The 57,671-nt window shown below is 37.7% G+C and carries 52 protein-coding genes (1 of these 52 running past the window's edge); 23 read left to right on the top strand and 29 right to left on the bottom strand.

Annotated elements, in window-relative coordinates; translation table 11 throughout:
- The 7 genes from HQN86_RS03600 to HQN86_RS03570 all read right to left on the bottom strand — a co-directional run.
- On the bottom strand, window positions 1-1,836 hold the 5' portion of the coding sequence (locus HQN86_RS03600; RefSeq protein ID WP_172659662.1) for a SusC/RagA family TonB-linked outer membrane protein. 1,410 nt of this gene lie to the left of the window's left edge; the window shows 1,836 of its 3,246 coding nt (coding positions 1-1,836); it begins with the start codon at window positions 1,834-1,836; the stop codon falls past the left edge of the window.
- A gap of 334 nt (window positions 1,837-2,170) precedes the next feature.
- Window positions 2,171-3,301, bottom strand: a complete 1,131-nt coding sequence (locus tag HQN86_RS03595) for a FecR family protein (protein WP_172659661.1) — start codon at window positions 3,299-3,301, stop codon at window positions 2,171-2,173.
- Between the two features lie 92 nt (window positions 3,302-3,393).
- Entirely contained in the window at window positions 3,394-3,969 is a 576-nt protein-coding gene (locus HQN86_RS03590; protein WP_172659660.1) for an RNA polymerase sigma-70 factor, read from the bottom strand.
- A 146-nt stretch (window positions 3,970-4,115) separates the two neighbouring features.
- Window positions 4,116-5,312 (bottom strand): serine hydrolase domain-containing protein, encoded by a 1,197-nt coding sequence (locus tag HQN86_RS03585; protein ID WP_172659659.1) that lies wholly within the window; start codon window positions 5,310-5,312, stop codon window positions 4,116-4,118.
- Window positions 5,313-5,391: 79 nt separating this feature from the next.
- Window positions 5,392-6,030 carry a hypothetical protein gene (locus HQN86_RS03580; protein WP_172659658.1) on the bottom strand — a complete coding sequence of 213 codons (639 nt, stop codon included), beginning with the start codon at window positions 6,028-6,030 and terminating at the stop codon, window positions 5,392-5,394.
- A 40-nt stretch (window positions 6,031-6,070) separates the two neighbouring features.
- On the bottom strand, window positions 6,071-8,173 hold the full coding sequence (locus HQN86_RS03575; protein ID WP_172659657.1) for a TonB-dependent receptor: 2,103 nt from the start codon (window positions 8,171-8,173) through the stop codon (window positions 6,071-6,073).
- 12 nt (window positions 8,174-8,185) lie between these two features.
- Window positions 8,186-9,388 carry a GTP-binding protein gene (locus tag HQN86_RS03570; protein ID WP_172659656.1) on the bottom strand — a complete coding sequence of 401 codons (1,203 nt, stop codon included), beginning with the start codon at window positions 9,386-9,388 and terminating at the stop codon, window positions 8,186-8,188.
- A 121-nt stretch (window positions 9,389-9,509) separates the two neighbouring features.
- Between HQN86_RS03570 and HQN86_RS03565 the strand changes: the two genes are divergently transcribed.
- From HQN86_RS03565 to HQN86_RS03545, 5 genes are all read left to right on the top strand, one after another.
- Window positions 9,510-9,890, top strand: a complete 381-nt coding sequence (locus HQN86_RS03565) for a MerC domain-containing protein (RefSeq protein WP_172659655.1) — start codon at window positions 9,510-9,512, stop codon at window positions 9,888-9,890.
- Window positions 9,891-10,062: 172 nt separating this feature from the next.
- Window positions 10,063-10,692 carry an ABC transporter ATP-binding protein gene (locus HQN86_RS03560; RefSeq protein WP_172659654.1) on the top strand — a complete coding sequence of 210 codons (630 nt, stop codon included), beginning with the start codon at window positions 10,063-10,065 and terminating at the stop codon, window positions 10,690-10,692.
- Entirely contained in the window at window positions 10,689-11,909 is a 1,221-nt protein-coding gene (locus tag HQN86_RS03555; RefSeq protein WP_172659653.1) for an ABC transporter permease, read from the top strand. The genes HQN86_RS03560 and HQN86_RS03555 overlap by 4 nt, the downstream gene beginning before the upstream one ends.
- A 10-nt stretch (window positions 11,910-11,919) precedes the next feature.
- Entirely contained in the window at window positions 11,920-12,360 is a 441-nt protein-coding gene (locus tag HQN86_RS03550) for a hypothetical protein (protein ID WP_172659652.1), read from the top strand.
- Between the two features lie 10 nt (window positions 12,361-12,370).
- On the top strand, window positions 12,371-12,796 hold the full coding sequence (locus HQN86_RS03545) for a Fur family transcriptional regulator (protein ID WP_172659651.1): 426 nt from the start codon (window positions 12,371-12,373) through the stop codon (window positions 12,794-12,796).
- A gap of 54 nt (window positions 12,797-12,850) precedes the next feature.
- On the opposite strand, the gene HQN86_RS03540 is transcribed toward HQN86_RS03545, so the two are convergent.
- Window positions 12,851-13,351, bottom strand: a complete 501-nt coding sequence (locus HQN86_RS03540) for an FKBP-type peptidyl-prolyl cis-trans isomerase (RefSeq protein ID WP_172659650.1) — start codon at window positions 13,349-13,351, stop codon at window positions 12,851-12,853.
- Window positions 13,352-13,358: 7 nt separating this feature from the next.
- Window positions 13,359-15,374, bottom strand: a complete 2,016-nt coding sequence (locus tag HQN86_RS03535; protein ID WP_172659649.1) for a thioredoxin domain-containing protein — start codon at window positions 15,372-15,374, stop codon at window positions 13,359-13,361.
- Window positions 15,375-15,425: 51 nt separating this feature from the next.
- Here HQN86_RS03535 and HQN86_RS03530 point away from each other — a divergent pair, with 51 nt between their 5' ends.
- Entirely contained in the window at window positions 15,426-16,523 is a 1,098-nt protein-coding gene (locus HQN86_RS03530; protein ID WP_172659648.1) for a mandelate racemase/muconate lactonizing enzyme family protein, read from the top strand.
- A 67-nt stretch (window positions 16,524-16,590) separates the two neighbouring features.
- Here the strand turns inward: HQN86_RS03530 and HQN86_RS03525 are convergent, their stop codons facing one another.
- Window positions 16,591-19,176 (bottom strand): AsmA-like C-terminal region-containing protein, encoded by a 2,586-nt coding sequence (locus HQN86_RS03525; protein ID WP_172659647.1) that lies wholly within the window; start codon window positions 19,174-19,176, stop codon window positions 16,591-16,593.
- Window positions 19,177-19,297: 121 nt separating this feature from the next.
- On the opposite strand from HQN86_RS03525, the gene HQN86_RS03520 reads away from it, so the two are divergent.
- Window positions 19,298-19,681: a hypothetical protein gene (locus tag HQN86_RS03520; RefSeq protein ID WP_172659646.1), complete on the top strand. Its 384-nt coding sequence runs from the start codon at window positions 19,298-19,300 to the stop codon at window positions 19,679-19,681.
- 114 nt (window positions 19,682-19,795) lie between these two features.
- Window positions 19,796-20,458: an HAD family hydrolase gene (locus HQN86_RS03515; protein WP_172659645.1), complete on the top strand. Its 663-nt coding sequence runs from the start codon at window positions 19,796-19,798 to the stop codon at window positions 20,456-20,458.
- A 3-nt stretch (window positions 20,459-20,461) separates the two neighbouring features.
- Here the strand turns inward: HQN86_RS03515 and HQN86_RS03510 are convergent, their stop codons facing one another.
- Entirely contained in the window at window positions 20,462-20,644 is a 183-nt protein-coding gene (locus HQN86_RS03510; protein WP_172659644.1) for a hypothetical protein, read from the bottom strand.
- A gap of 193 nt (window positions 20,645-20,837) precedes the next feature.
- Between HQN86_RS03510 and HQN86_RS03505 the strand changes: the two genes are divergently transcribed.
- Window positions 20,838-21,257, top strand: coding sequence for a VOC family protein (locus tag HQN86_RS03505; RefSeq protein WP_317171642.1), 420 nt, complete (start codon window positions 20,838-20,840; stop codon window positions 21,255-21,257).
- A gap of 59 nt (window positions 21,258-21,316) precedes the next feature.
- Here HQN86_RS03505 and HQN86_RS03500 read toward each other — a convergent pair whose 3' ends face one another.
- The 14 genes from HQN86_RS03500 to HQN86_RS03435 form a co-directional block, all read right to left on the bottom strand.
- A complete protein-coding gene (locus tag HQN86_RS03500; protein ID WP_172659642.1) occupies window positions 21,317-22,279 on the bottom strand; it encodes a 2-dehydro-3-deoxygalactonokinase in 963 nt (320 codons plus the stop codon).
- The gene (locus tag HQN86_RS03495; RefSeq protein ID WP_172659641.1) at window positions 22,279-23,562 is read right to left on the bottom strand and encodes an MFS transporter; all 1,284 of its coding nucleotides are present in this window, start codon (window positions 23,560-23,562) and stop codon (window positions 22,279-22,281) included. The genes HQN86_RS03500 and HQN86_RS03495 overlap by 1 nt, the downstream gene beginning before the upstream one ends.
- A gap of 10 nt (window positions 23,563-23,572) precedes the next feature.
- Window positions 23,573-24,721, bottom strand: a complete 1,149-nt coding sequence (gene dgoD, locus HQN86_RS03490) for a galactonate dehydratase (protein ID WP_172659640.1) — start codon at window positions 24,719-24,721, stop codon at window positions 23,573-23,575.
- A 12-nt stretch (window positions 24,722-24,733) separates the two neighbouring features.
- Entirely contained in the window at window positions 24,734-25,357 is a 624-nt protein-coding gene (locus HQN86_RS03485) for a bifunctional 4-hydroxy-2-oxoglutarate aldolase/2-dehydro-3-deoxy-phosphogluconate aldolase (protein ID WP_172659639.1), read from the bottom strand.
- A gap of 10 nt (window positions 25,358-25,367) precedes the next feature.
- Window positions 25,368-26,327 (bottom strand): SMP-30/gluconolactonase/LRE family protein, encoded by a 960-nt coding sequence (locus HQN86_RS03480; RefSeq protein WP_216854313.1) that lies wholly within the window; start codon window positions 26,325-26,327, stop codon window positions 25,368-25,370.
- 174 nt (window positions 26,328-26,501) lie between these two features.
- Window positions 26,502-27,377 carry an OmpA family protein gene (locus tag HQN86_RS03475; protein WP_048906887.1) on the bottom strand — a complete coding sequence of 292 codons (876 nt, stop codon included), beginning with the start codon at window positions 27,375-27,377 and terminating at the stop codon, window positions 26,502-26,504.
- A gap of 105 nt (window positions 27,378-27,482) precedes the next feature.
- Complete coding sequence (locus HQN86_RS03470) at window positions 27,483-27,905, bottom strand: GNAT family N-acetyltransferase (RefSeq protein ID WP_172659637.1); 423 nt, start codon at window positions 27,903-27,905, stop codon at window positions 27,483-27,485.
- Between the two features lie 46 nt (window positions 27,906-27,951).
- Window positions 27,952-29,070 (bottom strand): acyltransferase family protein, encoded by a 1,119-nt coding sequence (locus HQN86_RS03465; RefSeq protein WP_172659636.1) that lies wholly within the window; start codon window positions 29,068-29,070, stop codon window positions 27,952-27,954.
- An 8-nt stretch (window positions 29,071-29,078) separates the two neighbouring features.
- Window positions 29,079-30,560, bottom strand: a complete 1,482-nt coding sequence (locus HQN86_RS03460; protein WP_172659635.1) for a RagB/SusD family nutrient uptake outer membrane protein — start codon at window positions 30,558-30,560, stop codon at window positions 29,079-29,081.
- A 5-nt stretch (window positions 30,561-30,565) separates the two neighbouring features.
- Window positions 30,566-33,928 (bottom strand): SusC/RagA family TonB-linked outer membrane protein, encoded by a 3,363-nt coding sequence (locus HQN86_RS03455; RefSeq protein ID WP_172659634.1) that lies wholly within the window; start codon window positions 33,926-33,928, stop codon window positions 30,566-30,568.
- A 193-nt stretch (window positions 33,929-34,121) separates the two neighbouring features.
- Window positions 34,122-35,195, bottom strand: a complete 1,074-nt coding sequence (locus tag HQN86_RS03450; RefSeq protein WP_172659633.1) for a FecR family protein — start codon at window positions 35,193-35,195, stop codon at window positions 34,122-34,124.
- A 159-nt stretch (window positions 35,196-35,354) separates the two neighbouring features.
- The gene (locus HQN86_RS03445; RefSeq protein ID WP_172659632.1) at window positions 35,355-35,888 is read right to left on the bottom strand and encodes an RNA polymerase sigma-70 factor; all 534 of its coding nucleotides are present in this window, start codon (window positions 35,886-35,888) and stop codon (window positions 35,355-35,357) included.
- A gap of 117 nt (window positions 35,889-36,005) precedes the next feature.
- Window positions 36,006-36,908 carry a glycoside hydrolase family 25 protein gene (locus HQN86_RS03440; protein WP_172659631.1) on the bottom strand — a complete coding sequence of 301 codons (903 nt, stop codon included), beginning with the start codon at window positions 36,906-36,908 and terminating at the stop codon, window positions 36,006-36,008.
- A 195-nt stretch (window positions 36,909-37,103) separates the two neighbouring features.
- Window positions 37,104-38,477, bottom strand: coding sequence for a dipeptidase (locus tag HQN86_RS03435; protein ID WP_172659630.1), 1,374 nt, complete (start codon window positions 38,475-38,477; stop codon window positions 37,104-37,106).
- A gap of 385 nt (window positions 38,478-38,862) precedes the next feature.
- Between HQN86_RS03435 and HQN86_RS03430 the strand changes: the two genes are divergently transcribed.
- The 8 genes from HQN86_RS03430 (at window position 38,863) to murA (ending at window position 47,455) form a co-directional block, all read left to right on the top strand.
- Entirely contained in the window at window positions 38,863-39,378 is a 516-nt protein-coding gene (locus HQN86_RS03430) for a PH domain-containing protein (RefSeq protein WP_172659629.1), read from the top strand.
- 2 nt (window positions 39,379-39,380) lie between these two features.
- On the top strand, window positions 39,381-40,913 hold the full coding sequence (locus HQN86_RS03425) for a PH domain-containing protein (protein ID WP_172659628.1): 1,533 nt from the start codon (window positions 39,381-39,383) through the stop codon (window positions 40,911-40,913).
- Window positions 40,914-41,290: 377 nt separating this feature from the next.
- The gene (locus HQN86_RS03420) at window positions 41,291-41,923 is read left to right on the top strand and encodes a DUF6266 family protein (protein WP_172659627.1); all 633 of its coding nucleotides are present in this window, start codon (window positions 41,291-41,293) and stop codon (window positions 41,921-41,923) included.
- 170 nt (window positions 41,924-42,093) lie between these two features.
- Complete coding sequence (locus HQN86_RS03415; RefSeq protein WP_172659626.1) at window positions 42,094-42,672, top strand: zeta toxin family protein; 579 nt, start codon at window positions 42,094-42,096, stop codon at window positions 42,670-42,672.
- Window positions 42,659-42,847 carry a hypothetical protein gene (locus HQN86_RS03410; RefSeq protein ID WP_099437195.1) on the top strand — a complete coding sequence of 63 codons (189 nt, stop codon included), beginning with the start codon at window positions 42,659-42,661 and terminating at the stop codon, window positions 42,845-42,847. Before HQN86_RS03415 ends, HQN86_RS03410 begins: the two co-directional genes overlap by 14 nt.
- A 120-nt stretch (window positions 42,848-42,967) precedes the next feature.
- A complete protein-coding gene (locus HQN86_RS03405) occupies window positions 42,968-45,292 on the top strand; it encodes an ATP-dependent helicase (protein WP_172659625.1) in 2,325 nt (774 codons plus the stop codon).
- 133 nt (window positions 45,293-45,425) lie between these two features.
- Entirely contained in the window at window positions 45,426-46,091 is a 666-nt protein-coding gene (locus HQN86_RS03400; RefSeq protein WP_172659624.1) for a DUF4290 domain-containing protein, read from the top strand.
- Window positions 46,092-46,129: 38 nt separating this feature from the next.
- Window positions 46,130-47,455 (top strand): UDP-N-acetylglucosamine 1-carboxyvinyltransferase, encoded by a 1,326-nt coding sequence (gene murA / locus HQN86_RS03395; RefSeq protein ID WP_172659623.1) that lies wholly within the window; start codon window positions 46,130-46,132, stop codon window positions 47,453-47,455.
- Between the two features lie 77 nt (window positions 47,456-47,532).
- Here the strand turns inward: murA and HQN86_RS03390 are convergent, their stop codons facing one another.
- Window positions 47,533-48,894 (bottom strand): pyridoxal-phosphate dependent enzyme, encoded by a 1,362-nt coding sequence (locus HQN86_RS03390; RefSeq protein WP_172659622.1) that lies wholly within the window; start codon window positions 48,892-48,894, stop codon window positions 47,533-47,535.
- A gap of 171 nt (window positions 48,895-49,065) precedes the next feature.
- The gene (dprA, locus tag HQN86_RS03385; protein ID WP_172659621.1) at window positions 49,066-50,157 is read right to left on the bottom strand and encodes a DNA-processing protein DprA; all 1,092 of its coding nucleotides are present in this window, start codon (window positions 50,155-50,157) and stop codon (window positions 49,066-49,068) included.
- A gap of 142 nt (window positions 50,158-50,299) precedes the next feature.
- On the opposite strand from dprA, the gene HQN86_RS03380 reads away from it, so the two are divergent.
- The 3 genes from HQN86_RS03380 to HQN86_RS03370 are packed head-to-tail and all read left to right on the top strand — an operon-like array spanning window position 50,300 to window position 52,391.
- Window positions 50,300-50,671 (top strand): BlaI/MecI/CopY family transcriptional regulator, encoded by a 372-nt coding sequence (locus HQN86_RS03380; RefSeq protein ID WP_172659620.1) that lies wholly within the window; start codon window positions 50,300-50,302, stop codon window positions 50,669-50,671.
- Complete coding sequence (locus tag HQN86_RS03375) at window positions 50,668-52,125, top strand: M56 family metallopeptidase (RefSeq protein WP_216854312.1); 1,458 nt, start codon at window positions 50,668-50,670, stop codon at window positions 52,123-52,125. The genes HQN86_RS03380 and HQN86_RS03375 overlap by 4 nt, the downstream gene beginning before the upstream one ends.
- A gap of 29 nt (window positions 52,126-52,154) precedes the next feature.
- A complete protein-coding gene (locus HQN86_RS03370; protein WP_172659618.1) occupies window positions 52,155-52,391 on the top strand; it encodes a hypothetical protein in 237 nt (78 codons plus the stop codon).
- Window positions 52,392-52,471: 80 nt separating this feature from the next.
- Here the strand turns inward: HQN86_RS03370 and rsmG are convergent, their stop codons facing one another.
- Both rsmG and HQN86_RS03360 read right to left on the bottom strand, forming a co-directional pair.
- Window positions 52,472-53,104, bottom strand: coding sequence for a 16S rRNA (guanine(527)-N(7))-methyltransferase RsmG (gene rsmG / locus HQN86_RS03365; protein ID WP_172659617.1), 633 nt, complete (start codon window positions 53,102-53,104; stop codon window positions 52,472-52,474).
- Window positions 53,095-54,216: a glycosyltransferase gene (locus HQN86_RS03360; RefSeq protein WP_172659616.1), complete on the bottom strand. Its 1,122-nt coding sequence runs from the start codon at window positions 54,214-54,216 to the stop codon at window positions 53,095-53,097. Before HQN86_RS03360 ends, rsmG begins: the two co-directional genes overlap by 10 nt.
- Window positions 54,217-54,387: 171 nt before the next feature.
- Between HQN86_RS03360 and tgt the strand changes: the two genes are divergently transcribed.
- Genes tgt through HQN86_RS03345 form a run of 3 tightly spaced genes read left to right on the top strand, consistent with a single transcriptional unit; the run spans window position 54,388 to window position 57,518 of the window.
- A complete protein-coding gene (gene tgt, locus HQN86_RS03355; RefSeq protein ID WP_172659615.1) occupies window positions 54,388-55,518 on the top strand; it encodes a tRNA guanosine(34) transglycosylase Tgt in 1,131 nt (376 codons plus the stop codon).
- The gene (locus HQN86_RS03350; protein ID WP_172659614.1) at window positions 55,519-56,622 is read left to right on the top strand and encodes an LptF/LptG family permease; all 1,104 of its coding nucleotides are present in this window, start codon (window positions 55,519-55,521) and stop codon (window positions 56,620-56,622) included.
- Window positions 56,622-57,518 carry a DMT family transporter gene (locus HQN86_RS03345; RefSeq protein WP_172659613.1) on the top strand — a complete coding sequence of 299 codons (897 nt, stop codon included), beginning with the start codon at window positions 56,622-56,624 and terminating at the stop codon, window positions 57,516-57,518. The genes HQN86_RS03350 and HQN86_RS03345 overlap by 1 nt, the downstream gene beginning before the upstream one ends.
- The last annotated feature ends 153 nt before the right edge of the window (window positions 57,519-57,671 follow it).

The raw sequence follows: 57,671 nt of genomic DNA, 5'->3' as shown, positions 1-57,671 counted from the left end.
ACCTTTACCCGAAGCTCCAGAGTATTCTGTTTGTCCAGCTTCCAGGGCTATCCCCGCCAATCCTGTAATAGAGTGATCACCAAATTGAAAATTAAACTTAAATAGGTTATTGGAGATAACACCATAATTCAGCGTATTCAACTCATCAATAAAACCAGTACCATGATAAGTGCCTGCTACAATTGGAGAGAAATAATTTTTCCCTTTATTAAAACCCGCAGAGCCTCTGTTTGTACTAGAGAAAGTTAACCACCTGTTAATGTTATAGTTTAATCCAAAGTCATAATTTACATCAAACCCTTTGTAAGGATGTTCAGAATTCTTCACCGTATGGATTGGATTGATTTTATCTCGCGACCACCATTTAAAGGCCGAATTCCCATCTACATATATAGGCGTGCCATTTTCATCATATGGATTGTCCCAAGGCAGATTTAAAAAGGAATAATACACATCGTTGTAATCATAACTTTTACCCATTGATGCACTCAGGTTGATGTTATTGGTAATACTTAATTTCTTAGAGAATGTGTATGTTGAATTAGCGCGGAGGTTAATGCGCTGAAAACCTGTGTTCAAAAATGTTCCCTTTTCATTATAGTAAGATGCACCTACATAATAATTATTCTTTTCTGTACTTCCACTGGCCGACAGGTAAAATGCATTAACGGGAGCAGGTTTAAAGGATTCTTTTGACCAGTCATAATCCTGATTCAAGAGTGATAACGGGCGTTCACTATAAAATTTAATCAGATCTATCTTGTATGAATTATCTGTTGCACCAACAATATAATCCCGGTAAAATTCTTTTTGGGAGTCATACAGTTCAGCACTGTTCATCACATCCAGTTTACCAAAATCAGCTGTCCTAAATCCTGATGTAGCTTTAAACTCAAAGTTGGTTTCTCCGGATGTAGCTCGTTTTGTATTTATAATAATAACGCCTGCATTTGCCTGAGAGCCATACAAAGCCGTAGCTCCGGCATCTTTAAGCACCGTAATTGATGCAACATCATTAGGATCATAATTCCCTCCAATAATCCCATCTACAACTGTAAGCGGACTTTGGTTGGCATTCACGGAAGATACCCCTCTTAATCTTATTTCAGGAACAGCACCCGGTGCACCGGAACTGTTTACTACTTGCAAACCTGCCACTTTACCCTGGAGCATCGTGCCTATATTATTAGCCGTTACATCTTTTAATTTCACTGATGAGACAACAGCAACAGCACTTGTCAGTTCATTCTGCTTCTTACTATCGTAACCAACAACGATGACATTGTTTAGCTGACCAACATCCTCCATTAGTGTTATAACTAATTGTTGGTTTTTAACAACCTCTACTTCTTTGCGGATGTAACCTATAAATGAAACAATCAATGTTGCAGGCTCCTGTACATCTTTTAAAAGGAAAATCCCTTCATCGTTTGTACTTACAACCTTACCCTCTCCTTTTACACTTACTGATGCTCCTGGAAGAGGCTTTCCTTTATTATCTACCACTTTTCCCGTGATATCAGCTCTAACTGGCAAAGCTGTTATTTGTTGAAACGTAGGCCTTGCCAACGATTTGATAAGAATTACTTTCTGATCTATCTTATATGTCAATTGCAAATCCTTCAACAAAGATTGCAATACAGTTTCTAACTCTACATTATTAAATTCGGCATTAATTAAAAGATTTCCATTGACGTTCTGATCTGAATACAGCACTTTATATCCGGTCTGTTTTTTGATTTCTTGAAAAACCTGACGTAGTGCAACCTGTCGTTTATTATAACTAAATCGCTGCGCAAAACTGGTTGCACTTACTTGCAGTAAACAGCTGGTCATTATAATTATGATCAAGTTAATTCTCATTAGTAATTTTCTTTTATCGGCTGTAGCAAATTGCCGGACAACCGAATTCATAACTGATAAAAATTCTGGAGGTAGCCATTGGCATGGCGCACCTAGGTTAAAAGTATATAATTTCATACCTTTGAAGCTTGGGTTAATACGTTAAACTGATCTGGAATTTGTTTTTTATGGTTAACTCAGATATTGCTATGGAAGTGCTGAAACACTTTCATAGCTTTTTTCTTAAAAACCTGCGCGGAAATATCAGCTTGCTTTGCCTTTGATTCTTTTCATTTTGGTTTTGTTTAGTTGTTGATTGTTGGTTAGGTTATTTTACTTTTATTGTCTTGCCTTCTATGGCAAAGCGCACATTACTGGTTTCTTCAAGCATCCTCAATATGACGGATACATTTTCAAATCGGGAGACGGAGCCACTAAAAGTAGGGACATCCAGTGGCGAACCGAGATTGCGTACATAGACAATATCTACATTATACCATCTCGATACCTTCCTTAAAATATCGGTTAGCGGGTCTTTATTAAAAACGAACTCCCCATTTTTCCAATCTACCGCATCACTGGCATTTACAGCTTTTACATTAAGCTTACCTCCTATAAATACTGATTGCTCTCCTGGAACCAGAACAACATTATTATTCACCTTTACAGATCCTTCTAACAATGTAGTTTTAACTCCATTCTCGTCGTCATATGCATTTACATTAAAATGAGTACCAAGAACTTTAACTTCCTGACCTGCACTACGTACCAGGAATGGATGGTTTTTATCCTTTGCTACTTCAAAATAAGCTTCCCCGGTTAATTCAACAATTCGCTCTTCTTTTGAAGAGAAATTAACAAGGTATTTTAAAGAGGAGGCTGAGTTGAGCCAGACCTTAGTTCCATCAGGAAGGTTTAACTGATATTGTCCACCTTTGGGTGTTTCAATACGATTATAATAATCGTTTTTTCCTATTGCTTTTTGATTAGCAATCGTATAAACAAGTTGTCCACTCGATGTTTTGGTAATTTGTATACCGGCCTGTGTAGCTATTGTACCGCTAGATGCATCGGTTAAACTAATCTTTTTGCCATTTGCCAAAGTTAAATAAGCCTTATTTCCTCCAGCAGAAATATCCTGAAATAATACTTGTGCAATTTTATTACCATCTGATGTACCATCGTGATAAAAATACAGTACAGTACAGAAAGCTAAAATCAAACAGGCAGCCGCAGCAACTGCTGGCCATAAAAAGCGTCTTCCTGGGCTTTCTGCTTTTCTTTTCTTCTGAATTTCGTGCCACATTTCAGAGCTAAGCGCATCCAGGTCCGTTTCAGAAAACTCGGAATCATCATCCTGGTGAAGTTGGTGCAACCAGTATTTGGCAATCTGCTGTTCTTCAGCCGTTCCATTTCCTGAACTCACTTTATCTAATATGGCTTGTATGTCTTTTTGCATGGTCTTTTATTCCCGGTTTAACCCTTATTAAAGACTAAGACGATTCAAAAGAAGCCATTAGGTACAACGACAAAAAAAAGATTTAAAATAAATCAAAAACCGACAGTTACGAATAAAACTATAATACCAAGTTTAACTTTAAGGTGTTTTAGTGCGCGCTTCATTTGGGTTGAAACGGTATGTTCTGAAAGGCTGAGTTCCGTAGCAATCTCTTTAGTACTTAGAAAGTATTTCTTCTTCAAGGTATAGATCTCACGCATTTTGGGAGGCATCGTTAATATTTCCTTTTCTATTAGCAGTGCAATATCTTTTTCACGGATTAAATAATCTGTGTCCTCATTACTTATCTCAACATAATGTTTTCCGCTATCCACATATTTTCTAATGATACCCTTATGCTTAACCACATCAAAAATTCGATTAAGTACCGATTTATAAAGGTAACCAGACAAGGTTGTGTTTAAAGAGAAATCTTTGCGGCTATTCCACAACCAAGTAAATACATCCTGAACAAGGTCTTTTGCTTCTTCCCTATTCCGTAATTTCTTATAAGCATAGATCAAAAGAAGTTTATCATAACGCAGATAGATCTCCTTAAAAGCAGCATCATCGTCATCTTTTAATAAGAGGACAAGCTCCTGGTCAAAGCATGTGCTGTAATTGATCATAAATCCTTATCCCCTTTTCGAATCCGAGTTCGTTTTAAACTCAATATTAATAAATTAATTTGAAAAGAATTGATAAGCGACGAAAAATCGTGCTTACCAATTCTGTGGACGCTAAGGGAAGCGAAATTTAATTTGGTGTTTCCGCTTTATTCTTGAAGAGAATTATAGTTATAAGGAATATAATTTTGCCATTTCCAAGGGGTATATTTATCGGCAATGGCTATTTCAAGTATATCCTTAAAAATACTTTCTCCATTATCACTATTGCTCATTATAACTATGCCGGTGCCGGTTTCAGGAAAAACAATACAATAATGCTGAAATCCGTCACCGTGGCCTTCCTTAAAGGCACCCCAGCCATAAGGCGATTTAAGTAAACCCCAACCTAGTCCATAACTTAAGGATATCCCGTCGTTAGCACTGGTGTCTTTTTGAGACAATGGCCCAAATTGGGTAACAGACCGCAAACGGAACTGTGGGCGGAACATCTCTTGTTGTGATTGCTTCTTAAGTGCATGGCCTTGCAGTAATGTTTCTACAAATTTAGAATAGTCATCAAGTGTTGTTTCAAGAGTACTTGGAGAACGTGCCTCATTATCTTTGTCTTTCTCATATGCTTTGCCCTCCTGGTTATATCCAAGTGCATAATCGGCTTCAAATCGCGGTAACCAGGTATAAGCAGAGTTCTTCATATTAAAAGGGACAAATATTTTTTCCGTCATAAGTTGCGCTAAAGACTTTTGAGTAATTTTCTCAATTATTGTTTGCAAATAAACCATTCCTTCGCCCGAATAACTATATCTGCTGCCAGGCATAAACGCAACCCGTAACTTTTGGTCGGAATTATCCCATCGCCAATTTGGAAATCCAGTAGTATGATCCAGACACATTCTAGCAGTGATACGCTTATAAAGCGTATCTGTTTTAAGATCGTTATAATTATCCTGCCATTTGGTTTTTTGAGGATATTCGTAGATGGGTTTTGGTAAATAATCCTGTAGTGGCTTGTCCAGATCGATTACTCCTTCTTCTACCAGTTTTAACACCAATACTGTAAATACGGTTTTACTTAAAGATGCACCGTAAATGCTCATAGAAGGGTGTAACTTCACCGCGGCATCATTGCCAATACCAAACCCCTCCTTATAGACTACTTTATTTTTATTGAAAATTGCCAGCTCAAGTCCTTTAACTTTGGCCTTGTCCATTAAGAATAAAATTTTGTTTCGAAGTGAATCAACACTAATCGAGGTTCCATCAATCTTTTTAATCTGCTGAGCCTTTAAAACTGGACTGCTAATAAAAAGCAGAAAGGCTATCATTGCCGGATATGACTTATTCATAAGCTATTATTTATTCAAAAGTATATGTTCTATGCTTCCTTTTGTCTCCTAACAATGACATTTGTTACAAGTTTATTTTTTAATGTTCATGTTCCCCTTCATGCACTGGGTGCAATTCGAATTTTAAATCCAAATCGTTAGCCCCTGCAAACTTTGAGGCAAAATTGATATCATTCCAGTTCGCTGCCGTGATGCTGGCCTTTACTCCCGGATTAAGGTGGCGAAGTACATAACGGAAGGTAAAGCCTGTTTCTGTATGCTCATCAACCGTTAAATATCCCATTACTCCAACATTTATTTTCTTATTCTCCTTATCCCTATCGGCATAAACATAAGTTAAAATGCCATCGGGTGCACCTAATATAAATGCCTGATGGATGTTGTGTTTTTCTAGAAATTCCTGCTGCATTTCACGATTCGCAAAATCAAATGATTTAAGTGTTAGTTTGTAGGTTTTACCTTCTGTAAGATGGAGGTGTGTACCTATAGGAGGCAAGCCTTTACTATCAAAAGTTATAATGGTTGGCTTTGCTTCGGCAATAGGGTTATAATGATAATGATCCCCATGTTCCTCGCGTTCAACTTCAAGAAAAGTAAGTTCTGCTTTGCCAATCTCTTCTTCCGGCACTTCTGGCTTGGGATCCTTCTTACAGGCATTAAATGTGAGTGCGATAAGCGCTACTAAAATTGCTAATGAGTAATTGCGTAATTTGTTCATAATTGTAAATTATTATATGTAATTGATAAGATTTATTCGGTTAAAAGTTATAGGCAAGTCGTATGGTGATATTCCTTCCCATATCATGAGTATAGTATCTGTATCGATTCATATACTCCTTATAAAGGGTGTTAAATAAATTGTCTACACTAAGATTTAAGCCCAGCTCTTGCTCCCCAACCTTAATCGTTGTTCCGCCTGAAAGCTGAAAAAGATGATAAGCTCCTGGGGGAGTGGCATAGTCGCTTTCGGGCTCATAACGGGTTTGCCGACGAACGAAGCTGTGTCCTGCCTGTATCCAGGCACTATTTAAGTTCTTAAATTGAAAATCGAGATGAATATACTGATCTACCCTGTCCGACGGGATGTAAGGCAGATATTTACGATTACCAAGATCTCGCGCCCTGATTAGTGCAGCATTGAATTTATAGGACAGCACCTCAGAAAAGCGATAAGTCCCTGAAAGGCTTGTACCAAAAAATGATGCATTGGTTTGTTTATATCTGAATATTGGATAGGTACCACTTACAGTTTGTCTGAAAGTTTTATCAGGTTCAGAATAGATGTAATTATTGATATACTGAGCATAGGCATCAAGGGTAAAATTTAGTTTTTCTCTGTAATATTTTAAAGCGTTTATCCATTTGTACCCCTGCTCTGTTTTAATGTTGGGGTCGCCTATTTCATATAATCCGGCACCATGATGCAGTCCGTTACTAAACAATTCATTGGCAGTAGGTGCTCTCCAGGCTAAACCTAAGTTACTGCCTAGTTGCCAGTAAAGGTTAATTTTCCAAAGAGTCCCAAACGATCCGGTAATATTATGAAACCTGCTCTGCCCACCGTAGTATTGCTCTGTAATCTCTGAACTTTCATCACCATTGTTAGCGTACCTATATCCCGCAGCGTCAAATAGCTTAAAGTCGTATCGTAGTCCACCTTCAAACTCAAAGTTATTTTTTAACCAACGCTGAATCAGAAAAATACCGCCGGTAAAACTATCATAGTTTGGGATAAATGTATTTGCCAATGTTCCGGGAATGTTATTGTTCACCTGAAAAATCCCATTGAAGCCATGTAAGCGTTTTGTTCCGTTCAGGTTTTGCTTTTCAAAAACCATGTCCAACGTATGGGTATTCAAAATCAGATCTGTAATAGGCAATGCTTCCCTATCACCCCTCCTGAAATCATACTCTTTACGCTGATTCTTTTGAAAACCATACGTTATATCTAAAGACTGTCGATCAATAAAGTCATAGTGAGCTTTAGCTTTGAATAAATCATGTACAACTTTTTGGCGTGGAGCAGAAATGTTATACGTAAATCCATAGTTCTCCAGTGGCCTGCCTATTGCTATTCTGGCATCAATATCTTCCCTTGTGCCTACATGCGCGCTATATAAAATACCTAACTCAGTACCAAAGCGACTATAATAAACTTCATATAAAGCCTTGCCTGTATGATACCCTGCTGCTGCTGAATAATTTAACTCCTGAACTCCGGTATTACCAAGGTAATACTCGGCTGAGCGTACATTACCCGATTTTTTAAGTGTTCCCTGTAATCGCCAGCCAAAGCCTGGTAATGATTTTAATCCACCATTAAGCATTCCTGATGTGGTACCCAATCTGCCATTTGATGCGCCTATAAGGTTAAGCCCTCCTGATATACCAGCTGAACTGGGTAAAGAAGGAGGTTCTACTATAATTACTCCTCCAATTGCTTCAGCTCCATACCTTACTGACTCTGCTCCTTTTATCACATGAATTCTGCTGGCAAGAAAGGGGTCTATTTCGGGAGCATGTTCCAGACCCCATTGTTGAGCTTCGAGCCTGATTCCATTATTTAGGATCAGTATTCTGTTGCCGTGCATTCCTTCTATTACAGGCTTGGAAATGGTTGAGCCTGTTTTTAATATACTTACCCCCGGAACCTCTTTAATGGTTTCAGCCAGTCCAGAGCCTTTGGTTTGCTGAAGTTGTTTTTCTGAGAGCGTTACAGAAATACTGGTTCTGCTAATGGGCCTCACCTTATCCACAATACTCACTTCTTTCAGTTTAATCGAGTCAATTAGAACTTGAGCTTGTGCATATCCGGAAAGCAAAGCGATAAAAGCAGGAATTAAGAGTAATCTTCTCAGCATAAAAAAAAGATTTTAAAGGACCCTTTCAAAGGGATTTTCAAATTTCTCTCCCTGCCAAAAGCAAATCAGCTCTTTATGGTTCAATAAACACGAGGTTAGTTCATCATTCAATTGGTCTTTATCCATATCTTGTCCAATAAGAACAAGCTCGTTTAAACGATCTCCAAAACCCATATCCCATCTGCTTTCTATGTCTTGCCGGTTTTCCAGGTAATCTGTATAGCCGAGTCTTTCCTGCAAAGGCATACTTGCCCACCAGTTTCCTGCATTTTCGATTTTAAGGGAGCCTCCTGCCTGGGAGAAGTTGAGTGCATAATCTGGCAGAGCCGCAATCCAAAACAGACCTTTGGTTCTTAGAATGTTATTTGGAAAATCTACATTTAGATAGTTCCATAGACGCTGTGGATGAAACGGTCTTGATGAGCGAAACACGGTGCTACTAATACCATATTCTTCTGTTTCAGGCTCATGAATTGTATCTAATTCCTTAATCCAACCCGCGCCTTGCGATGAAGTTTCGAAATCAAACAATCCTGTATTGAGGATTTCTTTAAGATCAATTTTACTATATACACTCTCTATTTGTTTTGCAGAGGGATTAAGTTTTCTGATCACGGCCCTTATCAGCTTCAGATCTTCTTCACTAACCAGATCGGTTTTATTAAGGATAATCACATTTGCAAACTCAATCTGATCGATCAGCAAGTTTACAATAGTTCTGCGGTCTACCTGGTCATCAACCCAGTCTCTATCCAGCAAAAGTTCATCAGTCCCAAAATCCTTTTTAAAATTATAGCAGTCTACCACCGTTACCATTGTATCTAGTCTGCTAAACTTATTGAGGTCTATGCCCAGGTTTTCATCTACATAATTAAAGGTCTGGGCAACCGGAATTGGTTCAGAAATGCCTGTGCTTTCAATAATCAGGTAATCAAAGCGATCCTCTTTAGCCAGTTTTTCAACTTCGGTAATCAGGTCTTCTCTTAACGTGCAGCAGATACATCCATTACTCATTTCCACAAGCCGCTCTTCTGTTCTTAATAGTTTATGTTCGTTCTGAACAGTTCTTGCATCAATGTTGATCTCGCTCATGTCATTCACTATCAGCGCAACTTTTAAATCCTGTTTATTATTAAGGATATGATTTAATAAAGTGGTTTTACCGCTACCAAGAAATCCACTAAGTACGGTTACGGGTAATTTTCTCTGTTCCATAAATGCAATTGTGTTGCAAATATATTTTATTTATTATTACAAATGCAACAAAATTGCGTTTATATTTGTAATCACAATTCAAAACCAGTTGAAACGCGTACAAAAAATATATTTAAACAATATGAAGCACTTTATTAAATCCGAAAAATTAGACCAGTTGGGGATGACCGCCTCCTTAGCCTGTGCAATTCATTGTGCAGTGTTGCCCTTCGTGCTTACTACATTACCATTGTTTGGCCTTAGTTTTTTAGCCCATAGCTGGGTAGAGATGACCATGATAGGCTTATCACTCTTTATTGGCGTGTATTCACTAAGTACCTCCTATCCTAAACATAAAAGACTATTGCCTATTATAATTCTGGTAATGGGTTTTGCAATGATAGCAACAGGGCATTACCTAATAGAAAACATGGAGGCTGTATTAATCCCGACGGGAGGTTTTACCATTGCCTTTGCACATTATATAAACTGGAAATACAGCCGCAGTTGCTCACATAAATAAAATTGCATTTGCTAACTTTACAAACCACAGAAGTGATGAACAGAAAAATAATATTTGGTGCGTTTTTGCTTTTTATAAGCATGATAAATCCAGGTTGCAAACATGATAAAGTAAATGGCAGGCAGCTTTACATGAACTATTTAAAAAGCCACATTAAAAATTAAGATTAAGTATGATTGCATTAAATGCGGTAGCTCATAACTATGAGAATGGCCATAAAATAGGCTTTAAAGACTGGCAGGTAGATGATGGATCTCAATGGTTACTGCTTGGTGCGTCGGGAAGTGGTAAAACTACATTGCTTCATATCTTAACAGGAATTTTAAAGCCCCGGCAAGGTAGTGTTGTTATTAATGGCACTTCTATTTATGATTTGTCTTCAAAACACCTGGATCAGTTTAGGGGCAGAAACATTGGGATCATTTTCCAGCGTCCACACCTTATAAAAAGTCTTACGATAAAGGAAAATCTTGTTATGGCGCAAAGTTTTGCAAATCTTCCAACCAACTTAAATAGGGTACAGGAAGTTTTAGCTTCTTTAGGCATAGCGGATAAAAAGGATGCCTATCCAAGTGAGCTGAGTCAGGGACAGTTGCAGCGTGTGTCTATTGCAAGGGCGGTAATTAACAGACCAACATTACTGATCGCAGATGAACCAACGTCAAGTTTGGATGACAAAAATGCCGCAGCAGTGCTGGAGCTTTTAATAGACCAATCGGGCATTAACCAGGCTACACTTATTGTGGCTACACACGACAAAAGAGTTAAAGACGCGTTTACAAACACCTACGAATTATCATGAGCCCTTTAAAGATAAGCTGGAAAAGCATCTGGTCTAAACCATTATCATCAGTATTGAACATTATCTTGATTGCTTTTGGAACTGGTATATTAACCATACTGCTACTTGCTTCAAAGCAAATTAGTGATAAGCTGGAAAACAACTCTAAGGATATCGACCTGGTAGTAGGCGCCAAAGGGAGCCCCTTGCAGCTTATATTGAGCAGTATTTATTACATCGATTTCCCTACAGGCAATATCCCTCTAAAAGAGGCTCAGGAACTGGCTAGAAGTCCTTTTGTTAAAAAAGCAGTGCCATTAGCCCTTGGAGATAATTATAATGGCGTCCGTATTGTGGGCACCGACAGTAATTTTGTTGGTATTTATAAACTTAAGGTTAAAGAAGGTAAATTCTGGCAAAGCGATTTTGAAACCACTATTGGAAGCTCCATAGCTAAAAATCAAAAGCTTAAAATAGGTGATACTTTTTATGGCGCACATGGTCTTACAGGAAGTACGGATATCCATAAAACCCATGCCTATAAAGTTGCGGGCATTTTAACACCACAAGGAAATGTAACAGACAATCTGATATTAACGAACATTTCGAGCGTCTGGAAGATGCACGATCACGAGGAAAAGGAAGAACATGATCATGATTCAAAACACAAAGAAAAGGAAGCACCTGAAATTCAGAATAAAGAAATTACTTCCTTACTGATCCAGTACCGTTCACCAATGTCGGTAGTTATGTTTCCTCGCATGGTAAATGAATCTACAAATATGCAGGCTGCCTCTCCCGCTCAGGAAAGCACCAGATTGTTTTCTTTAATAGGCATTGGTGTGGATACCTTGCAATGGTTTGCCTTACTTATTATGTTCATTGCAGCAATAAGTGTATTTGTAAATCTGTACAACTCGTTAAAAGAAAGAAGTTATGATTTGGCCATTATGCGTACACTGGGAGCATCCAGAGCTAAGCTGTTTCTGATTGTAATTACAGAAGGGATTATGCTTACTTTAGCAGGTACAATTATTGGAATAGCATTAGGGCATTTGGCATTAGAATTTATTGGAAGCAATCAGGAAAGCAGTCAGGCACGATTAACCGGATTGATTTTACTCGGTGATGAGGCATATTTATTTGCAGCCGGACTTGCTATTGGTATATTTGCATCTATAATACCTGCTGTCCAGGCCTATAGATCAAACATCTCTAAAATATTATCAAAGAATTAAACACACATTTATGATAAAAAATATTATTCTCTTCTTATTACTTTTTACTGGTCTCGCTGTTAAGGCACAGCACAATCCTGATGATCAGATAATGTCTGACAACTGGGATGTTATTGGCAGTGTAGATTTCAAAATCGTTAAGGATACAGAGATGTTTGCAGTTTATAACAACAACATAAAGAAATTTGCCAATAAGCCCTTTGAGCTTGAGGGTTATATTGTTCCTATTAAAGACGGGATGAAACAGACTAAGTTCATGCTCTCAACCTTACCCATTAATCAATGTTATTTCTGCGGTAAAAATGGGGTACCAATTATGGTGTTGGTAGAGCTAACCGAACCGATAAAATTCACTTATCAAACCATAACTGTAAAGGGAACTTTAAAGTTAAATACTGGCAATGCAATGGATAACCCTCCAATTGTACTAACTGCAGCCAAACCTATATAAATTAACCAAGATGATAGATCCAGCCAACATATTAAGAACGCACGATTTAAAACATACCAAACAAAGGGTTCGCGTACTCGAAGAAATTGCTTTGGATAAAGCTGCTGTTTCGCAACCAGAGCTGGAGAAAAAGCTCGGTAAAGAAATAGATAGGGTTACGCTATACAGGATATTGAATACTTATGAAGATAAGGGTATACTTCATAGGATTATGGATATGAATGGAACTGCCAATTATGCAATCTGCTCGGCCTCCTGTACAGAACACCATCATCATGATGAGCATGTACACTTTAATTGTACAAACTGCCTTAAGATTTATTGTTTGGAGGTTAATGTCCCAAGAATTAAAATGCCCGAAGGTTTTACAGCTACAACCGTAACCTCAACGGCCTATGGGGTTTGTGAAAAGTGCAACAGCAGCGCGGTTCACTGATAAAAACCCCTGATCTTCTTTTCGAAAATCAGGGGTTTTTAAGCAAATTAGCTATTAATGACCTGAATGACCATCAGCACCATGCGCATGACCATGGCTCAATTCATCTTGAGTAGCCTCACGTACAGTTAAAATTTTACCAGCAAATATTAAATTTTTACCAGCCATCGGGTGGTTCAAATCTACTGAAATAACATCCTCATGAACAGCTGTAACGCCAGCTCTGAAGTGGTTACCTTGATTATCTTGTAAAGGGATAACATCACCTACTGAAGGCAATTCAACATCTTTAAACATGTCTTTAGGCAAGTCTGCAAAAGCTCCCGGATCTAATTCACCGTAACCATCAGCTGCGCTAAGTTCAAAGCTATATTCATCTCCAACATTCAGACCATCTAAATGTTCTTCAAATTTTGGCAACATCATTCCTGTACCATAAAGAAATACTAATGCGTTTTGCTCATCTGCTTTCTCTACAAAAACTTGTTGTCCTTCTTCATTAGTCGTATGCAATTCGTACGTTAATGATACTACTGTATTGGGTTTAATACTCATTATGATGTTATTTAGTTATCAATTGTAATGCTTCATCAACGGTCACTACCGGCAACTGGCACGCTTTATTTCGGCAAATATAGATTTTTGTTTCAATGCTTTGCTTATCTTTTAACAAAGGTAAGCTCGAATTTGTTCCGGCCAATGTAATTTTATTAGGGATGTAATGCATATTCAGTTCCCTTTTTATCTCTGATACCTTATCACCGGTTATAGCAATCTCATTAATTCCGAATACTTCATTAAGCAATTGAATAGCCCAGTTAGAATATGCTGAACCGTATGTTTTTATTTGAGGATGAACGGATGTAAGCATCGCAGCGGCTTTGTTTATATATTGTTCATTATCAAATAACAATCCCAAAACGTGTAAATTCTGTGCCATTGTTGAATTTGAAGATGGAATAACATTGTCCATTATTTCATGCTTACGGGCAATCAGAGTTTCACCACTGGCAGAGGTATAAAACAACATCGGACTATCCGGATCCTCAAAGTTTGCCAGCACATAATCGGTTAACTGCTTTGCTTCAGTGAGCCAGCGGTCAGCAGAATCTGATTGATAAAGCGCAATTAAAGCTTCAACAAAAAAAGCATAGTCATCTAAAAACCCCGGAATGGTTACCTTTCCGCTTTTAAAGTTGCGATACAAGCCACCGTCAGGCATACGCAAATTTGCCAGTATAAAATCGGCAGCTCTTTTTGCCAATTCATAATAATGTGGAATACTAAATATACCAGCACTTTCAGCTAACCCTTTAATAGCCATCGCATTCCATGCAGTAAGACATTTGTCGTCCAATCCCGGACGCACTCTTTTGCTACGTGCCTGTAACAGTTTAACCTTCGCTTCTCTTATCTTTTCCTGAAGCTCCATTACCGTTATTCCTTTTACATCTGCATATTCCTCTTCTTCAAACTTCCTTAAAAGTATATTGGTTTCTTCTTCTTCCCAATTCCCATCATCTGTAACGTTATAATAATTTGCCAGCAGTTGAGCATCCTCTTCTAATACGGCATCAAATTCTTCCTTGTTCCAAACATAAAACTTACCTTCCACACCTTCGCTATCGGCATCCAGAGCAGAGTAAAATAAGCCCTCGGGCGAAGTCATTTCTCTTTCAAGCCAATCAATAGTTTCCACTACTACGTCTCTAAACAGGAGAGATTTAGAATATTGGTAAGCTTCAGCATAAAGGCTTATCAGCTGTCCGTTATCATAAAGCATTTTTTCGAAATGAGGAACATGCCAATTACCATCTACAGAATATCTGGCAAATCCTCCTCCAACATGATCATAAATACCGCCGAGCGCCATTTTTTCCAAAGTAAGTAAAGCCGATACGTGAGTAGCGTCATCTTCCATCAGGTGACTATATCTTAGCATAAACTGCCAATTATTTGGCAATGGAAATTTTGGGGCACGGTTGTAGCCACCCTCAGCCATATCAAAGTATCTTTTCCAGGGCTCTATAATTTCTGTTAGATGCGCCCTGGTATATTCATCAACCTTAACATTAGGGATTACCTTTTCAGAGTTACGAATTCCATCGGTAAGCCTGTCGGCATACTGCTTAGCCTTATCAGGCTCATTGGCCCATAAGTTAGCAACGCTCAATAAAACACTGATCCAATCGTCTTTTTTAAAATAAGTACCACCATAAATTGGTCTTTGATCTGGCAGGCAAATACAATTTAAAGGCCAGCCCCCACTACCAGTCATTAACTGTATGGCCATCATGTAAATCTGATCAATATCAGGCCGCTCTTCTCTATCCACTTTAATACATACAAAGTGCTCATTCATTACTTCGGCAACTTCATGTTTTTCAAAACTCTCGCGCTCCATAACATGGCACCAATGGCATGCCGAATAACCTATACTAACCAATATTAACTTATTTTCCGCTTCCGCCTTTTGCAACGCTTCTTCTCCCCATTCATACCAGTTTACGGGGTTATAGGCATGTTGCAACAAGTAAGGTGATGAGGCTTTAATTAAATTATTGGGTTCTAAATTCATGCTATAAAGGTAAAAAGATAAGTTGTACTTTTACAGTATAGCTCTGATAACATGAAGATTACATATATCGAAATTTATCGTTTCAGCATACCAACAGAACCATTTGCAATTGCTACTGGCACTATGTATTTCGCTCAGAATGTACTCATTAAGATTTACACCAACAATAATATTTATGGGATTGGGGAATGCTCAGCGTTTCCCATTATTGTTGGAGAAAGTCAGGAAACCTGTCTTGCAATGGCAAAAGAGTTTGCCAGTATTCTTATTGGAAAAGACCCTCTTGACATACCTGAAAGAATGAGCGAGCTTCTGGGTTACGCTGCACACAACAGCACCATCAAAAGCGCATTTGACATGGCCTTGTTTGACATTGCTGCTAAAGAAGCCAGGCAACCCCTCTATAAATATTTAGGTGGTGAAAAACGCGTTGTAGAAACCGACATGACCATAGGTATCGATACCCCCGAAAACATGGCTACTACTGCAATAGGATTTAAAGCTAAAGGCTGCCGTATCATCAAAATAAAGCTTGGTAAAGATGTACACAGCGATATCGAACGGGTAAGCTTAATCAGGCAGGCAGTTGGCAGTGAAATGATTCTGAGACTCGATGCAAATCAAGGCTGGAGTTTTGATGATGCACTATATGCATTGGGAGCGTTGGAGAATTTTGATATTCAATTTTGCGAACAGCCTATGCGTACCTGGTTTGATGATAAGCTACCCGAACTAAGAGCCAACTCTCCTATTAAAATTATGGCAGATGAAAGTTGCTACAACCATCACGACGCGCGAAAGCTGATAAACAGCGGCTCGGTTGATTACCTTAATATTAAGTTTTCAAAATCAGGAGGAATACTTGAGGCACAAAAGATTCATGAAATTGCTCTACAAACCGGCACAAAATGCATGATAGGTGGAATGCTTGAAAGTAGAATAGCAATCAGTGCAAATATGCATTTTGCTTTGGCAAGCCCGAATGTGATTTTTTTCGATTTGGATTCCTGCTTACTTGGGCATCTCATTGACCCCGTAACTGGTGGTATTACCTACAATGGATATATTGTTGATATCCCCGATACTCCTGGAATTGGAGCTGATATAGATCCTAAATTCCTGAAAACATGTGAAAAATGGATAGTGTAAAAACAGTTAATTGGATTAAAATCGTCATTCTGAAATAAATTCAGAATGACGACGAGCATACAATACCTTATTGACTTTTCTTCTTAAAAAGACCATTAATTTTATCGGCAATCGCATTTTTAGCTTTTTCTGTTGCTTGTGATTTGATGGTATCAAGTTTAGCCTGAGCAACGGCTTTAATCTCCTCTTTTTTCTCGGCAACTACCTGGTTAACGGCTTCCTTAGCTCCCGCTTTTGCATCCCCTGCACCGTATTTTAGGTTAATAGTAGGTTTTAAAATTGTACCACCTAATACCGCATTTACTTTTATAGTTTCACTCATAGCAACATTAGTACCAGCCTTGCTATTCAGCTTAGCAATAAAGGCGTTTGCCGTTTCATTTGCTTTTGCTCCAAGCATAGCTCTCGGTACATTTAACCCAAGCTGATAATCCATGCTCTGGTCTAAACCATTTGAACCCTGAATATTCATCAAAATACCTTCTTTTTTAATGTCAAAAGGCGCAACATTTAAACGACCGTCTTTAATCTTGAACTTAGTAAGTACATTATTTAATTCCAACTTTTTAAATTTATCGGAACTTAACGCTGAAGCCAGTTTATTTAATGGCTCAAATCCATCAAGTACTGCCTGAATAATGTTAGTTAAACCCTCTGCATTTATAGAAGAGTAAACAGGCATCATATTTTGATCCAGATCTGAATTAAACTTTAAATTAGTAGAGAATACTCCTTTTGCGAATTTGGCAACCGGGGCCAATAACTTTACAGTATTAAAAGCAGTAAATGCTTTTTGGATATCCATTTTTTCTATGCCGAAATCAACATCAACCTTTGGTTTTTTAGGATCTATTGTGGCGTATGACCCGTTCATCTTCACCGTACCATCAAGCATGTTCATACCCATATCCTTAAAGTATATGGTCTTGTTTTTAACTTCTAAAACTCCCTTTGCATTAGTGATATCATAATTATCATATAGCACCCGTCCCGCTTTTGCGGTCATATCAAAATCAATATTTCCGGGCACTTCAAATACAGTTAATTTCGAATCGCTCTTTTTTTCTGTTTCCACTGTACTTTTTGGTCCCATCAGCTCATTAACATCAATTAAGTTCGAAGCCACGTTGAATGTTCCTTGTAAAGCCTGGTTCTTTTTAAAGAAGTAGCTCAGGTAGTTATTTACCGTACCATTTGCGGCGAAATCACTTTTACCAACCTTAGCTGTAAGGTTACTTAACGTGATATTTTTAGGGCTAAAAGACATTTTTGCCGAGGGCACACTGACTGGCATCGGCACATTTTTACCTGAATAATTGAAATTGCTTGCCAGCATTTGTCCTGATGCTTTGAATGCTTCATACTGTCCTTTATCAATAGATGATTTACGTCCTGCCGCCTGCACATCTGCATCCAGAATACCACTTAAGGTCATGTCCTTCATCGGGAAAATTGTTGTCAGCTGTTTTAAATCCAGCTTTCCTTTAAGTGCCATATCCAAAAATGGATCGGTTGTCGGATTTTTCAATAACAATCTTCCATCAATTGGTGCATTCCCAAACTCCATATGAAATGCAGGTACATTTACAACGGTATGATCCATTACACCATCGGGATTGCTGATTTGCGATTTCACTTGTATGTTATTAATTGCAGAAGGTAAAGAAGGATATTTTATCTTACCATTTTCTATAGAAAGGTTAACATTAAAAGCAGGCAATGATTTCTCATTATAGGTCCCTTTCGCACTTCCGTCCATTGCAAATTTACCTGTAGCATCCATGTCCTTAAAATTACTGGCATAAATTGCGGGTATTAAAGAAAGGAAATTTTTAAGTTCAGATTGCTTTGCATCAAACTTAAAATCCATAACTATGTCCTTATCATTTGGCATGGCAAGGTATCCCACCGCCGACAACAACAATTCATTAAGTTTAATCTTATTCTCGGCAAAAGTGAACTTCATATTCTTCATATCGATATCAATAGGAAGATCAGCATCAAGCTTTACCTTGTTCAAATAAGGAATACCACCATACTTAACTGTTAGTTTTTCTATATCAGACTGGGTTTTAAGGGTAAATAAATCTTGAGTAAAATCACCAGTACCTGTATGGTTCAAATTATCCATCTCCATGAAAAAACCTAAAGAGGCATCATCATAAACAACTTTACCTTTTTCAATTGCATACTTTTGCAAGGCTACTTTGAAAGCAGTTTTAGCAGTATCTGCTCCATCAGTGCCGGTACTATCTTTCTTTGCAATATCCCAGTTGGCCTGACCACTTTTCAATACTTTAGCCAGAATCTTTGGTTCTTCAAGATTAATTGATTTTATCTCATACTTTTCACCCTTAATCACACTCATTAAGTTCACATTCAATTGAAGTTGCTTAATGTTCGCTAAAGTGTCTTTAGCAAAGCTATCGATACCCAAAACCGTTAAGTTGTTGATCTTTATCCCCAGGTTAGGGAACGAACGGATTAAAGTTAAATCCAGATCTTTAAAATCTACTTTAGCATTTACACTCTCATTTATAGACGATTTAATCTTTGCATCAATCTCCTTTTTAAAGAACAAAGGAATTGCAGCCGCAGCGGCGAATAAAACAACAAATAAACCGATTACAACAATTGATATCTTTTTAAGCATGTATTTAATATATAAAATCTTTTAAAACTCCTTCATAGCAATAAACACACCAAATTACTTTTATTGATTAAACCATTCCTATCTTTATCCCTCTATAACTCTAGAATAACAAAAATTGTATATGAAAAGATTAATCTTCACAGCGATATTATTCATTAGTATGGGTACTATGGCATTTGCACAAAGTGATAAAAAGGTAAAAAAAACTCCTGAACAAAAGGCTCAGCATGCAACGGAGGAGTTGACTAAAAAGCTATCACTAACAGCCGATCAAAAGTCGAAAATTGAGGCAATAAACCTTGAAAGCTTTAAAAAAGTAAAGGATAGCAATCCTAAAGGCGAAAAGAAAGACAAAGCTGCTATTAAAGCCGCTAAAGATGAAAGAGATAACAAAATAAACGCAGTCTTGAACGACACTCAGCGCAAAGCTTACAAAGAGTTTAAAGCAGAAAAGAAAAGCGAGAAGAAAGCAAACAAAAAAGATGCTCCAAAAAAAGCTGAATAATAACTACACCACTTGCTGACTTCATGTTATAATACCCGCCGTCATCTCTCCTGTCGTTGAGATGACGGTAGCTTTAAGAACGGTATGCTCTTTTAAAATTCTTAACTTTGTTTCATGAATAAAGAAATTGCTGTCATTTTTGACATGGACGGTGTGATCTGCCATACCAATCCTTACCATTCCCTCGCCTTCCGTGAGTTTTTTTCGACAAGAAACTTAGCTCCTACAGATGAAGAGTTCGCGCAACACATGTTTGGCAAATCGAATAGCTATATCCTCAGCCACTTCTTAAAAAGAAAAATTGAAGGCGAAGAACTTCTGCAATTAGAACAGGAAAAAGAAGGTCTTTTCAGAAAAATATATGAACCCAATGTAGAACCAATTTCAGGTTTAGTTGAGTTTATAAATAACCTAAAAAACAATGGTGCAAAATTAGGTGTAGCTACTTCGGCTCCATATGCCAATTTGGAACTGATACTCAACAAAGTGCCCATTAGAGAAATATTAGGGTCTGTAATGGCCAGCGAAGATGTGAAAAAACATAAACCTGATCCTGAGGTTTACCTTACTTCGGCCAAAAATCTTGGCGTGTCACCTGATCAATGTATCGTGTTTGAGGATTCTTTTTCTGGTGTCTCGGCCGGATTAAATGCAGGCATGAAAGTAGTTGGTGTACTTACCTCTCATACCAAAGAAGAACTTCCTCCTTGCAACTTATATATCGACGACTATAAGAACCTGTCTTATGATACCATAAGTCGGCTAATTGACAAATAGAATTTACTTCTTTACGGTAATGCTTCTTCCTGTTACAAGAATAAACTTGTAAATCCGGTATAGGCCATCATCAGTAATTTCTATTTTCTCAACCAAGCCGGTTTTACTAAATGTATCGGTAACCAGATTACCAATTTTTACATCTTGTAATACACTCGATGGTGTTTCGTTATTTAATCTAATCATGACAGCAATGCGAAATTAAGAACCAAAGGTAGTTCTAAAATGTTATTTTAAGGCTAATCAATATAAAGAGAAAAACTTGTCGCAAACAGCCCCTAAAATTGACCTTTTCGCACCTCTCTGCACCCATGAGTATTCTATAAATTTGTTTAACAACAATTTTTAAACTTACATAACTCAGAAAAACATGGCAAAAATGAATCCTTACTTAAACTTCGACGGCAAAGCCGAAGAAGCTTTTAATTTTTACAAATCTGTTTTTGGTGGTGAATTTAGTGCTGTCCACAGAATGACGGAAGCACCAGAATCTTCACAGCTTCCTGAAAATGAAAAAAATGGAATAATGCACATTGCATTACCAATTAACGAGCATACTACACTAATGGCATCAGATATCCTGCCTTCATGCGGACATATTTTAAATGCAGGAAACAATGTGCAAATATCACTTCATCCTGTAAGCAGAGAAGAGACAGAACATCTTTTTAACGGACTATCAGCAGGTGGAACCGTTGAAATGCCCCTTGAAGATACTTTCTGGGGTGCTTATTTTGGAAGTTTTAAAGACAAATTCGGAGTCCAATGGCTGGTGAATTTTGAACAAGGCCAAAAATAAAGAGATCTTAATGCGGTAGTTAGAAAAAATGCCTGATGAAGACTTTCATCAGGCATTTTTTAATATAAATTAATAAATCTCGAAAAGATGACCAGCTGTCCCTTAATAAGGGCCAGATCTGCATCAATTTCCTTATTAATCCTTAAACCAAGTTCATCACAAGCCAATTTATACAAAGAAGCATGTACTGCCCCGCCTACCAAATAAATTGGTATTTCTGGTTTTAATCCACCCAGCTCCGTACCAATCAGTAAGCCGCTTAAATAGTGTAAGTTTTGCTGAGAAGGAATGTTTTTAAGCACCTCATTGGTTCTCACCATAAAACTGGCATGTAAGAGATTTGAGTGCCTACTTGCCTTAACCCCTTCCTTAAAGCGCTCCTGATTTTGAGGATCACCAAAATCTCCTCCTTCCTCTACCGAAGCCGATAATATGCTATTCACAGATAGAAGATTAAAAAATTCACCCGTCATATAGGTCTTAAAGCTTACCGCCTGGCTATTTTTTATCACAATATGCTTAGGGTGTGTACCCGGCAGAATTAACAATTGCTCCTGATCTTTATTATCCAAAAGCGTATCGCAGCCCACAATTTTAGTTTCCTCGCCACGCATTACATCACAATCAGCCATGGCTCCAGATATAATTACAAACGGGTTAGCTCCCGTACTATCAGCCATAAACTCTGTTTTCAGATCTGAACCGTCAAGATTAAATGGCAATTTCTTATAAGGCAAGTCCACCATTCCAATGGTAGACGAGGCCATCCCCGAAAACAGGACAGGGATACCGTCAGTTACCATATTTAAATTCTGCTGCAATGATCTGATTTCATCTTTTACGATAGATGCATAAAAATCTGCCCGCGACAAAACAGTTCCTCCCTTTTCCTGCCAAAGTTTATAAGTATCCGAAATTCCACGGCTACTCTTTGTTTCAGCAACAACGGCAAGATTTTTCGCCTGAATCAAACGAAGTCTGAAGGAACTTGTCCCCCAATCACAGCTAAAAAAATGATCCATTAATTCTTCGTTTTAATACGTTCCACGTTCCCAACCAGAAAGATGTATGAGCATGCCCCCATAAACCCTAAAACTGCGATAAAGATCAATGCCGGGGCAAAATTCCCGCCGCTGGCCAGAAACCCGATAACAATTGGTACGACTATCCCCGAAAGCTGCCCTATAAAATTGAATACCCCACCCGTTATGTTAATAAGGTGCTTTGGCGCAAGGCTGGAAACAAAGATCCAGGTAATCGATGCAAAGCCCACTCCAAAAAAGGATAAAGCCATAAAGAAAATGATTAGCCCAGGTGTATCAACAAAATTAGCTCCCAGAATAAATACGGAAATTAAAAGCCCAATAATGATTGGTCTCTTACGTGCTTTTGCGGCAGATACTCCTTTTTTTATTAAATAATCAGATAAAAACCCAGAGCAAAGCACACCAGCAAATGCTGCAAGGTAAGGTATGGATGCCCAGTATCCAGATTTGATAAAATCCAACCCCCTGTAATCAACCAGATACTTTGGAAACCAGGTAAGGAAAAACCACAAAGTGGAATTGACCGCAAACTGACCTATATATATCCCCCATAATTTTCGGTGCGACAATACTTCTTTCAAATCAGCCCACTTAAACTTCTTTTTTGAATCTGCGTCGGCAATAGATTTTCCATCCATTAACCCTCCTCCGCTCTCTATGAGTTTAAGCTCTGCTTCATTTACTTTCGAATGTTTTAAAGGATCACGGTAAAAAACATACCATACAACTCCCCATAACACACCTATTAAACCGGTTACCACAAATAAACCCTTCCAACCCACATAAAATTGAATTTTCGAAAGTACCGGCATTAAAAAAGCCAACCCCAGAAACTGGCCCGAAGTATAAACTGCAATTGCCGACGCCCTTTCATTATCAGGAAACCAATTACTCACCACCCTGTTATTAATTGGAAATGCAGGGGCCTCAAATGCTCCGGTTGCCATTCTAAGGCCAAATAGCGTAATAAACCCTTTGGCAAAACCTTGTACAATGGTGGCAAATGACCAGGTGATGAGACTAACCGCATATAGAATACGTGGACTAAAGCGGTTCACCAATATCCCACCTGGAATCTGAAACAACAGATATGTCCAGCTGAAAGCAGAAAAGATCAGTCCCATCTGCACAGACGAGAATTTAAACTCTTTACCAATATCAGAGGCTGCAACTGCCAGATTGCTCCTGTCCATGTAATTGATAACTACATTAACAAAAATCAAAAAAAGAATCTGATAGCGAATTTTCGTTGGCTTCATATTCTATAATTTACCATTCAGCAACACTGCCATCCTCATGTCTCCAAACAGGATTCCTCCAGTTATGCCCAATCGCGGCCATTTTTCTTACATGCTCTTCATTAATTTCAATTCCTAACCCAGGCTTATCCGGAATTTTCACATATCCATTTTCATACTCAAAAACAGTTTTATCGGTTAAATAATCCAGCAGGTCACTTCCCTGATTATAATGTATTCCTAAACTTTGCTCCTGAATAAAGGCATTATGACAAGTTGCATCCACCTGCAGACATGCCGCCAGAGCAATCGGCCCTAACGGACAATGTGGTGCAGCCGCAACATCAAAAGCCTCTGCCATAGAGATTATCTTTTTACACTCCGTTATTCCCCCGGCATGGGAAACATCAGGTTGAATAATATCAACATATCCTTCCTTCAGCAGCGTTTTAAACTGCCACTTCGAAAACATCCTTTCACCTGTAGCAATAGGAATAGAAACATGATTGGCTATCTCCCTAAGGTCTTCATTATTTTCGGGCAATACCGGTTCTTCAATAAACATTGGACGGTATTGTTCCAGCTCCTGCGCCAGAATTTTAGCCATAGGCTTATGCACACGGCCATGAAAATCTATTCCAATTCCGAATGCAGGTCCAACTGCCTCTCTTACCGCAGCTATACGTTTTATGGCCTCATCAATTTTATCATAACTATCTACATACTGAAGTTCCTCAGTAGCATTCATTTTTACTGCTAAAAAACCTTGCTCAGCCATTTTCTTTGCGGCCAGTCCTACATCAGCCGGCCGATCTCCGCCAATCCATGAATATACCTTCATCTTATCCCTGGCTTTTCCACCTAATAACTGATGAACCGGAGCATTAAAAAACTTTCCTTTAATATCCCAAAGTGCCTGGTCTATACCTGCTATCGCACTCATCAGAATTGGGCCACCACGATAAAAACCTGCCCTGTACATCACATTCCAATGATCTTCAATATTCATAGGATCCTTACCTATAAGATATTCCATTAATTCTTCAACCGCAGCTTTTACTGTTGCCGCTTTTCCTTCAATAACAGGTTCACCCCATCCCACAATCCCCTCATCAGTTTCAATCTTTAAAAACAGCCATCTTGGTGGCACCTGGAACAATTCGTAGTTTCTAATTTTCATGTTGGGATATTTTTATAAATTAACTGCCTGAACAAAGGCTTGAGCTTTAGCAGTAAGTTTGGAAAGATATTCTGGTGTAACTTCTTGTTTGGTATTAACCAGTGCACTGCCAATTCCAAATCCAACAGCACCAGCATTTTTAAAGTCTTTAATGTTTTCGAGCGTGACACCTCCTGTGGGCAATAGCGGGATTTGAGGTAATGGCCCTGCAATGTCTTTTAAATAAGAAGGAGAAGTTGCCGGAAATACTTTCACAATGTCGGCTCCATTTTTATAAGCATAGTAGATTTCAGTAGCCGTATATGCACCCGGAATATTCACTACACCAAGGCTTTTTGCTATTTTAATCACCTCTATATCCACTATTGGAGAAAGGATAAAGCTTGCTCCTGCGGCAACAGCCTTTTTTGCCGAGTCAACATCAAGAACAGTACCTGCACCAATGATCATCCTGCTACCGAATTTATCGATAAGCTCTTTTATAACAGTAAGTGGCTGCGCCGAGTTCATTGTAATTTCGAGTATACGAATCCCTCCTGCATATAATGCTTCGGCTATTTTTATCACGTCGGCAGGATTTGCACCGCGAATAATGGCAATAATTTTATGTTCTAAGATCTGAGATAATGTAGACATAGGAATATAATTACTGACCTGCTTTTTTTGCCAGGTCAACTTTTAATAAATAGTTATCGGCAGTAATGAAAAGTGTTTTATAATTATCTGCAAAGGCACAATTGGACGTACTGCCTTCAATCTTTATTTTTCCAAGCAGCGTACCCTTCTTATTGTATATCCAAACTCCGCCCTGGCCGGTTGTAAAAACATTGCCTTGCTTATCAATCTTGATACCGTCAGTACCCCTGTCATTTTGAAAAATCCTTCCATTTATCAATAATCCGTCTTTATTCAGATCATAAAGGTACAAATAGGGCTTTTCACCATCTGAATTTGCTATTAATAAGCTTTTTTCGCCCGGGAAGAAAGCGATTCCATTTGGCCTTGAAATCGAGTCTACTAATAAGGTTACTTCTCCATTTTTAGAAATCTTATATACTCCCTGATACGGAGCTGCTTTTGATGGATTATTGACGCCCTTTTCTAGCCCATAAGGTGGGTCTGTAAAATAAGTATCGCCATTGCTTTTAACAATCAGATCGTTCGGGCTATCGAATTTTTTTCCTTTATATTCATTTGCAAGTGTAATATACTCTGCCTTAGGATCATCCAACGAAGCATTCATGAGCGCTACTCTCCTGTCGCCATGTTGGCATAACAGCAGTTGTCCTTTGTGATTAAGCGTTAACCCGTTCGATCCCAGTTCTTCTGTTCTGGGCTGAGTTCCGGTGTAGCCTGAGTGTTCAAGATAAACCTCCTTACCTTTTTCGGGTGTCCATTTGTAAACAGTATTGTTTAAGACATCTGAAACCAACAACATCCTTTTGCTTTCTATCCATAGTGGTCCTTCAACCCAACCGAAACCATCGGCAATCACTTCAACCTTAGCATCATGATTTATGATGGCATCCAATTCTTTACTTAATTTTTCTATTTTCCCATCGGGTTCTTTTTTTGTTGGCTGTGCAAACAAAACAGATATGTTCAAAAAGATGATTAAAAAACAGGATACGGCACTGCAGGACTTGATTTGGTTTATCATTTGGCATAAAAAAAGCATGAACAATAACGTAAGATAAAAATAAAAATATTTATCCTCGTAAAGTCATGCTTCTTTATTCTGATTTGCGATCTCTTGCGAATCAGATAACACTATTCCTGCCTATTCTTTTACAGGTTCTTTAGCTTGTTCCGGAGCTTTACCAATTAACTCCATAAACTGATCTAATTTAGGTGTTATAATAATCTGTGTACGTCTGTTTCTTGCTTTGCCATCTGGCGTATCGTTTCCTGCAATCGGATTATATTCACCTCTACCTCCGGCGGTTAAGCGTTTCGGTTCTACACCATAATTATTCTGCAACGACTGAACTACTGATGACGCTCTTAAAGCACTTAAATCCCAGTTGTTTCGAATATTTGTTTGCGAAATAGGTACGTTATCCGTATTACCTTCAATCAATACATCATACCCCTGGTAATCTTTAATGATTTTAGCAATTTTGCTTAGTGTTTCACCCGCTTTATCTGAGATTTCGTAGCTTCCAGATTTATAAAGCATGTTATCCGACAAAGAGATATAAACTACTCCTTTTAGCACTTTCACGTCCACATCTCTCATTTCTTCTCTACTTAATGAACGTGTAAGGTTATTGGTTAACACCAAATTAAGTGAATCACTTTTGTTTTTAGTATTTACGAGGTGTTGGATGTATTTATTTGAGGCATTAATCTCATCAACCAATTTAGAAATATTTACATTACCCTGGCTGGTAGAGCTCAAACATTTATCAAGCGCGGCCTGCAAAGAAGCTGAGTTTGCTTTTTCTGAGGCAATTTGTTCTTCTAAGCTTTTTACTCGTGATGTTGTTCCAGAGAGTTCCTGTTGACCGGACTGATACTTCTGATTCAAATCCTTAGTCTTTTCTTTTAATTGATCGTAACTAGATTGGAGATCGTTATACTTTTTGTTACTAACACAACCCTGGGTTACCACAGCTGCTATCAGTACTACCGGTATTAAACTGGAAAATTTCATAATCCTATTAAATTTATAAGTCAAAATAATAGAACTGCAATCTTTATGCCATGCTGCTCTTGATCTATAATTAAAGAGGTGTCCAAAACGCGTTTTGGACACCTCCTATAAGAACTTTACAAAATCTTTCGGATATTCAACAAAGCCCTGTCTTAAATAAAACCGGTGTGCATCAGTACGTCTTGCATTGCTGTGAACCATAATTCTTTTACATTTCCTTTCAATAGCTAATGCAGTGCAGCGCTCTTCCAAAGCTTTACCAATTCCCAGGCTTCTGGAATTATCATCAACCACAAAGTAGCTAATTACCGCATAGTCAGCTTCAAAAGCTATTTGAGGAATGAAATGAAGGGATAAAAAACCTAATACCTTTCCTTCTAATTCACAGACAAGGTCGCAATGATCAGAAGATTTAGAGAGATCAATGAGTTTTTTCGCAATAAACCCTTCTTCAGTAGGATAACCAAGTTGTTCCATTAAAATCCGAATAGCGCTGGCGTCCTTTTGTTCTGCTTTCCTGATGTTCATAACCTTATTAGAAATAAAAGTCTAATCTATAACTTTTAGGTCATACTTAGATTTTAACATAGATCTTCTTTTTGTCCATTATATACCCAACCAGCCAGCAAACCATCATAAAGCTCAGCGCAAAAACCAGCGTCCCAAACGCTCCGGGAAATAAAGGTTGATAAAAAACGTTGTTGATCCAGTTGTAAAAGCTCAGCCCCGGTTTTACCCATATTAACTGAAAAACGACCAGCAAGAGTTCCGACAAAAGATAAATAGCCAGAGAGTTCCTCCCAAATACCAGAAAAAAATTATTCCCAAAGTTGATCTTCTTTATCTCTATAAAGTAAATAAGAACCCCTATGATCACCAGATCCAAACCCACTGTGAGCAACACAAATGAGCTGGTCCAAAGCTTTTTTGCTATTGGAAAAAATTGTCCCCAAAACAATGAAAGAAAAATAAGTAAGGCACCAACAAGCAGTAGCTTAGCCACAGACTCATAATTTCTTCCTTTCTCCTGAATATAGGCTCCTGCCAAATATCCACCGATCACATTAACAATACCTGTTAGCGTGCTAAGCAGCCCCTCAGGGTCAAATGCAATTGGCCCTCCTTTATCATGATATAAATGAGCGTCACCCAAAATAAAAATATCCAAACGAGTACCCGCATTACCGAGCATGGTATATTCCTGACCTTGTTCTCCAAACAGCAATAAAAATACCCAGTAACCTAAAAGCAGGGCTATTGAAATGATCAGGGCAGATTTTTTTGAGCAATAATGAACAATTAGCGCCCCAAACAAATAACAAAGTGCTATACGCTGTAATACTCCCATTATTCTGGTATTACTAATCTCGTTAAACACCCAGTTACCATCGTCTCTATGCATAAATGGGAACCAGTACATTAAATAACCCAGTAAAAAGATAATTGCAGATCTTTTAAATATCTTCATCAAAAAACTGCTATCACTTTCAAATTTCTTTTTTGAAAAGCTCAATGCATTACCAACTGCAAAAAGAAATGATGGAAAAACCAGATCAGTTGGCGTAAAGCCAAACCATGCGGCATGATCTAAAGGAGCCCACTGTGGGGCTCCTGAACCTGGAGAATTTACAATGATCATAAAACAAATGGTCATTCCTCTAAAAATATCCAGGGTGGCAAATCTTTCTTGCATAAATGAGTTTAGTAATTCGGATTTTGTTTTAACACACCGTTACTTTTATCTATCTCAACCTGAGGAATTGGATAATAATAATGCTTAGGACGCACAAAAGTCACTGTTTTGCCCTGATCTACCGGAGCTTTTGATTTTGCCAGATTATATATTGCCGCTATATCAACTAAGTTCTTTTTATCCCATCTCATCAAATCCTGATGTCTTTCGCCTTCTCCTGCCAATTCAACACGTCTTTCATGAATCAATTCTTTCATTCCTGCATTTACAACAGGGGGTAATAATACTGATGCCCTGCGTCTTACCTGGTTAATCAATGCATCACCAGCTCCAGCGCCCTGAGTACGGATCTTTGCTTCGGCAACTAAAAGATAAATATCAGACGACCGCATTAACGGAACTGCATAATTATGGTCTACACCATTTCCTTCCGAAGAACCGGCCGGAAAAAACACCGCGTACTTACGAAAGCTAAATCCGGTTGATGACAAATCTGATGTAAACTCAGTATCACCTTTGCCATCCCCTAAATCTATCTTATCTCCTACGCTTAATAATGTAGCAGATTTACGTGGGTCGTTTAATTCAAATTCATCTGCGAGTCCTTTTAATGGCTGACTAAATCCGTATCCTCCCCAGGCTCTTGGAATATAATAAACTGTATAATCATTAGACATCACATTCTGTAATCCTTGTACAGACATCAGGAGCTCAGTACTGTTTTTGTTAGCTCTCGTAAAGTTCTCTGCATAAGTAGCTGCCAATGCATATTTACTATTGTTTATTAACTTTTCACCGGTTGTAATTGCTTCCGGCAACTTTTCCCAATACATATACAATTTAGTTAACAACCCTAGAGCCGTTCCCTTACTCACCCTTCCAAAATCCGCAGCGCCATAGTTTTCCGGTAAAAGGTCTACAGCTTTCAAAAGATCTGCTTCAATTTGTTTGCGAACCTCCTCAATTGAAGATTTTGGTATGTTGAAGTTACTCTTAGCGTAATCTTCCTCACTAACAATTGGTACCTCGCCATAGATTACCATTAATCTCCAATAGCCAAACGCCCTGAAGAAATAAGCTTCTCCCATGCTACGGTCTTTTATAGCTGGAGTAATATCAGTGATTTTTGGGATGTTGATAATCGCATTTGTTGAGCGGTTCACCGTCTCATATTTATAGGTCCAGCTAAAATTTATCTGTGCATTCGATGCATTGTAAGTCAAATTCTCTATTGCTTCATCCTCAGCATGATCTCCTGAACGCCAGTAATCATCTGATGCTACATCAAATGTAGTTTCAGCATGAGAAATGTAATCTTCTTGGGCTAATAAGTTATAAATACCAGAAATTGTATTTACAGCATCGGTTTCATTTCTGAAATAGTTATCTGTATTGTAAACCCCTTTCTGAGTGAGGTCCAGATTTTTCTTACATGCAGTGGAAAAAGCCACTACAAATAGACATGTATATATGATATATTTTGTTTTCATGGTGATTAGATTTTAAGGGTTAAACCAAATGTGAACGAGCGTACAGATGGATATTGAGCAACATCAACGCCTCTTTGTCTATTGCCATTTGTATATCCCAGTTCAGGAGTATAACCCGAATAATTGGTAATCATGAATAAATTCTGACCAGTCACATATAGCCTTAAGCTATTAAAAGTGGCCTTTTTCACAATAAAATCAGGCAGTGTATAGCCTATTGTTAAATTCTTTAAGCTAACATAGTTACCATTTTCAACAAACAGATCTGAAGTACGATAGTTCTCATTTGCACGATCAAGTGACATCCTTGGTATTGAATTACTCGTTCCCGGCCCTGTCCATCTATTTAATGTTTCTGCATAAAGATTAAAAGAATAGGTTGGATCAGTGCCTTGCATCCTGTCTGCATTATACAAGCTCACTCCAAATACGCCTGTTACGTTTGCCGACAAGTCGAATCCTTTGTAAGACAGCGTGGTTTGAAAGCCCAAAGTTGCTTTTGGATTAGGGTTTCCCAGATAGGTTCTATCTGCTCCATCAATCATACCATCTCCGTTAATGTCAACAAAACGAACATCTCCTGGCTTTATAGCACCCTTTCTTGAATCATTCTTCAAATAAGGATCATTGTCAACCTCAGCCTGAGTTTGGTACAGTCCTGCTGTTTTCCATCCATAAAAAGAAGCTATAGACTGGCCTTCATAGGTTCTTGAAATTTCCTGACTAGAACGGCCATAAACTGTAGAAGGAATAAAGGCATTTAAGCCATAAAGCTTAGTTACTTCATTTTTGATGAATGAGCCATTAAGTCCAAAAGAGTATTTAAAGGTATCACCCGATTGGTAGTTCACCTCTGCCTCTATACCACGATTATTCATGTTACCAATATTAATGTCAGGAGCAGTTACTCTTCCCGCTGTTCCTATCAATAAAGCAGGCACAAGCATTTTATTGGTGTTTTTATCAAAATAGGTAATTGTAGTGCTTAACTTATTGTTTAAAAAGCCTGCCTCCAAACTCACATTGGTCATGGCTGCACGCTCCCAGGTGATATCCGGATTTGCAGTTATTGTTACTGCCGAACCATTAACTCCAAAACCTCCAAAAGTATAGCCATTTGTACCATAAGTATTCCCCACAACTATCGAACTCGCGTACTGGAAACCACGTATATTCTGGTTACCCAGCTCTCCCCATCCTCCGGTGATCTTTAAATTGCTTATCCAGCTCACATCTTTCATGAATTTCTCATTAGATACTCTCCACCCTAAAGAGAATGCAGGGAAGTAACCCCAACGGTTTCCGGCAGCAAATTTTGATGAACCATCTGCTCTAAAAGTCAGGGTTGCTAAAAATCTGCCATCGTAATCATAAAATCCTCTTGCAAAAACAGATTCCAGGCCCGACGGATCATCATAACTACCATCGGCAGTTAAAAAGGCATTTCCTTTTCTTAAAGTCCTTTGGTCTTTAGAAGTATCATCATACCCCACTCTGCCAGCAGAGAAATAGCTTCCTCTAAAACTTTGCGAAGAATATCCACCAGTGAAAGTGATATGACTTTTGCTGATTACTTTATCGTAAGTAAGAACAAGATCTAACAAGTGTGAATAATTCTCTGCTTCTGCCTGCGTTAATGTTGAACTTGTTGTTTCTCTTGTTTGGATTCTGTCTTCTATGTTAAAAGAATAACTGCGGCCAATTGTACCATCGAAACCATAGTTAGCGCGGAATTTTAAATCTTTATAAATTGGCACCTCTGCAAACACATTGGCAATAGCCCTATATTTACGGTTATAAGCATCAGCCTGTTGAATAGTTGAATAAGGATTATTGATATCCCCTAACTGGTTGGCAAAAGCTTTTGAGGTTCCATATGTTCCATCATCATTCATTGTTGGAATTGCAGGATTAAACCTTAACGCAGAAAAGAGAAGGCCTGTCTGAGAATCATTATTATTAAAACCATTGGTTTCCCCATAAGTTACTTGCAAGTTTTGCCCTAATTTTAACCAGGGTTTAATCTTATGCTCCGAATTGATGCGGGTACTAAAGCGTTTAAAGTAAGACTTGTCGATAATCCCTTTTTCATCATAAAAAGAAGTAGAAAAATAATAGGTAGAAACCTCATTACCTCCCTGCAGATTAAGATCGATATTATTTACTTTTCCGCTTCCCAGGATGGCCTTCTGCCAGTCTGTGCGCTGGGTTGAATAATACGCATCATTCCATGGTGCTTCAATAGCAGCCCCATCGTTAGTAAATCTTTCCCTTTTAAGTGTATAAAGATCAGGAGCTGTAAGCAAGTCAATGTACTTGGTAGATTTAGAAACACCTGTATATGCATTGATGGAAGTAGCTAATTTCTGACTGTAACTACCTCTTTTAGTAGTGACCAAAACTACTCCATTCGCAGCTCTTGTACCATAAATAGCGCTTGACGATGCATCCTTTAATATCTCTATTGAAGCGATATCGTTAGGGTTAACATCACTTAAGGCGTCAGGATTACCTGAAGGCACTCCATCAATTACTACCAAAGGATTAGCATCATTTATAGTACCGGTACCACGGATACGGATACTTGGCGCAGCACCTGGAGTTCCATCATTACGAACTATATTAACACCCGTTGCTCTGCCTTCCAATGCCTGGGCAACTGTACTTACAGGTAAATTCTGAATATCGCTACCTTTAATACTGGCAATTGATCCTGTAACATCTATTTTTTTAGAAGTACCATAACCTACAACTACAATCTCATCCAAATTGGAATTCGTTTCAACCATAGTAATGGTCAGGTTAGTTTGTCCGGCTATATTAACAATCTGTTTTTCATAGCCAACATAACTAAACTCTAAAACCCCGTTTTCAGGAGCATTAATTACAAACTCGCCGTTAACATTAGTTGTAGCCCCAATATTGGTTCCTTGCAATTTAACACTAACCCCTATAAGTGTCTCTCCTTTTGAATCAACAACTTTACCTTTTATGGCAATTTGGGCTTCTGGCGCACCAATGATTACCACATGATCATCAGCTATTTTATATGGCAATTTACTGCCCATTAATGCATCCATAATGGCGTGGATACCCGCATCTTTTACCTGCAAATCTACTTTACCCAGCTTCTTTAAGCTGGCATAATTGTAAAAAAAGCGGTAGTTACTTTGTTTTTGAATCTTTGTGAGAATGTTGCTTACTTCCGTCTGCTTTAAATCAAGTGAGAACTTTTCCTGAGAGTAAACATTCGCCGAAACCTGTAAACAGGTGAACATAATTAGTAATAATGCTCCTTTCATTAGCAAAATTATTTTAAAAGGTGGTTGCATATAAAGCCACGCAAAAGCTTTTGTAATCTTTTTCATTACATTTGTTTTTGAAAATTAAGGAATAGAGTAAGTCCATTACAACGCTTACTCTTGTGAATTAAATCCGGATTTTTAAGGGGAAGAACTGCAATTCTTCCCTTATTTATTTGTGGATTTTCAGGAATCGGTCAGATAAAATTTCTTCATTTTTTTAGTTTAATTTGGTTTTTATTATTGGTTAATTATTTGCTTAAGGTGCAGAGAGGTGAACTACTCCTTTATCCCTTCTGAACTTAAATGGAGTAGTCATTTTTATTAAGGAGAGTGCTTGTTCCAAAGATTCTTCTTCAAACACCCCACTAATTTCTTCTTTTTTCAAGGTTTCATTATCAAATACCATTTTCACATCAAATCGTCTCTCAATCTGTTTACCTACTTCTTCAAAACTTTCATTTGTAAAAATCATTTTATTGCTCAGCCAGGCAATCTCTTTAACGTCCTGTGTATTGGCTTCAGATAGTCTCTCTAGCTGATACTCCGGTACGGCTGCTTTTTTATCAGCATTTCTGCCCTGCTCCAGGTCATTTGCAACAGTAAGCTTTTCATTAGGCAGCATCACAATCTTCTTTTCTGGCTTATCATTTAATTCAACCAGGATTTTTCCGCTAAGCAATGTAGTTTCAACCTTTTTATCTGTGGCATAGGCCTTAACATTAAATACAGTCCCTAATACCTTTACCATGAACTTGTCGGTATGAACCAGAAAAGGCCTTTTAGGATTTTTTTCTACCTGAAAAAAACCCTCGCCCTTCAGGCTCACTTCTCTGCTTGTAGCAGAAAACACTTCCGGATAAGTAAACGTACTCCCTGCATTCAATTTAACTTTTGTGCCATCAGACAATTTCAAGTCTCTGGTTTTTCCAAAAGGAACATAGATCCGGTGCATTTCTGAACCTGCAAACTGATCCGGAACAGTTGGTTTTCTTCCATAGAAAAAAAACACAGTTAAAACGCCCACAACCAACGCTGCTGCTATCCACTTCCAATATATTAATGAACTTATCTTAGCCTCTTTAACAGGTGTAATCGTGTTTTCCTCTGTTCTGATTTTATCCCAAAGCCCATCAATTTTTTGATTAATATCTTTTTGTTTTACTAAAGTGTCTGGTTGCTTTTCCTCTGTCGTCAATGCATCTGTAAAAGCCTGCATTTTTCTATATTCCGGAAAATGAATAAAAAACTCCTCCAGCTCAGCTAATTCTTCTGGTGTTGAAGACTTAGATATGCTTTTGGCCATTAATTCAATAAACCTGGATTTTATCATATATATAAATAGTGTCTAAGGTAAAGACACGCGAGGGTATCGATATTCCTAAAAGAAATAAAAATATTTTTGAAATTCTTGTAAATGGCTTTTACCATCCTTAAGCCATCATCTCCACGCAAGTCTTTATCTCAACCTAAACCGTGCGCAATCTCAATCCTACTTACTATGAATTGCCGAATCGAGCTTTTTAAGTGCAATGGATAGCTGTGCAAATACAGTCTTATCAGAAAGCCCAAGAATACTCGCTACTTCTTTACAAGACAAATCATCTTCCTTTACCATTTTAAAGATCAGTTTGCATCGGGCAGGTAAGTCGTTAATAGCCTTCAGCATATTATCTGACAACTCTTTACTGATCAGAATCTGGGATGGATCAACCGACAAATGAAAATAATACGCTTCAGTTACCTTTATTTCATTATTCTTTTTAGAGGTAATGCTACGCAAATGATTTAAGCATGCATTCTTTATCGATGTATAAAGGTAGACCTGCATATTGTTGATGCGCAAGTTTTCCTTACGCTCAATCCAGAGCCTTACCAACACATCATTTACAATTTCTTCTGCAATCTCACGCTCTCCCACAAATGATTGTGCGAACCGGAAAAACTTATTTGCATATCCCTCGTAAAGCTCATTAAATGCAGATTCGTCCTCATTTTCCCGAATGCGAATGACCAGCTCCTGCATACCCCCAATATTTAAAAATAATTTTTAGTAATATTAGAAATAATGATTCATTATATATTTATAACTGTAGTTATTTTTCTTTTAAATAACTTAAGCTAACCATTAACAGAAAGGATTTTATTTAATCAACATTTGTGAAAAGGTTGTACTATCACCTTTAAAAACATTAAAATCTACTGCGTGATTAATACCTGAGATTCTTGCCTTATCAGAGTGTTGCCAAAAGAACCATTTGGTAGCTTCATTAACTTTAAGCTTTGGTTGATGGTAATGGGCAATCCACAAAGGATAATTATCAAAGTATCCTTTCAAATAGTCATTATAGAACGACAGCCCGGTATAAATAATCGGTTTTACCTGCTCTCTTTTCTCTATATAAGAAACAAACTCTTTCAGTTGCGCTCGCATATTTGCAGGCGAAGTACCATTTAATTGTTCTATATCTACAACAGGAGGAAGATCCCCAGCCTCGAATTTTACAGTTTGAAGGAAGAACTTAGCTTGCCAGCTCCCCGATTTCTGAGGTCTGAAAAAATGATATGCTCCACACACAATACCTACTTTGGCAGCCTCCCGCCAGTTTCGTTGAAAATAAGGATCAACACTAAGCATCCCCTCTGTTGCCTTTATAAATGCAAAATGCACGCGCACATCATCTTCTTCCATCGCCTTAACCCTTTTCCAATCTATCTTACCCTGATAATAGGAAACATCTATACCATGTATATTGTAATCCTTTGGTATCCGGATATTAAAGCTGCGATAGGTACGATATGCAGGATCCTCACCCAAATCCTTTAGCCATCTCCATGTTGAAGTAAATCCCTTAATAATGTATGCGTAATAAAAAGGAGATAAAAGAACCAGCAACACCGCAACAAGCATGAACTTAACTTGCAATGACCAGGGCTTTTTCTTTGTTTGCTTTTTTCGGGGAACGGCCTTTTTACGTGGTACGGTAGTTTTTCGCGGAATAGAAGTCTTTTGCGAAACGGGTGTTTTTCTTTGTGCTGGCGGCATGATGCGACAAAAATACAAAAGTATTTAAAGGCTCAACATTAAATTATCTCTAATATAATAACATGATGAGTTCTATGTTATGCTCAAATAAAAACACCAATGTTCCTGATCGACATGCGGATTTTATTTCTAAATCCGAGGAGAGAAGGAATATTGGTGTTTTTATTAAATAACCAAACCGAAGTAAAAAGCCAGTTACCCTTTGCTCAATTCCGCAAAATATTTATGAAACAAAGGCAACGTCTCAATTCCTTTGTAGTAATTATAAATATCATACTTTTCATTTGGCGAGTGCAGCGCATCGCTATCCAAACCAAAGCCAAAAAGCACAGATTTGATACCTAAAGCACTTTCAAACAAAGCGACAATAGGAATACTACCACCACCACGTGTAGGAATAGGTTTTTTACCAAAAGAATCAACAATGGCTTGCTCTGCAGCGCGGTATGCTATACTATCCGTAGGTGTTACTACCGGCTCACCACCATGATGTGCAGTAACTTTTACTTTAACGTAGTCTGGCGCAATACTCTCAAAATGCTTGGTAAAGATCTCTGCAATTTCATCTGAACTTTGGTGAGGCACCAAACGCATAGAAATTTTAGCATTCGCTTTTGAAGGAAGTACAGTTTTAGCACCCTCTCCTATATAACCACCCCAAATTCCATTCACTTCTAAAGTAGGCCTGGTTCCGGTGCGTTCAAGTGTCGAATAGCCTTTCTCACCCCATTCAGCAGCAATTTCAAGATCCTCTTTATACTCTTTCAAATCAAATGGCGCCGCATTTAAAGCAGTTTTCTCTGCATCCGTAAGTTCAATTACTTTATCATAAAAAGCAGGTATAGTGATGTGATTGTTTTCATCATGTAAGGAAGCAATCATTTTACATAATATGGTAATTGGGTTTGCTACCGCACCACCATATACACCAGAGTGCAAATCGCGGTTCGGACCAACAACTTCAACTTCCATATAAGCTAAACCACGCAAGCCTGTTTCAATTGAAGGATTCTCCATACTGATCATTGAAGTATCAGAAATCAATACCACATCAGCTTTCAAACGCTCTTTATTCGCATTTACAAAGATGCCAAGATTTGCAGAACCTACTTCTTCCTCACCCTCAATCATAAATTTCACATTACATGCCAGCGTGTTGGTTTTCATCATCAACTCAAAAGCCTTTACATGCATGTAAAACTGGCCTTTATCATCGCAGGCACCACGGGCATAAATCTTTCCATCGCGCACGGTAGGCTCAAAGGGAGGCGTTTTCCATAATTCCAATGGATCTGCAGGTTGCACATCATAATGACCGTAAATTAATACTGTAGGAAGACTTTCGTCAACAATTTTCTCTCCGTAAACAATTGGATAGCCAGCAGTTTCACAGATCTCTACTTTATCGGCACCTGCGTCTTTAAGTTTTTGGGTAACATAATCAGCAGTTTTCAGCACATCTTCCTTATATTTTGGGTCGGCACTAACCGATGGGAAGCGTAACAATTCAAACAACTCATCTAAAAAGCGTTGCTTATTTTCTTCAACATATTTTTTGATTTCTTGCATAACAAATTAGTTTTTACGAATTTATTTTAAGTTAGTTTAAAGGCACCTTTATGTTAGGATTTTTTACAATTTTCTACAGAAAAAAGTCCTTAGTTAGTGGTAGCAAAACTAATTAAATTATACCAGTTGGTAGTATTTGCAGACGCTAATTTATACTTGGTTGAAATACTTTTTTAGAATGATGTTAAAAAGAAAAGGGATAAACATTTCTGCTTACCCCCTTAAATTAACGCTCTCACGATAAAGGTAACTATCCTGTTACACACTCGCAACTATTATTTCAAATTTATTTAGTTTAAAATACTTGATTGTTTTACATGATAGCTATTGTTGACAAGAAAAATAATTCCCTAACTTCGTTCAGTACATCATCAAAAAAGCAGGAATGACGGAATTCACTAATGAAACCATAGATACAGAATCATTACCCAAATATGAAGAAGTACAGCTAAACCCACTAAACAGCAAGTACTGGAATGTAATGCTCATCAATATCTTTATATTCTTATTAGTCTTAGCTGCTGGTTTGGTTACACTACTAATACTTAATGCCAATGCAAGGGCCTACTTATATACATTAATTGGCATTTATATCGTGTTCGCAGTCCTGTTATTCATTTTATACAGAGCCAGCTTTAAAAAACGCGGATTTGCTGTTCGAGAAAAGGACATTTTATACACCAGCGGAATTATCGCCTTATCAACCACTATAGTTCCTTTTTCCAGAATACAACATATTGCTTTAGACGAAGGCTTATTTTCAAGAATATACGGCTTAGGCGAATTAAGAATTTTTACTGCCGGAGGCAGTTCGGGTAGCTTACATATTCCCGGAATTGAAATCGACAATGCAAAAAGCATTAAAGAATTGCTCATGAAGCAAATAAATGAGGCTGATTAAAGATGTCTGAAGAACCTAATATAACATACGATTTTTCAGCGCCCCGAAAACAATCAGCATCAGGCATTATTATCATGTTTGCCAATAGTTTTCAAAAGGTAGTTAGAGCTTTGGCACTTCCTCTTATCCTGATTATAGTTAAGTCAAAAGATTCGGGCAACCTGGCATTGATACTCATTGCGTTTTTATGCTTGTTAACAATAGTTCTGGCACTATTTGCTTATTTCAGCTACCAAAAGTTCACTTTTTTTCTGGATGAGAAGCGGCAAGAATTCATTATCAATAGTGGCATTTTCAGCAAAACCTCCCTCACTATTCAACTCAATAAAATACAGCAGGTAAATATAAATCAGAACCTGTTACAGCAGGTTGTTGGGGTCTATAGCCTGGAAATTGATACCGCCGGAAGCGAAAAGAAAGAAGCAAGCATTAAAGCTATAGATCATGCTACAGCGACTATTCTTAAGCAAAAGCTATTGAGTCGTGACCTTTCAGAAAGCGAAACCGTTAACACTCAAGCAGACAATCAGGTTGTAGAGTCAGCTCCTCCTCTCCTTAAACTAAGCACCAATACCCTACTTAAAATAGGCATAACCACTAACTATGGAGCCAGTTTGTTATTATTAACAGGTTTTATTTTTGGAGCTTTCCAATTATTTAAAGACTATACAGATGCGCTGGAAATAGAAAGGGAACAATTTACTAAGATGCTCAGCAAAGGTATCACTCTTTTCTCTTTGTGTTTTGTGGTGGCATTTGCTTTAATTATCATCCTGGCAACAAACATCGTCAGAACATTTGTAAAGTATTTCAACTTTAAAATCATTAAGCAAAAAGGAGCACTCGCAGTCAGTTCCGGCTTATTTACGCACAAAAATGTATTGCTAACTCCTAATAAAGTTCAATTAAGTGCATACAGTCAGAATTATTTCCAGAAAAAATTCGATCTGCTGAACATGAAAATTAAGCAGGCTTCATTTGATTCTGCTGATAAGCAAGACAGTAAAAAATCGGATATAGAAATACCCGGTTGCAGCGAAACAGAGCGTAATGAAGTTTTAAAGATGATTCTCAGCAGGGCACCAACAAAAGGTGCAGAACTAAAACCAAACTACCGTTTCATCTTTCTGCAAACCATGATCTGGATTGTATTTCCAATATCAGTATTTGCATTGTTAAGCAGCTATGCCCTCCCCCTTCTAAGAAACTATTTATTTATGGCTTTACCTTATATAATAGTGGTTGGCACAATGCTGTATTTCGAATTTAAGCGCCACAGATTATATGTTGATGAACATTTCATCATTAAAAAAAGTGGCATATGGGACGTAGAACACGAGATCATTGAGCCACATAAAATCCAGGCAATAACTGCCAAACAATATTTTTGGCATAAAGGTGCAGATGTGGGGCATTTAATCATCCATACTGCAGCCGGTGTAATTCACTTCAAATATGGAAACTACAGCTACATTAAAAGTTTGGTAAACTATTGGACGTATAAGATTGAGGTTTCCAAAAAAAATTGGATGTAATTAACCACAACACATTGGTAAATGCTTAAATTTTACTCGTTTTAGTAAAAAAATAATAAAAATTTTTCTTTGTTTCCAGCCAACTGATTGCATTTTTGAGCCTTTTTAGCAGGGGGTCCGGGACCCCCTGGGACTGCCATAATATTTTTTTTATGTTTTACTTTGAATCTGAAATGATTTGGATTGTTATAAGCGTTGTACTGACGCCTGATTTGGTCTGGTTCAACTAGCTTAAATAAACGACTTTGAAACGACTCTGAACGACCTTTATCATTTAAAACGCTTTTTAGAGTGATATAAAAATCGATAGAAAAACGGAGATGTATTAAAGTACAATAAGATAATTAAATAAATGTTTCACTATTAAAATTAAAACAATGGCAAAAATTAAGAAAGGAATCTTAGGCGCAGTATCTGGTAAGATAGGCCCAGTAATCGGAGGAATATGGAAAGGCATTCCATATTTACGTCAGGTTCCAAAGAAAAAAAACAAGAAATCAAATACGCCTGCTCAAATAGAAAGCAGGCAAAAACTAAGGTTCATGAATGAACTGCTGGTACCTTTCCATCCCTATGTGTCAATAGGTTTTATGCATCACGCAGAGCAAAGAACAGAGATTAGTGCAGCTTTTTCTGAAAATTATCATAAAGTTGCTGTAGGCACACACCCCAATTACACAGTAGTTTACCATGAATTTGTGATCAGTAAAGGCAATTTACCTATGATTGAAGAAGTAGCTATGGAACTGCAAGCTCCTGATGTTTTAAAACTGAGCTGGTTAGACAATGGGATTAAAAATACATCTTTTGATGATCAGGTTATGCTGGTGATTTATTGTCCTGAACTACATGTAACAGATGGTTTTTCTGGTGGCATAAAACGTCGTGATAAGCAGTGTACTTTTAAATTTAATCCGAAAATGGCTGGTAAAAGGCTTGAAGTTTATGTAAGCATCAGCTCATTAAACAGGAAAAAAATAGGAAACAGCCGATACCTGGGAAGTATTTAGCATATTTTCAAGGCGGTTGTCTTAAAGCAGTCATCTCGACGATAGGAGAGATCTCTTGCTTATGCTACTTGCTACGCAGCTACTTCGTTGTCAAGAGATCTCTCCTATCGTCGAGATGACGAAGCAACAAAACATACCTCAACTCTTCAATATTTGGTAACTTCGTAGTCATGTCTAATCTATATATTATAGCAGGATGTAATGGTGCAGGTAAAACCACTGCTAGTTACACTATATTACCAGAAATACTGAACTGCAAAGAGTTCGTTAATGCTGATAACATAGCAGCAGGAATTTCACCCTTTAATCCGGAAGGTGTTGCTTTTGAAGCAGGTAGAATAATGTTAAGCCGAATCCAGGAATTAATGAATGAAGGTGCTGATTTTGCGTTTGAAACCACATTATCAACAAGAAGTTACGTTACAATGGTTAAGAAAGCACAAGAAAAGGGCTATGAAATAAGCTTGCTTTATTTTTGGTTAAGCTCCCCTCAGATGGCAATACAACGGGTAGCAAAACGCGTAAGTAATGGAGGACATAATATACCCGAAGATGTAATTAAAAGAAGATATTACCGTGGAATTAAAAACCTATTAAAATTGTATATGCCAATTTGTAATGAGTGGACTTTGGTTGATAATATGGATTTAATGCCTGAAGTTATTGCTAAAAGCGACAGCTTTGGAAAAACAGTTTTTAATAACGATATTTGGGATAGAATAATAAAGCAAGGCCATGAAAAATATTGATCATATAATTCAGGACTCTACATTCACTGAAAAGGTAATGATAGGACTTAACAAGGCGCTTCGTAAACTTGCTGAATCTTCAGCGGCCAACAACGAAAACTTGATAGTTGGCGATAAAGATGGAAATGTTAAATCTGTTCCCGCCAAGGAGCTGTTGAAAACACTGTCTAAGTAAAATTCGAATTGGAAACAGTACCAGATACTTTTTGAAACAACTCCTAAAAAATGTAGCTTTGTAACCTAAAAAGATTATATCTTAAGTATTATACCCTAAAAGCAGAAACAGGAACGGATTTTGGATTATTTAGCAGGTTTAAACCCCCAACAACGCGCAGCAGTAGAAAACACACAAGGCCCGGCAATGATAGTTGCAGGTGCTGGTTCCGGTAAAACACGTGTAATTACATATAGAGTAGCCCACCTGATTCAAAAGGGTGTGGATCCTTTTAATATCCTTGTACTTACCTTTACCAATAAGGCGTCTAAAGACATGCGCGAGAGGATTATGAAAGTAGTTGGCCCAGAAGCAAAAAACATCTGGATGGGTACTTTTCACTCCGTATTTTCCAAGATATTAAGGGTTGAAGCTGAAAAAATCGGGTATCCATCTAACTTTACAATATACGATACGGACGACAGTAAAAGTCTGATCAGATCTATATTAAAAGAGATGCAGCTTGACGATAAATTGTATAATGCCAACTTTGTTTACAATAGAATCTCATCTGCTAAAAACAACCTGGTTTCTTATTCAGAGTATCTTCAAAGCGCTGAAATTCAGGCTGAAGATGTTAGCAATAAACGCCCTTTAATGGGTTCTATTTATGAAACATATACCAAACGGTGTTTTAAAGCCGGAGCAATGGATTTTGATGATTTACTTTTCAAAACCAATGTTTTGCTTAAGAACCATCCGGATGTATTAAATAAATACCAGCAGAAATTTAAATACCTGATGGTTGATGAGTACCAGGATACTAACTTTTCGCAATACACAATTGTAAAAAAACTGGCTGCTGCATACCAAAATATATGTGTTGTAGGTGATGATGCCCAAAGTATCTATGCCTTTAGGGGTGCAAACATTCAGAATATATTAAACTTTGAACGTGATTATCCTGAGTTGCAGGTATATAAATTAGAGCAGAATTACCGCTCTACTCAAAACATTGTTGAAGTTGCCAACAGTATCATCGCAAATAACAAAAACCAGCTGGAGAAGAATGTATTTTCTGACAATGAGGCCGGCGATAGAATTAAAGTTCAGCGCGCATTTACAGATAACGAAGAAGGTAAACTGGTTGCCGAAGCTATTGTTCAGGATCGCAGTTCAAAAGGACTTAAATTTAACGATTTTGCCATTCTATATAGAACAAATGCCCAATCAAGGGCTATGGAGGAGGCTTTAAGGAAACTCAATGTTCCTTATAAAATATACGGAGGTCTCTCCTTCTATCAACGTAAAGAGATAAAGGATTTAATTGCCTATTTCCGTTTAACCTTTAATCCCAGTGATGAAGAGGCTATAAAAAGAGTAATCAATTACCCTCGTCGCGGACTTGGTGATACTACGGTTGAGAAGATCATAGTTGCCGCCGATAAGCATGACATCACCATGTGGCAGGTAATATGCAGTCCGCAACAGTATATAGAAGGAAGAATAGCAAACCAATTGAATGATTTTGCCATGCTGATACAAAGCTTTGCTGCAGAATCTAAAAAATTGGATGCTTACGAAACCGCACTCTATATTGCACAGCACTCGGGCATATTAAAAGAATTACATACTGACGATAGTATTGAAGGACGCAGCAGATACGAAAACATTCAGGAGTTACTAAATGGTATCAAAGAATTTGCTGAGCGTGAGGATATTGAAGACAGAAGTCTCGCTATTTTTATGCAGGATATCGCATTGTTAACCAATGATGATAGACAGGATGAAAAAGATAAAGAGACTGTTTCGTTAATGACTATACACTCTGCAAAAGGATTGGAGTTTAAAAACGTATTTGTAGTAGGATTAGAAGAAAACCTGTTCCCTTCGCAAATGAGTTTAAACTCACGTACCGACCTGGAGGAAGAACGACGATTATTTTATGTTGCCATAACAAGGGCAGAGAAAAAGCTGACTTTAACATATGCTACTTCCAGATATCGCTGGGGAACGTTAACCAATTGCGAACCAAGTAGGTTCATAAATGAAATTAATGCCCGCTATTTAGAAATTGAGGTGGTAAAACCAGCTAAAAGCAGTTTAGGACAAGACAGTTTTGATGGCGAACGCAGAAGCTGGACACAACAAAGGGATAGCTTTAGCAAACCAAAACCTGCAATGTCTAGCTCTGGTTCGGGTACAGCTACAGGAACCAGCTCCCCTGCTCCTCGTCCAAAAACTACTTCATTGCTTCCAAAGGCACACGTACCTACTCCTGGTTTCGCTCCTGATGCCGCCAATCTATTCCAAAATGGCATGGATGTAGAGCATGAAAAGTTCGGTTTCGGTAAAATAGTTGCCTTAGAAGGTACATTACCTGATGTAAAAGCTACTGTATTTTTTCAGGGACTAGGTAATAAGCAGTTATTATTAAAATTTGCTAAATTGCGAATTGTTAAATAAGATATATATTTGCTAAATCTGTATTAACTTAGACAGAGAATCGTAAGGCTTATAAATAATCTACAAAGAGAATTATATAAAAATTGAAATTTAGCCGTTATTCCTGAACAGCTACTTCATAGAAATAAATTAAATGAATTTCGACTATAATACCACTAGAAACGAATTAATTCTGGCCGAATATGGCCGTAATGTACAAAACATGGTTAAGTACATTATTGAATTACCCGATCGTGAAGAACGCAATAAATATGCACAGGCAGTAATCGACTTAATGGGGTTCTTAAATCCTCATTTGCGCGATGTTGCCGATTTTAAACATAAACTTTGGGACCATTTACACATCATATCCGGTTATCAGATAGATGTGGATAGTCCTTATCCTAAGCCTACTCCTGAAGCAGCTTTAATAAAACCTGACCATATTGGATATCCTCAGCAAAAAATCAAATACAAGCATTACGGCAAAACAGTTGAAGTAATGATTGAAAAGGCTAAAGCTGTTGATGAACCAGAACGCAGAGCTGCAATGGTACAAGGCATAGCAAACTTCATGAAAATGGCTTATGTTACGTGGAATAAAGATAGCGTAGCTGATGAAACAATCTTCAAAAATTTACGTGAACTATCTGGTGGTCAGCTTGAACTGGATGACAATGTTAATCTAAACAAAGTTGAATTTAAGCCTGTTGTAAGCAGACCTGCAAATAACAACAACCGCGGTAGAAATAACAATAAAGGCAGACAAAATAATAACAACCGTCAGCAACGTAACAATAACCCTAAGCAGAGACATTAATTCTTACCAATTTTAATATTTAGATCCTTAACAGTAGTATGAACGCATTTGAAATAATTGGTGGAAAGAAGTTAAAGGGTGAAATTCATCCTCAGGGAGCAAAGAATGAGGCCTTACAGATCATTGCTGCTGTTTTATTAACAGATCAGAAAATTACCATCAGTAATATTCCAGATATCAAAGATGTAAACAAGCTTATTGAATTGCTGGGCGATATGGGGGTAACTGTAGAGCGCTTATCTAAAGACACTTACACCTTTGAAGCTAAAAACATTGACCTTAAATTCTTCTTATCTGATGCCTTTAAAGCTAAGGGCGGTGGTTTAAGGGGTTCAATCATGATAGTCGGTCCACTTTTAGGTCGTTTTGGTACCGCTGCAATTCCTAAGCCGGGAGGCGATAAAATAGGCAGAAGAAGATTAGATACTCACTTTTTAGGCTTTGAAAAATTAGGGGCTAAGTTTGTGTACGACTCTAAAAAAGAGTTTTTTAATGTAGATGCTACAAATCTTAAAGGCGCATATATATTATTAGATGAGGCTTCTGTAACAGGAACGGCCAATATTGTTATGGCGGCTGTACTTGCCAAGGGTACTACTACCATATATAATGCAGCATGTGAACCTTACCTGCAACAGCTTTGTAAAATGCTGAACCGCATGGGTGCCAAAATCACCGGAGTTGGTTCCAACCTGCTTACTATTGAAGGAGTTGAAAAACTAGGCGGCACTGAACACAGAATGCTTCCTGATATGATTGAAATTGGTTCATTCATAGGTTTAGCCGCAATGACCGAGTCTGAAATCACAATTAAAAATGTATGCTATTCAGAGCTTGGTGTAATTCCTGATGTATTCAGAAAGCTAGGTATCAAATTTGAATTGCGAGGTGACGACATCTATATTCCTTCTCAAAAACATTATGTAATTGAGTCATTTATAGATGGGTCAATGCTTACTATTGCCGATTCTCCATGGCCGGGCTTTACTCCGGATCTTTTAAGCATTGTGTTGGTTATTGCTACACAAGCAAGAGGAAACGTGCTTATTCACCAGAAAATGTTCGAAAGCAGATTGTTTTTTGTTGATAAATTGATTGATATGGGTGCCCAGATCATTCTTTGCGACCCGCATAGAGCAGCAGTTAACGGCATTGACAAGAAATATAAACTTAGGGGTATCAGCATGACTTCTCCTGATATACGTGCCGGGGTTTCTTTATTAATTGCAGCCCTATCTGCCGAAGGAAAATCTACAATCTTTAATATTGAGCAGATCGAGCGTGGTTATCAAGACATTGACATTCGTTTACGTGCATTAGGTGCACAAATTAAGCGCATTGAGGCTTCTGCTCCATCACATTAAAAACATTATGACGATAAATAAAAAAGCCCCAATTGGGGCTTTTTTACTGTATAGTGGTTTTTGTCTCGGTTGCTTATTTAAGCAGAAATAGCATTAATAATATCGTACTGCGTGATAATTTCGATCTTACCTCCCTCAGTCTCAACCAGTACCGCACTGTTTTCTATGTTTATTAACGCAGAAATCCTGTCAATTGATGTGTTGAGGTCAACAAAAGGAAACCCGGATGACATAATCTCCTGAACCTTAGCTGATTTAAGTGAAGGATTTTCCATTAAAGCCTTTAAAATATCTCCTTCGGCCAGCTTACCAACAACCATTTCTTTTTGGGTAACCGGAATCTGCGAGATATTTAGCATATGCATAGTATTAATTGCTTCAAGAATAGTCTTTTCACAATCAATAGTTACAATTTCTGTTTTGTCTTTTTTATCTATAATAGTAGCAGCGGTAAGCTTTTCGTCTTTTAAAAAGCCACGCTCCCTTAACCAATCCTCGTTATACATTTTACCCATATATCTGCTGCCATGGTCATGAAATATGATCACCACAACATCCTCAGGCTTCAGTTTATCTTTTAATTGCAGCAGTCCGGCAACGGCAGAACCTGCTGAATTACCAACAAAAATCCCCTCTTTGCGTGCTATATCACGGGTCATCAAAGCCGCATCTTTATCTGTTACCTTTTCAAAAAGGTCAATGATATCAAAATCTACATTTTTAGGAAGAAAGTCTTCTCCAATACCCTCAGTTATGTAAGGATAGACCTCATTTTTATCAAATATCCCGGTCTCTTTATATTTCTTAAAAACCGATCCGTAAGTATCAATTCCCCAAACCTTAATATTAGGGTTCTGTTCTTTAAGGTATTTACCAGTACCAGAAATTGTGCCTCCTGTACCAACACCAACTACAAGATGAGTTATCTTTCCTTCAGTTTGTGCCCATATTTCGGGCCCAGTTTGCTCATAATGGGCCTGCGAGTTAGATAAATTATCATACTGATTGGGCTTCCATGAGTTTGGAACCTCACGCTCTAAACGCGTAGATACTGAATAATAAGACCTTGGATCTTCAGGTTCAACATTAGTTGGACATACGATTACCTCAGCACCAAACGCACGCAAAGCATCTACCTTTTCTTTTGATTGCTTGTCGGTAGTAGTAAAAATACACTTGTAACCTTTTATAATGGCCGCCATAGCTAATCCCATACCGGTATTTCCGGATGTCCCCTCTATGATGGTGCCACCAGGTTTCAGTTTACCACTTTTTTCAGCGTCTTCTATCATCTTAACCGCCATACGATCTTTTATTGAGTTACCAGGGTTGGTTGTCTCAATTTTAGCCAATATCGTAGCCGGAATATCCTTTGTAATGTTATTCAATTTTACCAATGGTGTATTACCAATGGTTTCTAAAATATTGTTGTACCACATGACACAAAAATACAGATTGAAGATTGGAATTTTATTTATAAATGAATATTCGTAATTTAATATTGAAATAACACAAAATATAGAATATTATTTTAATCTAGTACTCCAATAGACTTACAAACAATGCAATATGTAGGTAAATAAAAAATTTCATTACAGAAGCTAATGCGTTTATCCACTCAATTTATACGTTTTACCCGGTAAAGAAATCAGAATCCCTTGCATTTCAAGGTTTAACAAATGCATGGCGAGTTTGCTTTGAGGAATTTCCGACCGTATGGACAGTTCATCGATCCTTAAATCCGATACCTGTAAAAGGTCAACAACTTTCTGTTCTTCTTTGGAGAGCCCAATTAACAATTGAGTTTGCTCAGTCTTTTTTGTCTTTATTTCATCCCACCCCAGGTAATAAGCGAGGTCTTTTGCATGATTAATCAGCGCTGCCCTATTCGTTTTAATCAGGAAATTACATCCCTCAGAACTCACATCAGTTGTTCTGCCGGGGAAAGCATAGACATCGCGATGATAGGAATTTGCGATATCAGCTGTAATTAACGCACCTCCTTTAGCAGTGGCTTCTACAACTATTATGGCATCTGCAAGCCCTGCAATGATCCGGTTTCGCTTCGGAAAATTCTCTTTATCTGGATTGGTATGCAACGGGAATTCGGTAAGCAAACCACCGTTTAGCATCATTTTTTGGGCTATTGGCTGATGTAATGGAGGGTAAACCCGATCGAGCCCATGCGCAAGAATCCCAATGGTAGGCATGTCCTGATACAAGCTTTCTTTATGAGCAGCTATATCAATGCCATATGCCAGGCCGCTAACTATAACAACATCATAATCAGCCAAAGTTACCGCCAGTTGTTTGCACAGTTGCCTACCGTATTCTGTCGCCTTTCTGGTGCCAACAACACTTATAATTCTATTATGGTTAAGGTTAGCAGTGCCTTTATAGTATAGTAAAACGGGTGCATCAAAGCAGTTTTTTAACCGCTTAGGATAGTTATCATCGGTATAAAACAAAACCTCAACCCTATGCTTTTTAATAAATTTTAGTTGCTCTTCAGCAATTTTTAGGGCATCATTAGTCAGGATTTGATCTGCGGTTGCAGGCCCAATCCCTGGAATTTGCAATATTTCTTTTCTACTTGCTTTAAATACAGCCTCTGCATTACCAAAATGCTCCAGCAAACTTTTGGCAGTTACATGCCCCACACTCTTAATTAAGGTGAGGCCTATTTTGTGGATTAAACTCATGGGCTAAATTATATATTTATTTATCTACCAACCAACAAACTAAAATATATAACTGTAAATCAGATAATTAAAAACAAACTACAAAAATAGTTTGTAAACTATAAAAATAGTAGTAACTTTAATTAACAACAATATTTAATAAATGATGAGAGAACTTACAAAGGCGGAAGAGCAGGTAATGCTAATTTTATGGGAAATAAAAGAGGGGTTGGTAAAGGATGTTATAGACAAAATGACCCCACCAAAACCAGCATACAATACGGTGTCAACGGTAATCAGAGTATTAGAAGGCAAAGGGTTTATAGATCATAAGGCCGTTGGCAACACCCATATCTACTTTCCTATAATAACTGAAGACGAGTACAAACACTTTGCATTTGATAAAGTAATGAACAATTACTTCGAAAATTCTTATCAGAGCCTGGTATCTTTCCTTGTAAAAGAGAAAAACATGGACATGGATGAGCTCGACGAATTGATCCAACTTGCTGAAAAACTTAAAAACAAGAAATGATGAACTGGTTGTACTATCTGCTAGAGGCTAATCTATATTTAGCTGCGTTTTACGGCTTCTACCGTTTGCTTTTACATAAGGAAACTTTCTATTCCTTAAATAGGTATTATCTTATTATAACGAGTATTATAGCTTTCATTATTCCACTTTTGCAGGTAGGCTACCTCAATAATCTATTAAACAATCAAAAGGAAGTCACGATCTTATCGGTTCAATTAACGCCAGTAATCGAAAAATCTAATGCATTTACGATAAGCAATCTGTTGATTTATTGCTACCTCTTTATAGCCTTATTTTTTGCAATAAAAATGGCAATGAGCATATATAAGATCATTTTACTTTCCATTAATGCTAAAAAACAGAAATCTGGAAAAATTACGTATGTTGAACTAGGCGAATCACATGCTGCCTTCTCTTTCTTTAACCTATTGTTCTTAAATCCATCTGTGCAGGAGAAAAACACCATTCTTAAGCATGAGATGGTGCATATAAAGCAGAAACACAGTTTAGATATAATTTTCTTTGAGATCATTCAAATCGTATCATGGTTTAATCCCATCACCTATTTCATCAAAAAAGAAATTAAGCTTCTGCACGAATACATCGCCGACGACATCACAACACATAAGGACATTCAGAAACATCAATACGCGATGTTTCTGATTCAAAATTCCTTTGGTATTGCGCCTAATCAGCTTACCAATCAAATATTCAATCAATCAATATTAAAAAGGAGAATTAACATGTTAAACAAAAAAAAATCAACGGGAAGAGCGAGGCTCAAACTCCTGTTTGCATTGCCAATTGCCGGAGGGATGCTCTGCGCATCCACCATGGCGTTTACTAAAGACTATGCAGTGATAGACTTGTATCCGGAGAAATACGAGTCCGATCAATCTGTAAAACAGGAAACACCTAAGAAAAAAGCAGCTGAAATAATAGAGGTTAAGACTAAACCAGGTGCAAAATCTAAAACAACTAAAGAGAGCCAAATTACAAAAGTTAGAATTGCGCCACCACCGCCTCCCGTGGTTAAACAGGTCAAATTCCCACCACCAATAGTAAAACCTGATGAAGTCAGAGCTCCTAAAAAAGCAGGATCCGTTAAAAAGATAAAGTTCCCACCGCCAATTGTAGTGCCTGATAAACCAGTGCCTCCTCCTCCACCTCCTGTTGAGCCAGTGAAAGAGGAAGGAAAATCAATAACTATTAAAGAAAACGACGGGATTACTTCCTCTACCAAAAATGGAGAACCAACCAAATCAATAATTTTGGCATATAAAATTCACGTTGCCGAAGGGAAACCAGCAACATCACCTACTAAAAATGAAGAACAAGCAAAATCCCTATCTACAACATATAGACTTCTTACCAAGGATAAATTAGAAACAAAAGAAGGGACTAAGACAACGCTAGAAGGCACCGTGAATGTGAAAGAAAAATCAGGTAATTAATTCCTAAATAGATTTTATTAAAAAACTTTATGACTAATAAAGTAGCCAAAATAAAGTTAATATTAGCGAGTATTTGCACACTTCTAATATTATTTATTAATGTCGAAACGCAACAAGTAAAAATTGGAAAGCCAGTTATTGAACCTTCTAAAATCCTTGATGATGTAATGCATTGGCTATATTATGATCGAGGTTACTTAAGATTATCAGAAGATTTCATTGCATATGATCAAACTTTAAAGCCGATCACTAAAGATCGGCTTTAAGAAAAAGTAGCATCTGGTGGCTATTTAAAGAACTAAAAAAGGAAGCTGCCCTTTAAGATTTGAAGCTTACCAATTAAACCTTACTGCGGTATATAAACCACGTATTTGGTTTCAAAAAACTCTTCTTCAAAGTAAGCTGAAAGCGGATATAATTCCGCTTTTAGTTTTGATTCAGAAATCTCTTCTTTTAAATCACCACCTTTTAAATATAGTATGCCATTAGGAATGGCATTTTTAGATTCTTTATTAAACTTCCCTTTTACCCATGGATAAAAATCAATAAGCCTGGTAACTGCTCTGGAAACTACAAAATCGTACTTGTCTGCAATCTGTTCAGCTCTTAAATGACTCGCTTTAACATTCTTTAAACCTAATGCCGCAGCTACTTCAGTAACCACTTTAATCTTTTTACCAATAGAATCAACCAGATGGAACTGAGTTTCTGGAAAAAGAATAGCTAGCGGTATGCCAGGGAATCCACCTCCGGTGCCCACATCCAACACACGTTCTCCTGCTTTGAAAGTGCAGAATTTGGCAATTCCCAACGAATGAAGAATATGGCGTTCATATAACTCATCAATATCTTTTCTTGAAATTACATTGATCTGGGAATTCCAGAAACTGTACAATTCGTACAATTGATCAAACTGAGCTATCTGCTGATCAGTTAGCTCTTTAAAATATTTCTGTATTAGAGTAGACTTTATTTCCACTGTACTTTTTTAACAAATATAGACAGAATGCCGTTAAACACTAGAAAAATGAACAATAGAATATCCAAAACAGGAAACCAAATACTCAAATTACCATAACTTAACCGCTTTAAAAGGCGTGGGTAAACAAAACACCTTATTATAATACTCAATACAAAAACACCAAGTGATATATATAAGGTAGCTTTAAAGAACAACAAAGCGACAAAGAAAGCATAAAACAGGAATTGAATAATAATCTGCGACGAGAGGATGAACTTATGTTTTCCTTTATACATTTTACCTGCTCCAAAATGTCTTTTCTTCTGTCTCAGATAAGCACCAAAACTTGTATTTGGCTCGCTCCAAACATGAGCATCCTTATTAATAGAAATTGCGGTATTACTTCTGGTTGCATGAGCATTTACAAAAAGATCATCATCGCCCGAAGGTATATGCATGTGTGCCGCAAACCCTTTTTTCTTAAAAAATAATGATTTCTTATACGCCATATTGCGGCCAACCCCCATATAAGGCATACCTTTTAAAGCAAATGAAAGGTAATTTACTGCTGTAAAAAATGTCTCGAAACGAATTAAAGCATTCAATATCCCTCTCTTTTTTATATAAGGTGAGTAACCTAAAAGGATATCCACATGCTCATTTTCGGGTTGCTGCATGCTCAGTAACCAATCTTGCGAGGCAGGCAAACAATCGGCATCTGTAAAAACAAGCCACTCATTTGTGGCTGCTTTAATACCCATGGTAACTGCAAATTTCTTACCTGCTATAAACTTTTCTCCTTCATTTACGTGAACAACTTTAAGGTGCTTATATTGTTTTTCAAAGGTTTCCAATAATTCACGTGTACCATCCCAGGATCTGTCGTTAACAACAATAACCTCATAATCAGGATAATTCTGCTCCAAAACGGAAGGCAAGTATTCTGTAAGGTTATTAACTTCATTGCGTGCGCAAATCACAACACTTAAAGGTTTTCTACCTGTTTCGGGAATAGGATCGACTTTTACCAGAGCAAGTTTTAAGTGAACAAAGAGGCTAAAATATAGCTGTATTAAGAAGCAAAAGATTAAAGCGCCGAGCAGGCAGCTCTCAATTAAGGTTAATTCCACGATGTATTTTTGTAACTGGCAAATTTCTCATTTTTAATCAGTAATGCACATTTATGTTGATAAAAATTTTAGCCCGTAAATAGCTGGTTTTTTGCTACTTTTGCCCTGATTTTTTGAAGAGGAAGATTACACACTAACTTACTCTAATCAAAAAACAATAAACATACACAGATGAAGTTTAGTTTAGAGGCAAAAGATATACATTCAAAAGCAAGAGCAGGAACAATTACAACGGATCACGGAGAGATACAAACTCCTATTTTCATGCCTGTAGGCACTGCAGGAACAGTTAAAGCAGTACATCAAAGAGAGCTTAAAAATGATATCGATGCCAAAATAATTCTTGGAAACACCTACCACTTGTATCTCAGACCAGGGTTAGATGTTCTGGAACAAGCCGGCGGATTACACAAATTTATTGGCTGGGACCGTCCTATTTTAACCGACAGTGGCGGCTATCAGGTGTATTCTTTGAGCAAAGTAAGAAAAATCAAAGAAGAAGGAGTTACCTTTAATTCACATATTGACGGTTCAAAGCATCTATTTACACCTGAATATGCAATGGATATACAACGTACCATTGGGGCCGACATTATCATGGCGTTTGATGAATGTACACCGTATCCATGCGATTATAAATATGCAGCATCTTCTATTAACATGACCCATCGCTGGTTAAAGCGCTGCTGTACAAGATTTGACTCAACAGAGCCAAAATACGGCTTTAACCAAACCCTTTTCCCTATTGTGCAGGGTTCAGTCTATAAAGATCTAAGGAAAAAATCTGCTGAATTTATCGCTTCTATGGACCGTGAGGGCAATGCAATAGGTGGTTTATCTGTTGGTGAGCCTGCCGAAGAAATGTACGGGATGACTGAAATAGTATGTGATATTTTACCATATGAAAAGCCTCGTTATTTAATGGGCGTAGGTACTCCTATCAATATTTTAGAGAATATTGCGTTAGGTGTAGATATGTTTGATTGTGTAATGCCTACAAGAAATGCCAGAAATGGTATGCTTTTCACTAAAAATGGTATCATTAATATAGGCAACAAGAAGTGGGCAAATGATTTCTCACCAATTGAAGCCGACAGTGACCTGCATGCAGACCAGGTATATTCTAAGGCCTATTTAAGGCACCTAATGCACTCAAAAGAGATCCTGGGTGCACAAATAGCTACCTTGCACAACCTACATTTCTATCTTTGGCTGGTTAAACAGGCCCGCGAAAAAATCATTGCAGGTGAGTTTTATGCGTGGAAAAACAAAATGGTAACTATCTTAGGGAATAAATTATAAATGAGTTTCTTAAAAGACAGGGTTAAAATCATCGACTGGTACATTATCAGTAAGTATCTGGGCACGTTTCTATACACCCTGACCTTATTTGTAGTGATTATCGTTATTTTTGACTTGTCGGAAAAGCTAGACGATTTTCTAAGCGCAAACCTTACCTTTTGGCAGGTTGTAACCCTGTATTATGCAGGTTCAATCCCTTTTTACGTTAACATGCTCTCGCCCTTGATCAATTTTATTGCGGTAATCTTCTTTACAGCAAAGATGGCTGATCAAACCGAAATTGTGCCTATCCTAAGTGGCGGAGTAAGCTTTAATCGCTTCCTTTTACCCTATTTTATATCAGCATTCGTCATATTTTCACTAAATCTGGCTTCCAATCTGTTCATTCTGCCTTATACAAATCAGCTTAAAAACAGCTTTGAGAACACCTACGTAAAGAAGAATGCATCGCCAAGCAAGAACAATATCCACATGAAATTAGATGCAAATACATACATCTATATGGATAGTTTCGACAATAAAACAAAGAAAGGAAGCAGGTTCTCATTAGATAATTTCAAAGGCGACGTATTGACAAAAAAGCTTGTTGCAGAAGAAATATCGTACGATTCTTTAAAGAGATCATGGCGACTAACCAACTACTCTGTAAGGTATATTAATGGCCTTAAAGAGACTTTTGTAAGGGAATTGGTAAAACCTAAAGATACTGTACTGGACATGCGACCAGATGATTTCTCAGCCTACGACAATATATTTGAGAACCTGAGTAACAAAGAGTTATCAGACAAAATCAGAAAAGAAAAGATAAGAGGCACAGGTATTTGGAATGATTTGTTATTTGAGCAATATAAGCGCTACCTACACCCTCTTTCTGCGTTTGTTTTAACCCTCATAGGTGTTGCACTATCCTCCAGAAAGGTTCGTGGAGGTGTTGGTTTACCCCTTGGAATAGGTATATTATTAAGCTTTGGCTATATTGTAATGAACCAATTTGCTAAAATGTTCTCCCTAAAAGGAGGCACTTCACCACTATTTGCAGTGCTGGCACCAACAATATTCTTTGGTCTGCTGGGCTATTATCTACTGAGAAAAGCACCTAAATAATGACCCCGGTTACATCAGAAACGTCTGTAACCAGAAACTTATTAATCCTACATTTTACGGTGTTTATATGGGGCTTTACAGGCATCCTAGGGGCATTAATCTCAATAGATGCGGTACAAATGGTATGGTACAGGGTAATGATAGCCAGCATCACGCTGTTCATCTACTTCATGGCTACCAAAACCAGCATCAGGGTAACCAAAAAGCAGTTTCTGCAGTTCTTTTTTACGGGCAGTATAGTGGCCATACATTGGATATTATTCTTCCATGCCATTAAGGTTTCAACAGTATCTGTAACCCTCGTGTGCCTCTCTTCTTTTACTCTTTTTACAGCTATTTTAGAGCCTCTAATAAAGAAACAATGCATCCTTATACCTGATGTCATCGTCGGTTTAATCATCATTGCAGGCATATATCTGATCTTTAAATTCGAATCAAAGTATACTTTAGGCATCATTTTTGGCCTTACTTCAGCCCTTGCATCGAGCTTATTTGCCACCATAAATTCTACTTTAGTCCAAAAAAGCGACCATAAAATCATTGGATTTTATGAGATTACAGGTGCCTTTTTCTGGATCACATTGTATCGTTTTACCGATCAAAGCTTGCTTACCGAGGCCTTCAATTTAAGTGTTACCGACTGGATTTACCTTACCGTTTTGGGTACCATATGCACCGCACTTGCCTACGTTGCCGGCGTGTCCGTGATGCGCACTTTGTCGGCTTTTAGGGTAGCGCTCATCACCAACCTCGAACCTGTTTACGGCATCCTTTTGGCCTTCATTTTCTTTGGAACAAAAGAGGCAATGTCTACCGGATTTTACTTCGGAGCCGCACTCATTTTAGGCTCAGTTTTCCTTTATCCCATCTACAAAAAAAGAAAGAATTTACAGTAGTAAATCATCTGTTGAAACAGGAGATAGGGAGGTCGTTTTACCCCTCAGATTTAAGCCAGTTTTCACTCAAAATACGACACATCCGACAAGCATTTTACCCGCTCATATTTTTCATTTCTGTATACACAGCCAAATTTTAACAAAGAAATTTTG

Source organism: Pedobacter panaciterrae, assembly GCF_013204795.1.
Lineage (GTDB): Bacteria > Bacteroidota > Bacteroidia > Sphingobacteriales > Sphingobacteriaceae > Pedobacter > Pedobacter panaciterrae.
This window is presented reverse-complemented; position numbering and strand designations above follow the sequence as displayed.

Bases quoted from the DNA above. Each gene is read 5' to 3' on its own strand.
- HQN86_RS03350 (WP_172659614.1), top strand. From the start codon at position 55,519: ATGAGTTTCTTAAAAGACAGGGTTAAAATCATCGACTGGTACATTATC.
- HQN86_RS03445 (WP_172659632.1), bottom strand. From the start codon at position 35,888: ATGCAGGAGCTGGTCATTCGCATTCGGGAAAATGAGGACGAATCTGCA.
- HQN86_RS03535 (WP_172659649.1), bottom strand. From the start codon at position 15,374: ATGAATTTAGAACCCAATAATTTAATTAAAGCCTCATCACCTTACTTG.
- HQN86_RS03570 (WP_172659656.1), bottom strand. From the start codon at position 9,388: ATGGAACAGAGAAAATTACCCGTAACCGTACTTAGTGGATTTCTTGGT.
- dprA (WP_172659621.1), bottom strand. From the start codon at position 50,157: ATGAGTTTAATCCACAAAATAGGCCTCACCTTAATTAAGAGTGTGGGG.
- murA (WP_172659623.1), top strand. From the start codon at position 46,130: ATGAACGCATTTGAAATAATTGGTGGAAAGAAGTTAAAGGGTGAAATT.
- HQN86_RS03575 (WP_172659657.1), bottom strand. From the start codon at position 8,173: ATGCTGAGAAGATTACTCTTAATTCCTGCTTTTATCGCTTTGCTTTCC.
- HQN86_RS03500 (WP_172659642.1), bottom strand. From the start codon at position 22,279: ATGGATCATTTTTTTAGCTGTGATTGGGGGACAAGTTCCTTCAGACTT.
- HQN86_RS03380 (WP_172659620.1), top strand. From the start codon at position 50,300: ATGATGAGAGAACTTACAAAGGCGGAAGAGCAGGTAATGCTAATTTTA.
- HQN86_RS03440 (WP_172659631.1), bottom strand. From the start codon at position 36,908: ATGCCGCCAGCACAAAGAAAAACACCCGTTTCGCAAAAGACTTCTATT.
- HQN86_RS03560 (WP_172659654.1), top strand. From the start codon at position 10,063: ATGATTGCATTAAATGCGGTAGCTCATAACTATGAGAATGGCCATAAA.
- HQN86_RS03460 (WP_172659635.1), bottom strand. From the start codon at position 30,560: ATGAAAACAAAATATATCATATATACATGTCTATTTGTAGTGGCTTTT.
- HQN86_RS03595 (WP_172659661.1), bottom strand. From the start codon at position 3,301: ATGCAAAAAGACATACAAGCCATATTAGATAAAGTGAGTTCAGGAAAT.
- HQN86_RS03545 (WP_172659651.1), top strand. From the start codon at position 12,371: ATGATAGATCCAGCCAACATATTAAGAACGCACGATTTAAAACATACC.
- HQN86_RS03425 (WP_172659628.1), top strand. From the start codon at position 39,381: ATGTCTGAAGAACCTAATATAACATACGATTTTTCAGCGCCCCGAAAA.
- HQN86_RS03585 (WP_172659659.1), bottom strand. From the start codon at position 5,312: ATGAATAAGTCATATCCGGCAATGATAGCCTTTCTGCTTTTTATTAGC.
- HQN86_RS03410 (WP_099437195.1), top strand. From the start codon at position 42,659: ATGAAAAATATTGATCATATAATTCAGGACTCTACATTCACTGAAAAG.
- HQN86_RS03455 (WP_172659634.1), bottom strand. From the start codon at position 33,928: ATGAAAAAGATTACAAAAGCTTTTGCGTGGCTTTATATGCAACCACCT.
- HQN86_RS03415 (WP_172659626.1), top strand. From the start codon at position 42,094: ATGTCTAATCTATATATTATAGCAGGATGTAATGGTGCAGGTAAAACC.
- HQN86_RS03465 (WP_172659636.1), bottom strand. From the start codon at position 29,070: ATGCAAGAAAGATTTGCCACCCTGGATATTTTTAGAGGAATGACCATT.
- HQN86_RS03345 (WP_172659613.1), top strand. From the start codon at position 56,622: ATGACCCCGGTTACATCAGAAACGTCTGTAACCAGAAACTTATTAATC.
- HQN86_RS03470 (WP_172659637.1), bottom strand. From the start codon at position 27,905: ATGAACATCAGGAAAGCAGAACAAAAGGACGCCAGCGCTATTCGGATT.
- tgt (WP_172659615.1), top strand. From the start codon at position 54,388: ATGAAGTTTAGTTTAGAGGCAAAAGATATACATTCAAAAGCAAGAGCA.
- HQN86_RS03435 (WP_172659630.1), bottom strand. From the start codon at position 38,477: ATGCAAGAAATCAAAAAATATGTTGAAGAAAATAAGCAACGCTTTTTA.
- HQN86_RS03510 (WP_172659644.1), bottom strand. From the start codon at position 20,644: ATGATTAGATTAAATAACGAAACACCATCGAGTGTATTACAAGATGTA.
- HQN86_RS03375 (WP_216854312.1), top strand. From the start codon at position 50,668: ATGATGAACTGGTTGTACTATCTGCTAGAGGCTAATCTATATTTAGCT.
- HQN86_RS03370 (WP_172659618.1), top strand. From the start codon at position 52,155: ATGACTAATAAAGTAGCCAAAATAAAGTTAATATTAGCGAGTATTTGC.
- HQN86_RS03550 (WP_172659652.1), top strand. From the start codon at position 11,920: ATGATAAAAAATATTATTCTCTTCTTATTACTTTTTACTGGTCTCGCT.
- HQN86_RS03475 (WP_048906887.1), bottom strand. From the start codon at position 27,377: ATGAAATTTTCCAGTTTAATACCGGTAGTACTGATAGCAGCTGTGGTA.
- HQN86_RS03580 (WP_172659658.1), bottom strand. From the start codon at position 6,030: ATGAACAAATTACGCAATTACTCATTAGCAATTTTAGTAGCGCTTATC.
- HQN86_RS03525 (WP_172659647.1), bottom strand. From the start codon at position 19,176: ATGCTTAAAAAGATATCAATTGTTGTAATCGGTTTATTTGTTGTTTTA.
- HQN86_RS03420 (WP_172659627.1), top strand. From the start codon at position 41,291: ATGGCAAAAATTAAGAAAGGAATCTTAGGCGCAGTATCTGGTAAGATA.
- HQN86_RS03430 (WP_172659629.1), top strand. From the start codon at position 38,863: ATGACGGAATTCACTAATGAAACCATAGATACAGAATCATTACCCAAA.
- HQN86_RS03495 (WP_172659641.1), bottom strand. From the start codon at position 23,562: ATGAAGCCAACGAAAATTCGCTATCAGATTCTTTTTTTGATTTTTGTT.
- HQN86_RS03485 (WP_172659639.1), bottom strand. From the start codon at position 25,357: ATGTCTACATTATCTCAGATCTTAGAACATAAAATTATTGCCATTATT.
- HQN86_RS03515 (WP_172659645.1), top strand. From the start codon at position 19,796: ATGAATAAAGAAATTGCTGTCATTTTTGACATGGACGGTGTGATCTGC.
- HQN86_RS03555 (WP_172659653.1), top strand. From the start codon at position 10,689: ATGAGCCCTTTAAAGATAAGCTGGAAAAGCATCTGGTCTAAACCATTA.
- HQN86_RS03400 (WP_172659624.1), top strand. From the start codon at position 45,426: ATGAATTTCGACTATAATACCACTAGAAACGAATTAATTCTGGCCGAA.
- HQN86_RS03390 (WP_172659622.1), bottom strand. From the start codon at position 48,894: ATGTGGTACAACAATATTTTAGAAACCATTGGTAATACACCATTGGTA.
- HQN86_RS03540 (WP_172659650.1), bottom strand. From the start codon at position 13,351: ATGAGTATTAAACCCAATACAGTAGTATCATTAACGTACGAATTGCAT.
- HQN86_RS03505 (WP_317171642.1), top strand. From the start codon at position 20,838: ATGAATCCTTACTTAAACTTCGACGGCAAAGCCGAAGAAGCTTTTAAT.
- HQN86_RS03450 (WP_172659633.1), bottom strand. From the start codon at position 35,195: ATGATAAAATCCAGGTTTATTGAATTAATGGCCAAAAGCATATCTAAG.
- HQN86_RS03530 (WP_172659648.1), top strand. From the start codon at position 15,426: ATGAAGATTACATATATCGAAATTTATCGTTTCAGCATACCAACAGAA.
- HQN86_RS03520 (WP_172659646.1), top strand. From the start codon at position 19,298: ATGAAAAGATTAATCTTCACAGCGATATTATTCATTAGTATGGGTACT.
- HQN86_RS03590 (WP_172659660.1), bottom strand. From the start codon at position 3,969: ATGATCAATTACAGCACATGCTTTGACCAGGAGCTTGTCCTCTTATTA.
- dgoD (WP_172659640.1), bottom strand. From the start codon at position 24,721: ATGAAAATTAGAAACTACGAATTGTTCCAGGTGCCACCAAGATGGCTG.
- HQN86_RS03565 (WP_172659655.1), top strand. From the start codon at position 9,510: ATGAAGCACTTTATTAAATCCGAAAAATTAGACCAGTTGGGGATGACC.